The sequence below is a fragment of the Streptomyces sp. NPDC018031 genome, assembly GCF_044327625.1.
Taxonomy (GTDB): domain Bacteria; phylum Actinomycetota; class Actinomycetes; order Streptomycetales; family Streptomycetaceae; genus Streptomyces.
Map to the genome: position 1 here is coordinate 1 of NZ_JBIRFT010000004.1, position 57671 is coordinate 57671.

Annotated in this window: 37 protein-coding genes and 1 riboswitch (1 of these 38 running past the window's edge); of the genes, 17 read left to right on the plus strand and 20 right to left on the minus strand. The window is 74.9% G+C overall.

Annotated elements, in window-relative coordinates:
• Positions 1–336 precede the first annotated feature (336 nt).
• Positions 337–897, minus strand: a complete 561-nt coding sequence (locus ACH4B3_RS12390) for a MarR family winged helix-turn-helix transcriptional regulator (RefSeq protein ID WP_398462764.1) — start codon at positions 895–897, stop codon at positions 337–339.
• 136 nt (positions 898–1033) lie between these two features.
• Between ACH4B3_RS12390 and ACH4B3_RS12395 the strand changes: the two genes are divergently transcribed.
• Complete coding sequence (locus ACH4B3_RS12395; RefSeq protein WP_398462765.1) at positions 1034–2332, plus strand: MFS transporter; 1299 nt, start codon at positions 1034–1036, stop codon at positions 2330–2332.
• A gap of 618 nt (positions 2333–2950) precedes the next feature.
• On the opposite strand, the gene ACH4B3_RS12400 is transcribed toward ACH4B3_RS12395, so the two are convergent.
• Both ACH4B3_RS12400 and ACH4B3_RS12405 read right to left on the minus strand, forming a co-directional pair.
• A complete protein-coding gene (locus ACH4B3_RS12400) occupies positions 2951–4612 on the minus strand; it encodes a SpoIIE family protein phosphatase (protein ID WP_398463160.1) in 1662 nt (553 codons plus the stop codon).
• Between the two features lie 1263 nt (positions 4613–5875).
• Positions 5876–7219, minus strand: coding sequence for an NAD(P)/FAD-dependent oxidoreductase (locus tag ACH4B3_RS12405; protein ID WP_398462766.1), 1344 nt, complete (start codon positions 7217–7219; stop codon positions 5876–5878).
• 325 nt (positions 7220–7544) lie between these two features.
• On the opposite strand from ACH4B3_RS12405, the gene ACH4B3_RS12410 reads away from it, so the two are divergent.
• Both ACH4B3_RS12410 and ACH4B3_RS12415 read left to right on the plus strand, forming a co-directional pair.
• Positions 7545–8273, plus strand: coding sequence for a TetR/AcrR family transcriptional regulator (locus ACH4B3_RS12410; RefSeq protein WP_398462767.1), 729 nt, complete (start codon positions 7545–7547; stop codon positions 8271–8273).
• Positions 8274–8757: 484 nt separating this feature from the next.
• Positions 8758–10941: a sigma-70 family RNA polymerase sigma factor gene (locus tag ACH4B3_RS12415; protein WP_398462768.1), complete on the plus strand. Its 2184-nt coding sequence runs from the start codon at positions 8758–8760 to the stop codon at positions 10939–10941.
• Between the two features lie 260 nt (positions 10942–11201).
• Here the strand turns inward: ACH4B3_RS12415 and ACH4B3_RS12420 are convergent, their stop codons facing one another.
• A complete protein-coding gene (locus ACH4B3_RS12420) occupies positions 11202–15278 on the minus strand; it encodes an AfsR/SARP family transcriptional regulator (protein WP_398462769.1) in 4077 nt (1358 codons plus the stop codon).
• Positions 15279–15884: 606 nt separating this feature from the next.
• Positions 15885–17972, minus strand: a complete 2088-nt coding sequence (locus ACH4B3_RS12425) for an asparagine synthase-related protein (RefSeq protein WP_398462770.1) — start codon at positions 17970–17972, stop codon at positions 15885–15887.
• A gap of 921 nt (positions 17973–18893) precedes the next feature.
• On the opposite strand from ACH4B3_RS12425, the gene ACH4B3_RS12430 reads away from it, so the two are divergent.
• The 7 genes from ACH4B3_RS12430 (at position 18894) to ACH4B3_RS12460 (ending at position 28144) form a co-directional block, all read left to right on the plus strand.
• Positions 18894–20327: an MFS transporter gene (locus tag ACH4B3_RS12430; RefSeq protein ID WP_398462771.1), complete on the plus strand. Its 1434-nt coding sequence runs from the start codon at positions 18894–18896 to the stop codon at positions 20325–20327.
• 416 nt (positions 20328–20743) lie between these two features.
• The gene (gene lhgO / locus ACH4B3_RS12435) at positions 20744–21955 is read left to right on the plus strand and encodes an L-2-hydroxyglutarate oxidase (protein ID WP_398462772.1); all 1212 of its coding nucleotides are present in this window, start codon (positions 20744–20746) and stop codon (positions 21953–21955) included.
• Positions 21956–22305: 350 nt separating this feature from the next.
• Complete coding sequence (trmB, locus tag ACH4B3_RS12440; RefSeq protein WP_398462773.1) at positions 22306–23097, plus strand: tRNA (guanosine(46)-N7)-methyltransferase TrmB; 792 nt, start codon at positions 22306–22308, stop codon at positions 23095–23097.
• A gap of 470 nt (positions 23098–23567) precedes the next feature.
• The gene (locus ACH4B3_RS12445) at positions 23568–25304 is read left to right on the plus strand and encodes a PrsW family glutamic-type intramembrane protease (protein WP_398462774.1); all 1737 of its coding nucleotides are present in this window, start codon (positions 23568–23570) and stop codon (positions 25302–25304) included.
• Between the two features lie 206 nt (positions 25305–25510).
• Positions 25511–26059: a SigE family RNA polymerase sigma factor gene (locus ACH4B3_RS12450; protein ID WP_398462775.1), complete on the plus strand. Its 549-nt coding sequence runs from the start codon at positions 25511–25513 to the stop codon at positions 26057–26059.
• Positions 26052–26909: a hypothetical protein gene (locus tag ACH4B3_RS12455; RefSeq protein ID WP_398462776.1), complete on the plus strand. Its 858-nt coding sequence runs from the start codon at positions 26052–26054 to the stop codon at positions 26907–26909. The genes ACH4B3_RS12450 and ACH4B3_RS12455 overlap by 8 nt, the downstream gene beginning before the upstream one ends.
• 35 nt (positions 26910–26944) lie before the next feature.
• Positions 26945–28144: an Ig-like domain-containing protein gene (locus ACH4B3_RS12460; RefSeq protein WP_398462777.1), complete on the plus strand. Its 1200-nt coding sequence runs from the start codon at positions 26945–26947 to the stop codon at positions 28142–28144.
• Positions 28145–28248: 104 nt separating this feature from the next.
• Here ACH4B3_RS12460 and ACH4B3_RS12465 read toward each other — a convergent pair whose 3' ends face one another.
• Positions 28249–28821: a GNAT family N-acetyltransferase gene (locus ACH4B3_RS12465; RefSeq protein WP_398462778.1), complete on the minus strand. Its 573-nt coding sequence runs from the start codon at positions 28819–28821 to the stop codon at positions 28249–28251.
• Between the two features lie 147 nt (positions 28822–28968).
• Between ACH4B3_RS12465 and ACH4B3_RS12470 the strand changes: the two genes are divergently transcribed.
• A complete protein-coding gene (locus tag ACH4B3_RS12470) occupies positions 28969–29271 on the plus strand; it encodes a hypothetical protein (RefSeq protein ID WP_398462779.1) in 303 nt (100 codons plus the stop codon).
• Positions 29272–29439: 168 nt separating this feature from the next.
• Here the strand turns inward: ACH4B3_RS12470 and ACH4B3_RS12475 are convergent, their stop codons facing one another.
• From ACH4B3_RS12475 to ACH4B3_RS12495, 5 genes are all read right to left on the minus strand, one after another.
• Positions 29440–30426, minus strand: coding sequence for an aldo/keto reductase (locus tag ACH4B3_RS12475; protein ID WP_398462780.1), 987 nt, complete (start codon positions 30424–30426; stop codon positions 29440–29442).
• 399 nt (positions 30427–30825) lie between these two features.
• A complete protein-coding gene (locus ACH4B3_RS12480; protein ID WP_398462781.1) occupies positions 30826–32013 on the minus strand; it encodes a M23 family metallopeptidase in 1188 nt (395 codons plus the stop codon).
• An 11-nt stretch (positions 32014–32024) separates the two neighbouring features.
• A riboswitch (cyclic di-AMP (ydaO/yuaA leader) is annotated at positions 32025–32183 on the minus strand.
• Positions 32184–33009: 826 nt separating this feature from the next.
• Positions 33010–33780: a DUF6227 family protein gene (locus ACH4B3_RS12485; protein ID WP_398462782.1), complete on the minus strand. Its 771-nt coding sequence runs from the start codon at positions 33778–33780 to the stop codon at positions 33010–33012.
• 477 nt (positions 33781–34257) lie between these two features.
• Positions 34258–34830 carry a DoxX family protein gene (locus ACH4B3_RS12490; RefSeq protein WP_398462783.1) on the minus strand — a complete coding sequence of 191 codons (573 nt, stop codon included), beginning with the start codon at positions 34828–34830 and terminating at the stop codon, positions 34258–34260.
• Positions 34831–35444: 614 nt separating this feature from the next.
• The gene (locus ACH4B3_RS12495) at positions 35445–36344 is read right to left on the minus strand and encodes an SGNH/GDSL hydrolase family protein (protein WP_398462784.1); all 900 of its coding nucleotides are present in this window, start codon (positions 36342–36344) and stop codon (positions 35445–35447) included.
• Between the two features lie 217 nt (positions 36345–36561).
• Between ACH4B3_RS12495 and ACH4B3_RS12500 the strand changes: the two genes are divergently transcribed.
• Positions 36562–37776: a PucR family transcriptional regulator gene (locus tag ACH4B3_RS12500; RefSeq protein ID WP_398462785.1), complete on the plus strand. Its 1215-nt coding sequence runs from the start codon at positions 36562–36564 to the stop codon at positions 37774–37776.
• Positions 37777–38174: 398 nt separating this feature from the next.
• Here the strand turns inward: ACH4B3_RS12500 and ACH4B3_RS12505 are convergent, their stop codons facing one another.
• Together ACH4B3_RS12505 and ACH4B3_RS12510 are read right to left on the minus strand one after the other, a co-directional pair.
• Complete coding sequence (locus tag ACH4B3_RS12505) at positions 38175–38837, minus strand: histidine phosphatase family protein (RefSeq protein ID WP_398462786.1); 663 nt, start codon at positions 38835–38837, stop codon at positions 38175–38177.
• Positions 38838–38874: 37 nt separating this feature from the next.
• Entirely contained in the window at positions 38875–39627 is a 753-nt protein-coding gene (locus ACH4B3_RS12510; protein ID WP_398462787.1) for an SDR family NAD(P)-dependent oxidoreductase, read from the minus strand.
• A gap of 207 nt (positions 39628–39834) precedes the next feature.
• Between ACH4B3_RS12510 and ACH4B3_RS12515 the strand changes: the two genes are divergently transcribed.
• The 5 genes from ACH4B3_RS12515 to ACH4B3_RS12535 all read left to right on the plus strand — a co-directional run bounded on the left by ACH4B3_RS12515 (position 39835) and on the right by ACH4B3_RS12535 (position 49888).
• A complete protein-coding gene (locus ACH4B3_RS12515) occupies positions 39835–41160 on the plus strand; it encodes an aspartate aminotransferase family protein (protein ID WP_398462788.1) in 1326 nt (441 codons plus the stop codon).
• Positions 41157–42620 carry a class I adenylate-forming enzyme family protein gene (locus tag ACH4B3_RS12520; RefSeq protein ID WP_398462789.1) on the plus strand — a complete coding sequence of 488 codons (1464 nt, stop codon included), beginning with the start codon at positions 41157–41159 and terminating at the stop codon, positions 42618–42620. The genes ACH4B3_RS12515 and ACH4B3_RS12520 overlap by 4 nt, the downstream gene beginning before the upstream one ends.
• A gap of 12 nt (positions 42621–42632) precedes the next feature.
• Positions 42633–43715, plus strand: a complete 1083-nt coding sequence (locus ACH4B3_RS12525) for a ketoacyl-ACP synthase III family protein (RefSeq protein ID WP_398462790.1) — start codon at positions 42633–42635, stop codon at positions 43713–43715.
• A complete protein-coding gene (locus ACH4B3_RS12530) occupies positions 43709–48967 on the plus strand; it encodes a beta-ketoacyl synthase N-terminal-like domain-containing protein (RefSeq protein ID WP_398462791.1) in 5259 nt (1752 codons plus the stop codon). The genes ACH4B3_RS12525 and ACH4B3_RS12530 overlap by 7 nt, the downstream gene beginning before the upstream one ends.
• 168 nt (positions 48968–49135) lie before the next feature.
• Complete coding sequence (locus ACH4B3_RS12535; RefSeq protein WP_398462792.1) at positions 49136–49888, plus strand: alpha/beta fold hydrolase; 753 nt, start codon at positions 49136–49138, stop codon at positions 49886–49888.
• Between the two features lie 15 nt (positions 49889–49903).
• Here ACH4B3_RS12535 and ACH4B3_RS12540 read toward each other — a convergent pair whose 3' ends face one another.
• The 7 genes in view from ACH4B3_RS12540 to ACH4B3_RS12570 are tightly spaced (at most 48 nt apart) and all read right to left on the minus strand, a layout consistent with a single transcriptional unit that may run on beyond the window.
• Entirely contained in the window at positions 49904–50863 is a 960-nt protein-coding gene (locus ACH4B3_RS12540) for a Gfo/Idh/MocA family protein (protein ID WP_398462793.1), read from the minus strand.
• A gap of 4 nt (positions 50864–50867) precedes the next feature.
• A complete protein-coding gene (locus ACH4B3_RS12545; RefSeq protein WP_398462794.1) occupies positions 50868–52604 on the minus strand; it encodes a B12-binding domain-containing radical SAM protein in 1737 nt (578 codons plus the stop codon).
• A 48-nt stretch (positions 52605–52652) separates the two neighbouring features.
• Positions 52653–54380, minus strand: coding sequence for a B12-binding domain-containing radical SAM protein (locus ACH4B3_RS12550; protein ID WP_398462795.1), 1728 nt, complete (start codon positions 54378–54380; stop codon positions 52653–52655).
• Entirely contained in the window at positions 54373–56247 is a 1875-nt protein-coding gene (locus ACH4B3_RS12555; RefSeq protein ID WP_398462796.1) for a beta-ketoacyl synthase N-terminal-like domain-containing protein, read from the minus strand. Before ACH4B3_RS12555 ends, ACH4B3_RS12550 begins: the two co-directional genes overlap by 8 nt.
• Positions 56244–57200, minus strand: a complete 957-nt coding sequence (locus ACH4B3_RS12560; RefSeq protein ID WP_398462797.1) for a glycosyltransferase — start codon at positions 57198–57200, stop codon at positions 56244–56246. The genes ACH4B3_RS12555 and ACH4B3_RS12560 overlap by 4 nt, the downstream gene beginning before the upstream one ends.
• Positions 57201–57205: 5 nt before the next feature.
• Positions 57206–57490 carry an acyl carrier protein gene (locus ACH4B3_RS12565; RefSeq protein ID WP_398462798.1) on the minus strand — a complete coding sequence of 95 codons (285 nt, stop codon included), beginning with the start codon at positions 57488–57490 and terminating at the stop codon, positions 57206–57208.
• Positions 57491–57521: 31 nt separating this feature from the next.
• Positions 57522–57671, minus strand: partial view of a KedN5 family methylcobalamin-dependent radical SAM C-methyltransferase gene (locus ACH4B3_RS12570; protein WP_398462799.1) — the 3' portion only. Its footprint extends 1752 nt past the window's final position; 150 of the gene's 1902 nt are visible here — the last part of the coding sequence; its start codon lies beyond the right edge, outside the window; the stop codon is at positions 57522–57524.

Here is a 57671-nt window from a genome sequence, read left to right on the forward strand (position 1 = left end):
ACCCTCTCGGGCTTTCCTCCGGGCGCTTCCCTTCGGTGTTTCCAACCTTACCAGATCCGTTTTCCGTTCCGTTCCCGGTTCGGATTTCATTTCCGGTCCCCGTTGGAGGGGGTTTGTTTCGCGCCTTCCGGCGTGATCACTACTTTAGCGGATTTCCTCGTGAGCTCCTAATCGAGCTTTTCGTTCCGGAATTCGGCATGCCGAAGTCGTTCCCGATTGAGGGCCGTGCAGTAGTGGTTTGCCGCCGGTGCGGCTCGAGGCGCTGCCCGCAGAACCGTTACGGCCCCGTGGCAACTCGGAGAACACTACGCATCGCCCGCCCCGATGTCAACGCCCTCAGTCGAGGTCGCTGAGGCGGCCTTCCGCGTCCGGCTGGGTCTCCTCCACTCGGCGCAGCAGCCGCGTCAGCACCTCGCCGAGCATCCCGCGCTCCTCGGCGGAGAGGTCCTGCAGCAGTTCGCCCTCGAACACGGTGGCCATGCGCATCGCCTCCAGCCACTTCTCCCGGCCCTCGTGGGTCAGCTCCACGATGACCCGGACCCGGTTGTTCTCGTCGCGCTCCCGGGTCACCAGGCCGTCGCCGGCCATGCGGTCGATGCGGTGGGTCATCGCCGCCGGCGTGAGCCCGAGGCGCTTGGCCAGGTCCCCCGGGCCGAGCCGGTACGGCTCGCCGGACAGCACCAGCGCCTTGAGGACCTCCCACTCGGCGTTGCTCATGCCGAGCGCCGCGGTCTGGCGCCCATAGGCCACGTTCATCCGGCGATTGAGCCGCTGAAGTGCGGAGACGACGTGCTCCACCTGCGGGTCCAGTCCCTGGAACTCGCGCTGGTAGGCCTCGATCTGCTCCTGCAGGGTCGGCTCGACCGGCGCGTCGGCCGGATCGGGGGTCTCAGGCATGCCGCGAAGTATCGCACGTGACTCATCGAGTTCGAAGTCCTTGACACTGTAGTCTTTAGGTTCTAACTTTAGCGTTGAAGTCTTCAGGCTTCGACTCTTTGGCTCTTTGACTCCTCCTCGACCTAGGTAGGTGAGTGTGACCACCGCGATGGGCGCCGCGCTGCGCCGGATCCAGCTGGGTAACGCGCTGAGCGCGTTCGGCAACGGCTTCACCGTCCCGTTCCTGTTCATCTATGTGGCACAGGTGCGGGATCTCGGGGCCGGCACCGCGGGCGTGGCGCTCGCGGCGCTGGCGGTGGCCGCTCTCGTCGTGCTGCCCTTCACCGGTCGGGTGATCGACCGGCGTGGTCCGCTGCCGGTGGTCATAGCGGGTGCGATCGCCGCCGCCATCGGCGCCCTGGTGCTCGGCCTGGTGGACACCGCTCCCCCGGTCATCGGCGCGGCGGGTCTGCTGGGCGCCGGGTTCGCGGTCATCCAGCCGGCGCTGGCGACGATGATCGTCTGGAGCTCGACGACCCGGACCCGGTCCCGGGCCTTCGCCATGCAGTTCTTCCTCAACAACCTGGGTCTGGGCATTGGTGGCCTCTTCGGTGGCCTGCTGGTGGACCCCGAGCACCCGTCGAGCTTCGTGCGGCTCTTCGCCATCGAGGCCGTCATGTTCCTGGTGCTCGCCGCCACGGTCGCGTCGGTGCGGCTGCCCAAGGTTCCCAAGGTGACGGACGAGGTGCCGACGGACGAGGGAGTGCCGGACGGGTCCCGGGCCGTGCTGCGTGACCGTGCGATGGTGCAGCTGTGCGTGCTGGGCTTCGTGATGTTCTTCGCCTGCTACGGACAGTTCGAATCCGGATTGGCGGCGTTCGCCGTCGAGGTCACCCGGATTTCGCCGGCCACCCTGGGCGTGGCTCTCGCGGCGAACACCGCGGCCATCGTGCTGACCCAGTTCGTGGTGCTCAAGCTGGTCGAGGGGCGTCGCCGTAGCCGGGTCATCGCCCTGGTGGGACTGATATGGACGGTGGCATGGCTGGTGGCCGCCGTCTCCGGACTGGTGCACGGCAGCCACGCGGTCGCCACCGCCGCCATCATCTCGACGTACGCGCTGTTCGGGATCGGTGAGGCGATGCTGTCGCCGACCGTGGCTCCGCTGGTCGCCGACCTGGCTCCGTCACGGCTGATCGGCCAGTACAACTCGGCCTTCGCCCTGGTGAAGCAGCTGGCCCTGGCGGTCGGCCCGGCGGTGGGCGGTCTGCTGGCCGGGGCCGGGCTCTATGTTCCGTACATAGCGATGCTCGTCGTCTGCTCGCTCGGTATATCGGTGCTCGCGCTGCGGATGGGTCGACGGCTGACACTCGCCCAGGACAACCCGGCCCGCGCGCTGCCGACGCCGGTGCCGGCCCAGCGAACGGCCACGACGGAGCAGGTCGCCACCGCGGCGTGAGGCGAACGCGGAGGCGGGGTCGCAGCAGGGGCGGGAGGCGCGCCGCGCCGGAAAGTGCGCCGCGCCGGAAAGTGCGCCGCGCCGGAAGGTGCGCCGCGCACCCTGCTTCTGTTCGGCCCGCCGGCTGGGGGCAGAGGGCTTTGCGCTCCACGGCTTCTCCTCCGTCGGCTCACCGTCGGCCGTTCCCGCCGGCACCCTGCCCTGCCGGATCGCTTCCGCGCGGGCTCCCCGTCGGCCCACCGACGTCACTCCACCAGTCGGCCTCCCGTCAGGCTCACTCTCGTTTCGCTCCGCCGGCCGGCTCCCCATCGGCTCCCCATCGTCGCAACGCCGGCCGGCTCGCCATCGGCTCCCCATCGTCGCAACGCCGGCCGGCTCGCCATCGGCCCGCCGTCGTCGCGACGCCGGCGGGCTTCCCGTCGGCTCGCCGTCGTCGGTCCCGTAGCCGGGGTCCTGCCGGTCCGCCGTGGATCGGATGCCCGTCGGCTGGCATCGGCCGGGCGGCCACCGGCTGTGCTCCCACCGGGCTGACGGCTGTCGGTCGGCCGCCCACCGGCCGGCTGCCCGTCGGCCGAGCTGGTCAGCAGGGCTGGTCAGCCGGGTCGGCCGGCCGGGTTCTCAGCCGGCGGGAAGGGCGAACTCGCACCACACGGCCTTGCCTCCGCCCGGAGTGCGCCGGGAGCCCCAGGACGAGGCGATGGTCGCGATGATCGAGATGCCACGGCCGGTTTCGTCACCGGGCTCCGCCCGGCGCCGGCGGGGCAGGTGGTCGTCGCCGTCCGTCACCTCGATGATCAGCCGGCGGTTGGTGCGCCGGAGCCGGAGCCGCATCGGCGGGGTGCCGTGCTGCAGCGAGTTCGCGACGAGTTCGCTCGCCGCGAGTACGCCGAGGTCGCGCAGTTCGGTGGGGAACCGCCAGCTGGCCAGGACACCGGAGGCGAAGGCACGGGCGCGGGGTGCCGCCTCGACACCGCCGAGTAGCTCCAGCGCGGCGTTGTGGAAGAGCTCGGCGTCATGGCCGGTGCGGGCGGGGTGCTGCAGCACCAGCACCGCCACGTCGTCGTCGTGGTCGGCGGAGATGCCCAGGGTCCTGATGAGGCGGTCGCACATGACCTGGGGCGAGCCGGTGGCCCCCGCGAACGCCTCCTCCAGGGCGGCCACCCCGTCGTCGATGTCCTTGTCACGCCGTTCCACCAGCCCGTCGGTGTAGAGGACGGCGCTGGAGCCGGGTCCGAGCGGTACCGAGCCGGAGGCGTGCAGCCAGCCGCCGGTGCCCAGTGGTGGCCCGGTGGGGTCGGCGGCGCGGCGCACCGTACCGTCCGGGTCGCGCACCAGGATGGGGAGGTGCCCGGCCGAGGCGTAGATCAGGCGGCCCTCGTTCGGGTCGTGCACCGCGTAGACGCAGGTGGCGATCTGGCTGGCGTCGATCTCGGCGGCGAGGCCGTCGAGGAGTTGCAGTACCTCGTGCGGGGGCAGGTCGAGGCGGGCGTAGGCGCGCACCGCGGTGCGCAGCTGGCCCATGACGGCGGCGGCGCGCACGCCGCGGCCCATGACGTCGCCGATGACCAGCGCGGTGCGGCCGGCGCCCAGGGTGATCACGTCGTACCAGTCGCCGCCCACCGCCGCGTCCTTCCCGCCGGGCCGGTAGGTCGCCGCGATGCGGAGGTCGTCGGGCTGCTCCAGTTCCTGCGGCAGCAGGCTTCGCTGGAGGGTGACCGCGGCTTCCCGCTGTCGGCGCTCGCTGGCCCGCAGCCGCTCGGCCGCCTCGACCTGGTCGGTCACCTCGGCGCCGAAGACGAGCACGCCCGGGCAGGAGACGGGGTGCTGCCGCACCGGGGCGCCGTCCGTGGGCGCGCCGGTGTGTTCCGTTCCGGAGCCGGGGCCCCGCGGGGCGGCCCCGTCCGGCGCGCCGAAGGCCGGGACCGGCACGTCGATCGGGGTGCAGGTGAAGGTGTAGTAGGTGTCGCGGCCGCCCGGCGTGTGGCGGGGCACCCGGGCCGTCACCGATGCGCTGCCGGTGCCGCTGCCCCCGCCCGGCACGGCGGAGACCGTCAGCGCCGCGGCGTGGGCGGCGTGCGGGTCCTCGGGCGGGTGGCCGTCGTCGGCGCCGGCCGCGCCGCCCCGGAGGGCCGCGAAGGGCAGGGCGTCGGAGGCGGTGGCGGCGGCTTGGTCGAGGATCGCGGCGCCGGCGCCGGCCTCGGCCACGGCACCGGGTGTGACGCCGCCGGACGCGGGGCCACCGGGGGTGTCGGGGGCGGCCCGGCCCGGGTCGGCAGCCACCGGGCCGGAGGTCCCCGGGTCCGTCTCCGCGGACCCCGGACCGGCGGCGGTACCGGCGTCGAGCGGTGCCGCGGCGCCCTCGTCGGGCTCGGTGCCACGGGGTGCCCCGGTCCCGGGCGGGACGGTCGCGGCAGGGGCGGAGGAGCACTCGGATCCGGCGGCCGGACCGGCGGCCGTCGGGTGAGCTGCCGGGGCCGTCGCCTCCGGAGCCGGGGGCGACGCGGCCGGGGTGCCGGTGCTGTCCCGGCCGGGCTCGGTGCGCTCCGGCAGCGCGTGCCCGGCGCCGGGGTGTCCGGCGCCCGGGTGTCCGGCACCCACCGGGCAGGGGCCGGTGCCGGTGGGAGCGGCCGCGGTGCCGGAGCCGGCGGAAGCCGGGGCGGGGCCGGCCGCGGCGGCATCACTCGTGGCGGCAGCGGCCGTGCCGGTTCCCGCCTCGCCGGGAGCGGCCGCGGTGGTGTCGGGATGGCGGAGCGGGAATCCGTCACCGGGCACCCGGCACGACTTGACCGTGCGGGGTCTGCCGCTGCGCAGTACCTGGTCCATCAGGGGCAGCAGCCCGAGCTCGGTCAGCTCGGGAAGGGCCTCGCGGGCCGGGGCGCCCGGTGCCGGCCGGCCGAAGAGCGCGGTGTACGCGTCGTTGGCGTAGGCGATGCGGTGCTCGGGCCCGTACACCACGGCCACCAGGGCCGGCACCTGGCCGAGGACGTCGTGGACGGACAGCCCGTTCAGCGTCGGGGCGGGGTGGTCACCGGCCTCCTCGCCGCCGTCCGCGGCTCCGGACCGGTCGGCGGGGCCCGCCCCGGCGTGCCGCCCGGGGTCGGTGCGCTCGCCGCGGGCAGCCGGCACGGAACCGCCGCTGCGGTCGGTCCGCGCGGCGGCGCGTCGCTGTGTTCCGGGGAGCCGAGCGCTCCAGCGCGTGAAGTTCACTGAGGTGTGCCTCGCGTGTCGTTTCGGGGCGGCCCGTCGGGTGGCCACGCCGCGTCAGCGGCTGCGGTGATGGTCAGTGGCTCCGCTGCGGACAGATCTGCGGGTGCGGGGGGCGGCCCCCGGGAAGATGCGGCAAAACGTCCTGGTCCTCGCCGTTGTCACTCCGTACAGGTTGTCACTCATGGTGGCTCGGGGCCCACCCATGGTCACACGGACAGTGTGGCCGAAGGGGCTGACATCCGTCAGACGCCGGTCGCATCGCGGGAGTTCCCGGCTCCGGGTGGCGGGCCCGGTGCCACGCTGTCCGCCACCGGGGGCGGCACCGGCCCGCCCGGGTCAACTCGCTTCGGGGTGGCGGCCGGTGCCCGCGGCGAGTTCGAACTCGGCCCGCGGGTTCTCCAGCGACCCGAGGGAGACGATCTCGCGTTTGAAGAGGCCGGCGAGTGTCCACTCGGCCAGCACCCGCGCCTTGCGGTTGAACGTCGGCACCCGGCTCAGGTGGTAGGCCCGGTGCATGAACCAGGCCGGGTAGCCCTTGAGCTTGCGTCCGTAGACGTGCGCGACGCCCTTGTGCAGGCCGAGCGAGGCCACCGAGCCGACGTAGGCGTGCTCGTAGTTCCTGAGCGGTCGGCCGCGCAGCGAGGCGAGGAGGTTCTCGGCCAGCACTTTGGCCTGCCGGACCGCGTGCTGGGCGTTGGGGGCGCACTCCTTGCCCGGTTCGTCCGCGGTGAGGTCGGGGACGGCGGCGGCGTCACCGGCCGCCCAGGCGTGCTCGGCCCCGTCGACGCGCAGATCGGCGGTGCAGGTCAGCCGGCCCCGCTCGTTCGTCGGCAGGTCGGTCGCGGCCAGGATCGGGTGCGGCTTCACGCCCGCGGTCCACACCAGGGTGCGGGTGGGGAAGCGGGAACCGTCGCTCAGCACCGCGACCCGGTCCTCGCACGATTCCAGGCGGGTTTCCAGCCGCACGTCGATATTGCGGCCGCGCAGCTCGCGCACCGCGTACCGGCCCATCTCCTCGCCGACCTCGGGCAGGATCCGGCCGGTCGCCTCCACCAGAATCCATTTCAGGTCGCCGGGTTCGATGTTGTGGTAGTAGCGCACCGCGTAACGGGCCATGTCCTCCAGCTCGGCGAGGGCCTCCACACCGGCGTATCCGCCTCCGACGAATACGAAGGTGAGCGCGGCGTCCCGGACCGCGGGATCGCGGGTGGAGGACGCGATGTCGAGTTGCTCCAGCACGTGGTTGCGCAGTCCGATGGCCTCCTCGACGGTCTTGAATCCGATGCCGAAGTCGGCCAGCCCCGGAACCGGCAGGGTGCGGGATACCGAGCCCGGCGCCAGCACGAGTTCGTCGTAGTGGATCTCGATCGCGCCGATGCCCTCTTCCTGCGCCGCGAGGGTCTTGACGCGGGCGGTCCGCTTGGCGTGGTCGATTGTGGTGACTTCACCGATGACCACCTGGCATTTGGGCAGGGTGCGGCGGAGCGGCACCACGACATGGCGGGGCGAGATGGACCCGGCCGCGGCTTCGGGCAGGAACGGTTGGTAGGTCATGTACGGCTCGGGGTCGACCACGACGACCTGTGCCTCGCCGCGCCTCAGCTTCCGCTGGAGGAGCAGCGCGGTGTACATCCCGACGTAGCCGCCACCGACAACGAGAATGCGCGCAGGTTCCTTCACTCTCCCATGACGCACCCGCGACCGGAGTTTGTCCACAGGCCCGACGAATTGTGTGACCGGCGGCGGCGGGCGGCGCCTCGCCCGGGATTCGCCGGCGGTTATCGAATGCGTGCAGGTCAGCACCTCGGGGCGGTGCCCCTCGGGGGTAGCGAAACGGGAGGGGTCGGGCCGGTACTCCGATCGGGGTGCGGACCATGCGGAACTACCCCCTTCTTTCTTGACCTGGGCTCAACTATGTTCATACGTAGTCGGGGTCGAGACTGCCCCGATCAGGTCAGGGCGGGGAGTCTCCGGGGGGAGACGCGTCATTACCGGGGGATCACATATGCACATTCAGGGCTCTCAATGGTCGGCTGCCGCTGTCGCGTCATCGGACGGCGTGACCGGTCGCAATACACCGCTGCGGGTGGATGCCCAGCGGAATCTCGAGCACGTTCTACGCGCGGCGCGTGAGGTCTTCGGCGAGCTGGGTTACGGCGCGCCGATGGAGGACGTGGCCCGGCGGGCCCGGGTCGGCGTGGGCACCGTCTACCGGCGTTTTCCCAGCAAGGACGTGCTGGTGCGCCGCATAGCCGAGGAGGAGACCGCCCGGCTCACCGAGCAGGCCCGGGCCGCACTGGGCCAGGAGAACGAGCCGTGGTCGGCGCTGGCCCGCTTCCTGCGCACGTCGGTGGCGTCCGGGGCCGGCCGCCTCCTGCCGCCGCAGGTGCTCCGGGTGGGCGTGGAGCCGGAGATCGAGGAGGAGGCCGCCCGGGTACCGCACCAGCGGCAGCCGGGGGCCGCCCTCCAGCCGGAGCTGCGGCTGGTCGAGCAGCGCCCGGCGGCGGCGCTCGACGGGCGGGACGACACGGGTGTGGCAGCGCTGCTGGAGGTCGTCGGCCGGCTGGTCGAGCGGGCGCGGGAGGCCGGGGAGCTGCGCTCCGACGTGACCGTCGCCGATGTGCTGCTGGTGATAGCGACGGCCGCGCCGTCGCTGCCCGACGCGGCTCAGCAGGCGGCCGCCTCGGCCCGGCTGCTGGACATCCTGCTGGACGGGCTGCGCCCGCGCGGCTGACTCCGCACGACGGACCCCGCGCCCGCGGGCTCACCGCGCCGGTGAACCGCACCAGTGAGTCGCGCGGTGGGCCGCGCCGGTGAAGCGGCCGGGCCGTCGGCGGAGCGCGCACCGCCGACGGACGCCCGCGCTCCGGCCGGCGTCTCCTGGGCGCACGGGCGGCCACTCCCTGGGCGCCCCTCCTGATGGCGCCCGGTCGAGCCGGCTCGGCGTGGGACCGCCGCCGTCGCGAGGTCGACCGGGGCGCCGGCCCGGCGAGGGACCGACGGGTGCGGCGGCGTCGTGGTCGCCGCACCCGCACCGCCGGTCGGGTGCGTGCCACCGAGGATTCGAGGAGAAGCCCCCGAACGGGTGAAGGCCGACCGTGTTCGATGCCGACACCCCCCGGACGGGTGGTTGACCCCCGGGCCTGGCGGCGCCCGCCGGCGGCTGTGGCACTCTGACCCGGTGTTCGAGTGCGTCGGTCGGTTCGGGGGCTTCCGTTATGGGCAGTGACGGGCAGGAAGAGCCGCGGAACAGCGGAGGACACCCCACCGGGGACGGGTCCGATCGAACGGGGCTGGACGGCGCCCGGCAGGTGCCCGAGCAGGGCCGTCCTCGCCCCGCCGGATCCGCAGGCGGCCGGCCGGCCCCGTCGCCCTCCGCCGGGCCCACCGGGGTGGCGCCGAGCGTGCCACCGCAGCGGGGCCGCGGCGGCGTCCCCACCGGGGCCGGCAGTGCGGCCCCCGGCCGGGCACCGGGCAACCCCGACATCGGCAACGGCAACAGTGCCGACATCGGCAACCGCAACCGCAACCGCAACGGCGTCGGCACCGACACCGACACCGACACCGACACCGACACCGACACCGGCAACGACCTCGGTACCGGCAGCTCGGACGCCGAGTTGCTGGCACGGTTGCGCGCCGGCGAGGACCACGCCTACGAGGAGCTGTACCGGCGGCACGCGGACGCGGTACGCCGGTACGCCCGGAGCTGCTGCCGGGACGCCGACACCGCCGACGATCTGACCGCGGAGGTGTTCGCCCGCACACTGCAGGCGGTGCGCCGTGGCGCCGGCCCCGAGTCGGCGGTGCGCGCGTATCTGCTCACCACCGTGCGACGGGTGGCCGCGGCGTGGGGCAGGACGGCCAGGCGGGAGCAGCTGGTCGAGGACTTCGCCGCCTTCGCGGCCGAGGCCGCCCGCCCGGCGGCCGGGGCCCGGACCCAGGACGCTGGTGCGGAGGTCCGGGCGATGCACCATGCCGAGCAGTCCCTGGCGGTGCGGGCGTTCCGCAGCCTGCCGGAGCGCTACCAGACGGTGCTCTGGCACACCACGGTGGAGGAGGAGTCACCGCGCGAGGTCGCCCCGCTGCTCGGGCTCTCCGACAACGCCACGGCGGTGCTGGCGCACCGGGCGCGGGAGAAGCTCAAGCAGGCGTATCTGCAGGCCCATGTCAGCACCGCGCTGACCGAGGGCGGCGACTGCGCGCGCTACGCGGACCGACTGGGCGCGTATGCGCGGGGCGGACTGCGCAGCCGGGCCGAGCTGGGGCTGCGCCGGCACCTGGAGCACTGCGTGAAGTGCCGGACGGCGGCGCTGGAGGTCGCGGACGTCAACGCGCGGTTGCGTGCCGTGCTGCCGGTCGCGGTCATCGGCTGGTTCGCCGCGGGGTACGCGCTCAAGGCGGCCGGGGTCGGGGCGGGAGTGGCCGGGGCCGCCGCGGTGGGCGCGGGCGCGGCCGCCGTCTCCGGTGGCGCGGGAGCCGGGGCGGGAGCCACCGCCGGGGCGGGAGCGAGCGCGGGGAGCGGGGCGGGAGCGGTGGCCGAGGGGCTCGGTGCCCCGGTGAAGGTGGGGATCGCCGCGGGTCTGGTGGTGGCGGCCGCCGCGACGGCGCTGGCTCTGACCGCGGGGGGCGGTGACCGGCCCGCCGGGGCCACGCGGGCCGCCCCGTCGGCCGCCCCGGCCTCCCCCGCACAGCCCGAGCCCACTCCCACACCCGGGCCCGGGCGTCCGGAGCGGAAGCCGGAACCGGCTCCGAAGTCCACCCCGGGAAACGGTCCGGAGCCGGGTCCGGGCCCGTCGCCCGCCGCGTCGCGGACGCCGGCGCCGCGCCCCACGAAGCCGGCTCCCCCGTCTCCTGCTCCGGCTCCGGAGCCCACCACGCCCCGGCCGACGCCCACACCCACGCCGTCCCGCCCCGAGCCGACGGCCGACCCCACCCCGGGTCCGACCCCCTCCCCGACCTCCGCGCCGGCCGTCTACCGGCTCAGCGCCCTCCCCTACGACGGGGCCGGTGACGGCACCGGACCGGAGGTGCGCGGGAGCGAGAGCAGCTGGATGTGGCAGCGTCTCGGGTTGTCCATCGGCGGCTCCGCCTACGGGCACGGCGTGTCCGTAGCGGAGCCGTCGTCCGTCACCATCGATCTCCATCGCGCGTGCACCGCCTACGAGGCGTCCGTGGGCGTCGACGACCTGACGCCGAGGCCCGAGGCGGCCCGGTTCGCCGTCTACGCGGACGGGGTGCTGCTGTGGCGTTCCGGGCCGATCCACGCGGGCGACCCGGCGGAGCCGGTGCGGGTGGCGTTGTCCGGTCGCGAGACGGTCCGGCTGGTCGTCGAGCGGCACGGGCCGGCGAAGCGGCGGGCGCTGGCGGACTGGGCGCAGGCGAGCATCAGCTGCTCCTAGCGGGCACGGCGGCCGCCGTGGCCGGGGACGGGACCGACGCCCGGCCGGCGGCACCGGCAGCGGACGGAGGAGCGGTACCAGCGGCGAACGGCCGGACGGGCGATACCGGCGATGGACGGACGGGCCCGTAAGCGGCCGGGCCCGGCCGGCACCGCCCGACGGGGCGGAGCCGACGACCGACGGGCGGCAACGGCGGCGAACGGCCGGAACCGGCGGCCGGCGAACGGGAGGGGCCGCCGACGGCGGGAAGGGCGGCGGCTTCAGAAGGCGGCCAGCACCTCGTCCAGCAGGGCCACGCACTGTTCGCTGCTCAGCCCGGCCGCCGCCGCCCGGTACTCCTGGAACCGGTCCTCACCCAGTGCCGCACGCCCCAGCCGCTCGATCTCGGCGATCTGCTCCGCCTGGACCGGAGTCGGGGGCAGGCCCTGCCGCCACGCGTCGGCCGCGCCGAGCAGCCGGGCGACCCGCACATGCTCGCCGAGGCCGGCGAGGACCGACGCCGCGATCATCGCCTGGTGCGCCACCAGTGACTCGGTGCAGTGCAGCTCGGCCCCCTCCCGCAGGGCGTCGCGGGCCTTGCGCAGCGCCTCCGGGAGGTCGCCGGCGGCCGCGGTGATCCAGGCGTCCAGTCCGCTCAGCGCCGCCCACACCTGCGGGGGCGGGGTGCTGCGCACCGACGCCTGCCTCGCCTCCTCGTAGAGCGCCCGGGCCGCCACCACATCGCCGGACCGCACCCCGATGAAGGCCCGGAGCAGCCGGTTGAAGGTCATCGCGTCGTGCACGCCGTAGCGTTCCGCCTCGGTCTCGGACCGTTCCAGGAGCCGCAGCGCGGACTCCGTCTCCAGGCACTGGTAGGCGAGGTCGGCGAGCCGGGTGATCAGGAAGGGCGTCTCGGTGTACGCGCCGAGCTCGCGGGCGAGGCGCACCGCCTCCTCGTACGAGGCCCGCGCTTCCTCGTACCGCCCGTAGGCCATGGACATCTCGCCGTTGGCGCCGTGCACCTGGGCCAGCATCCAGCGGTCGCCGGTCCGTCGCCCCAGTTCGCGCAGTTCCGGCCAGTGGTCTTCGGCCCGCAGCACCCCGCCCGGCATGTCGATGGCCAGGTGGGTCCGGAACATCAGGCACACGGCGAGCGCCCACTCGTCCCCGTGGACACGGCAGTTGGCCACGGCCTCGTCCAGCAGCGGCAGTACGCCCGTGTGGCCGTCGGTGAGGTAGGCGGTGAACGGCCACAGGATGCCTGGGAACCGGGCGGCGCGCGGTCCCGGCGCGTGCCGGTAGGCGTCCCGGATGTCCTGGGCGACGGTCACGCTCCGCGGGCTTCGCAGCTCCGCCTCGGTCCGCTGGTCGGCGATCAGGAAGTAGAGGAGGAGCTGGAGGTCGATGACGTCCATGGCGTCCCAGCCGCCGGTGGCCGGGCGGTCGGCCGGCGGCCCGGTGGACACCGGCGTCTTCGGCGCGACCTGCGGCGCGATGAGGCGCAGCAGCCGGGTGATCCAGTTCGCGCCCTCGTCGCGGTAGTTGCGCAGCCACCAGAACCAGCCCATGCCGAAGACCAGGGTCAGCGCGCTCCTCGCGTCACCGGCCAGGAGGGAGCGGTGCAGCGCGGCGCGGACGTTGTCCAGTTCGGTCTCGACCCGGCGCAGCCAGGGGAGTTGTTCCGCCGACCGCAGCCGGGGCTCGGCGGTGCGGGCGAACTCCTCGAAGTACGCCAGGTGGCGGCGGACCGCCGTGGCGTGGTCGCGCCGGGTGGTCGCGGTCTCGGCGGCCCGCTCGGTGGCGTACTCGTGGATGGTCTCCAGCATCCGGTAGCGCATCCCGCCCGGCTCGCCCCCGCCTCCCCGCGGCTGCGGGTGTTCGGCCACCAGCAGGGACTTGTCGACGAGCGCGCCGAGCAGGTCGAGGACGTCGGCGTGGCCGATGGGCGTCCGCGGCGTGCCGTCCGGGTCGTCGGCGGCGCCCGGTTCCCCGGGGCCGGGGGCCGCGCCGTGCTCCGCGCCCCGGCGCACGCCCGCTTCCGGGCCCGGGTCGCGGTCCGCGATGGTGCCCATGCCCCGGTGGTCCGTGGCGGTGTTCAGAGCCCGGTCCGTGGCGGTGTTCAGAGCCCGGTCCGGGCCGGGGACTTGGCCCCGGCCCTGGGCAGGGCCCGGGTCGGCGCCGGGGCCGGTGGGCGAGTGGGGGGCTGCGTCCCGGCGCGGGTCCGGGGCGTCCGCGCAGACCGCTTCCGCCGCGGCCAGGTCCCAGCCGCCGACGAAGACGGACGCCCGCCGCAGCACGGTCCGCTCCCGCTCGTCGAGCAGGTCCCAGGACCAGTCGACGACCGCGCGCAGGGTCTGCTGTCTGGGGAGCACGGTGCGGCTGCCGCTGGTCAGCAGCCGGAAGCGGTCGTCCAGCCGGTCGGCGATCTGCCGGGGGGTGAGCAGCCGCAGCCGGGCGGCGGCCAGCTCGATGGCGAGCGGCAGGCCGTCCAGCCGGCGGCAGATCTCCGCCACGGCCGCCGCGGTCCGCGGGTCGTGGTCCGTCGCGAACCCGGGCCGGACGGCGGCGGCCCGCTCCGCGAAGAGCTGGTGGGCGGGAACCGGCAGGAGGGGTTCCACCGGGCGCACCGTCTCCCCCGGGACCCCGAGGGGTTCGCGGCTGGTGGCGAGCACGGTCACCCCGGGGCAGTGGGCCAGCAGCGTCTCGGCGAGTCGCGCGGCGGCGTCGATGACGTGTTCGCAGTTGTCGAGGAGGAGCAGCAGCCGGCGGTGGGCGCAGTGTTCGAGGAGGCGGGCGGTGGGGTCGGCCCCGTCCGGCCCACTGGTACGGCCGTCGAAGCCCGCTCCGAGCAGCGTGGTGTCCCGTCGGCCGACGGCGCTCAGCACGGTGCCCGGGACGGCGCGCGGGTCGTCGAGCGGGGCGAGCTCGGCCACCCAGACGCCATCGGGGTAGCGGCCCGCCACGGTGGCCGCGGTCTCCTCGGAGAGCCGGGTCTTCCCCGATCCACCGGGTCCGGTGAGGGTGATCAGGCGGGCCTCGCGCAACCCGTCGCGGAGTTGGCCGACCTCGTCGTGCCGCCCGACGAAGCTGGTGAGGCGCGGCCGGAGGTTGCCCGGTGCGGCGGCGCCGGGCGGCCCCGTCGGCGATACGGCCCGCGGCGGCGCGGTGCCGGCGCGCGGCGGCCCGGCGGCCGGCACCCCGGCCGGACGGGCTCCGGTCGGCGGTGTCCCGGTGGGCGACGCCCCGGTGGGCGGCACCCCGGTGGGCGGCACCCCGGTCGGGGAGGCCGCCGCAGCGGGGTGCGGTCCCGCCACCGCACCGGCCGGGGAGGAGCCGTTCGGTGCGGCGCCCTCCGTGCGCCCCTCCGCGGACCCCTCCGGCGCCGGGTCCGGCCACGGCGCGTCGGACCGTCGCACGGCCGGCGGCGCCTCCGCCGGCGCACCCTCCACCGGTGACGTATCCGCCGGTGACGTATCCGCCGGTGACCGTCCCGTCCATGACGCGCCCGCGGACGGCACGCCGGGAGCCGGCACGGCACCGGACGGCACCACCGCGGTAGGCACGCCGGCGGTCGGCGCCCCGTCAGGTGGCGCCGCCGGCGCGGACCCCGGCGCGTGGGCGTGGGCCGGACGCTCCCCGCGCAGCAGCTGCCCGTGCAGCCGGGTGAGTTCGGTGCCGGGCCGGGTGCCCAGTCGCCGCGCGATGCCCCGGCGGGCGTCCTCGTACGCGGCGAGGGCGTCGGCGGCGCGGCCCGCGGCACTCAGCGCGCGGATCAGCTGGGCGTGGAACGGCTCGTCCAGCGGATGGTCGACGACGAGCCCGCGCAGCTCCGGGATCACCTCCACGGCCCGGCCCAGCGCGAGGTCCGCTTCGATACGCCGGTGCAGGGCGGTGAGCCGGAGTGCTTCCGGGCGGGCGGCCGCGGACGCACGGTCGGGCAGGTCGGCGAAGGCCGGTCCGCGCCAGAGGTCGAGAGCGTCGCGGAGGGTTCCGGCGGCGGACGCGGCGTCACCGGTGTCCAGGGCGCGCCGCCCGTCGGCCACCAGTCGCTCGAAGCGGAACAGGTCGACGTCGTCGCGTGTGGTCACGAGGCGGTAGCCGCCGGGGGCCGAGGCCACCGCGTCCCTGCCGATCACCCGGCGCAACCGTCCCACCAGGGCTTGCAGGGCCGCGGGCGCGTCCTGCGGCGGCTGGTCCGCCCAGACCTCGTCGATGAGCACTTCGACCGGGACCGGCGCGGAGCGTGCGGAGTGCAGGGCGAGCGCGGTCAGCAGCGCGCGGAGCCGGGCGCCGCCGAGCCGAAGCGGACGCTCCTGGCTGTCGCGCGCCTCGGTGGCGCCGAGTATCAGATACCGCACGGGTTCATTGTCCTCGGTGGTTCGGTGAAGGGATCGACGACGACCTGGGGCGACGGCAGGCGGCTCCGCGCTCGCCGAGTGGCGCGGCGGGTCCGGTGCCGCGCGCGACCGTACGCCTTGACCTGGGGTATTGCTCCTACCCGGCGGGGACGGACAGCGCAACCGGAATTCGCGGACTCGCGGAGTCCGCCCGAGCACCGCGGCGCCCCCGCCCGGGCGCGTCCACCCCGTCCGGAACGGCCGCGTCCGCCACCGCCGCCCCGCGCAGAACTGCCCCGTCCGCCCCACCCGTCGTGCCCGTTCCGGACACCTCCGCCACCGCCGCCCCGCCTGCTCCGGACACCCCCGCCCCGACCGCCCCGCACAATCCGGCCGCGTCAGCCGCATCCGCCACCGCCGCCCCACCCGTCCTGCCCGCCCCGCCCGCTCCGGACACCTCCGCCCCGCCCGCTCCGGACACCCCCGCCCCGACCGCTCCGACCACCCCCGCCGCTCCCGCCGCATCCGCCACATCGGTCACGACCGCCCCGCCCGCCTCACCCGCTCCGCCCGTGACACGGTCCACCACGTCCCAGCCGCCGTGCTCCCGGAACTCCGCCGCCCGGGTCAGAGGCTCTGGCGGGGCACCACCCCGCCCGCCACCGCCCGCTGGCGCGGGGCCGCGGTGCCGGTCCAGCAGGTGCCGCGCCGGGCGAGCAGGCGGCGTAGCCAGATCTCCGTGGCGACGAGTTCGGCGAGGCCGTCCAGCGGCAGCCGTTCGCCCTCGGCGGCCGCGCGCAGGGCCTTCCGCACCACGCGTGCTTCGACCAGTCCGGCGTCCGCGAGCAGCGGGGCGCGGAAGAGGTCGATCAGCTCCGCCACATGGGCGCGGAGGCCGGCCCGTACGGTGGCCAGGTGGGCGCCCTGGGAGGTCGCTCCCCAGCCGGGCGGCAGGTCGCGGATGCCGGCGCCTGCGAGTACCGCGCGCAGGACCGCCGCTCGCGCCCCGGGTTGCACGCGGAGCGCTTCGGGGAGCTCGCGGCAGGCGCGGACCACCTGGTTGTCGAGGAAGGGGGCGTGCAGCCGCTGGCTGCGTACCTCCGCGGCCTGCTCGAAGACCCGGTGGTCGGCGGCGTACCGGTTGAGCGACGCGTCGGCGCGGCGTTCGCCGGGGCGGCGCAGGGCGGCCGGGCGGGCGGCGGCGGTCTCCAGCCGGACCGACACCTCGGCCAGCGCCTCGCCGGTGAGCCAGCGGGCGGCGGGGCCCGGCCGGCACCAGGTGAGTGCCGCGAGCGAGGCCGACACGGCGCCCGGGCGGCCGGTGCCGGACTCGGGCGTGAAGTGGCGCTCCAGCAGGTGGTGGGCGGCCTGTTCGAGGCCGTCCCGGTAGGGCGTGCGGGCCAGGCGCCGGGCGGCCCGGTAGACGGTGAACGGTACGAAGAAGGAGTGCGCCGACGGCCCGTCCGCCCGGGCCAGCGCGGTGGCCGGCCGGAGCAGGTGACGGCGGCGGCGGTCGAGCAGCAGGTCGGCGAGGCGGGCGGGGTGGGCGTCCAGCACCTGGCGGGCGCCGTGGCCGATGAAGTGGTCCGCGCTGCCCGCGACGAGCCGGCGGCGGTGGCGTTCGGCGAGGACGATCGACGGGCCGGGCTCGTCGGTCAGCGGGCCGCCGTCCAGCGCCGCGTACGGCAGCGCCTCGGTGCCGCCGGTGACCACCAGGTGGTGCAGGCGAGGGTTCTCGGCGAGGCCGCGGGCGCGCTCCAGTTCCGCTTCCCGGGACCGGTTCCGTCCGGCCGCCAGGTCGTTGAAGGTGACCGCCCGGAGGCGCTCGCCGGCCGCGGTGCCGTGCCCGAGCAGGGTCCCCGGCACCCCGGGCAGTCCCGCGGCGAGCAGTGCCAGGGTGCCGGAGGCGCTGCCTCCGGAGAGGTCGGCGCCGACCCCGGGGGCGGGGGCCCCACGGGCGGCCCGCCGGTCGGCCGGGCCCATGCCCGGGACCGGCCCGGGGTCGAGCCGGCCGTCGGCCGCCGGGGCGTGCCGGGGCGCGGCAAGGCGGGCGCGTACCGCGTCGACGAGCGCGTCCCGGACGCCGTCCACCGCTTCCTCGGGATCCCGGCGGGGGGCGGCGACGGCGAGCGAGGCGGTGGGCTCGTACCCGACGATGTCGCGTGCGCCCTCGCGCAGCACCAGCGCGTGCCCGGGCGCGATCCGGCGCACCCCGAGGTACGGGGTGCCGTCGCCGACCGCCTCCGGGGTGTCCGGGCAGGCGAGCAGCGCGGCCAGGTGGCTGACGTCGAGCTGCGCCTCCACCAGGTCCGCGAGCGGCAGCGCGGCGGTGGCGTAGGCGGTGCCGCCGGCCCAGTCGGTGTGGAACACCGGGCGGGCTCCGGCGAGATCGCCGACGACGGTGACCCGGCGCCCGGCCTGGGCGACCGCGGTGTAGCTCCCGGGCCAGGCGGTGAGGTGGCGCAGCGCGCCGCCCCGGGCCGCGAAGAGTCCGACCCGCAGTTCCTCGTCGGTGGCGCCGCAGCAGCCGAAGACGGCGAGCCGGGTGAAGGCGTCGGTCTGCACCACCCGCACCTCGTCGGGGCGCCAGTCACCGACGGCCCAGAGCGGGTCCGGGTCGGCCCACAGGAGATGGGCGCCGACCGGCTGGATCGCGCCGCCCTCGACCGTGGCCGGTCCGGAGGCGGCTCTGCTCCACCCCACCAACCACCGCATCGCCGCCTCCACAGACCGTGGACAACCAGTACGTAGCAGCCATCATGCACAGCTGGTCGACGGGTTCGGCAGCCGGACGCGCAACGCCCGGAGAACACGTCGCGCCACGACGTCACCCCGGTTTTGCGACAACATCGCCCGGGGCGCGAGGAGTCCACTCGGCGCGGGGCGCGGGGTGGTGCCCGGACCCGGTGCGGGCGGCGGCCGTTCCGTCGGGGCCCATGCTGCCACGAGTGGCGGCGAACGAGTGGTCGCGCGCGCGGACGACACGAACTCCGTGCGCTCGCCGCGGCACCGCACCCCGTAGCGCCCAACTCGGCGCAGACCACAGTGAGTCCGGCAATTCCACCGCACGGCCCCGCGTGCCACGACAGCCGCCCGTCGGCCACCGGCAGACACCGGGCGGCCCCTCCGGCGCCCGGCCGGCCGGCATCGCGCACCGCCGCCGAAAGCCGCGTGCGGACGCCGCACACCGGACCTCCGCGTCGGGCCTCCCCCTCCCCGGCCCGGCGCGGCGGCCCGGCCGTCAGGAGCGGCATTCAGCCAAATTGCTGACGCGCCCTGGCGTGGGCTTGCGGTGACCCGACATCGCAGTCCGGGAGGTGGAGTTCACCTCCCGGACCGGTCCGCCGCCCGCGGGGAATGAGGCGGCGGTGTCCCCCAGCCCACAGGCTCCAGCGCCATGGGCCGACCCACGCACCACCATGGAAGCCCCGCCGCACCGGGCCAGGCAGAGCGCACACCCGGGCGCACGGCCACACACACCGGGAGCACACGCCCCCTCCCGCACCTGCGTTCGTACCAGAATCCCGCCATCCGGGACGCCACCTCTTAACGGTCGGGATGCGGCGAACTACGCTGGGTTTACGAATGCCCCGTGCCTATGCCGGGGCGGCCGTCGGTGCTGTTCGAGGGGTGCGCATGTCCAGGGAGCCACGCGGGCCGAACGAGAAGCTCGGCACCGTTCTCGCCCTCGCGGGAATCAGCAATGCCGGGCTCGCGCGCAGAGTCAACGACCTCGGCGCCCAACGCGGCCTGACCCTCCGCTACGACAAGACGTCGGTGGCGCGGTGGGTCTCCAAGGGCATGGTCCCGCAGGGCGCCGCGCCCCATCTGATCGCCGCCGCGATCGGATCGAAGCTGGGCCGGCCGGTCCCGCTGCACGAGATCGGCCTCGCCGACGCCGATCCGGCGCCGGAGGTCGGCCTCGCCTTCCCGCGCGACGTCGATCAGGCGGTGCGCAGCGCCACCGAGCTGTACCGCTTGGACCTGGCGGGCCGGCGCGGGGGCGGCGGCATCTGGCAGAGCCTGGCCGGGTCGTTCGCGGTGAGCGCGTACGCCACCCCGGCGTCCCGCTGGCTGATATCCCCGGCCGACAGCTCAGTGGCCCGCGACCCCAAGGAGACCGAGAGCACCGTCGGCACCGAGGGCTTACCGCAGCGCGTCGGCCACAGCGACGTCAGGAAGCTGCGCGAGGCCGCGGAGGACGCGCGCCGCTGGGATTCCAAGTACGGGGGCGGCGACTGGCGTTCGTCGATGGTGCCCGAGTGCCTGCGGGTCGACGCCGCGCCCCTGCTGCTGGGTTCCTACAGCGACGAGGTGGGCCGGGCGCTGTTCGGCGCCACCGCCGAACTCACCAGGCTGGCCGGGTGGATGGCCTTCGACACCGGCCAGCAGGAGGCCGCCCAGCGCTACTACATCCAGGCGCTGCGGCTGGCCCGGGCGGCGGCCGACGTGCCGCTCGGCGGCTATGTGCTGGCGTCGATGTCGCTGCAGGCCACCTACCGGGGCTTCGCCGACGAGGGCGTGGACCTGGCCCAGGCCGCCCTGGAGCGGAACCGCGGACTGGCCACCGCGCGCACCATGAGCTTCTTCCGCCTGGTGGAGGCCCGGGCCCAGGCCAAGGCGGGCGACGGTCCGGCGTGCGGGGCCGCGCTCAAGGCCGCCGAGGGCTGGCTGGAGCGGTCCCGGGCGGGCGACCCCGACCCGGCCTGGCTGGACTTCTACACCCACGAGAGGTTCGCGGCGGACGCGGCCGAGTGCTACCGCGACCTCCGGCTGCCCCGGCAGGTGCGCCGGTTCACCGAGCAGGCGCTGTCCCGGCCCACCGAGGAGTTCGTCCGCTCGCACGGGCTGCGGCTGGTGGTCTCGGCGGTCGCCGAGCTGGAGTCGGGCAACCTGGACGCGGCGTGCGCGCAGGGCACCCGGGCGGTGGAAGTGGCCGGCCGCATCTCCTCCGCCCGCACCACGGAGTACGTCCGCGACCTGCTGCACCGCCTGGAGCCCTACGGGCACGAGCCGCGCGTCGCCGAGCTGCGGGAACGGGCCCGGCCCCTGCTGGTCGCCCCGGCGTGAACGGCGCCCCGGCGGGGTTCGGCGGCGGCACGGCCGACCCGGGCGGCGCCGACCCGGGCAGCACGGCCGGTGCGGGCGGCGCCGACGTGGGCCGCCCCGACGTGGGCCGCGCCCGGCCTGACACGGACGGCACGACGACCGGCGGGGGCGATCGGAGGGGCCGGCGGGGGCCGGGGACGGTCCCGGGGGCCGGGCGGCCGGATGGGCTGACGGTGCCCTCCGCGCGGCCCGCGCGCCCGGCGCGCTCGGCCGGCCCGCCGCACGCCCCGGACGGCCGGGGCACCGGACCGGCGCCAGGGAGGCGGCGTCCCGGCCCGTCCAAGGTCCGGTCTCGGTCCGTTGTCAGTGGCGGACGTCATGATAGTGATCGTCCTGGGTGTGATTGAGCGTCGACGGCTGCGGGGAGGTGAGGTGTCGTGACGGGGTGGGACTGCGATGTGCTGGTGATCGGTGGCGGGATCGTCGGCTTGTCGACGGCGTATGCGATCACGCGGGCGGCGCCCGGCACCCGGGTGATCGTGCTCGAGAAGGAACCGGGTCCGGCCCGCCATCAGACCGGCCGCAACAGCGGAGTGATCCACAGCGGCATCTACTACCGGCCGGGATCGCTGAAGGCCCGGTTCGCCGTGGAGGGCGCGGCCGAGCTGGTGAAGTTCTGCGCCGAGCACGACGTCCCGCACGAGGTCACCGGCAAGTTGATCGTGGCCACGGACCGCGCCGAGCTGCCGCGGCTGCACGCCCTGGTGCAGCGCGGCCGGGAGAACGGCATACCGGTCCGGGAGCTGGGCCCCGCCCAGATCCTGGAGTACGAGCCGCAGGTCCGCGGCATCGCCGCCATCCATGTCGGCACGACCGGCATCTGCGACTACGGCGCGGTGGCGGACCGCCTGGCCCGGCTGGCCGGCGACGCCGGCGCCACGGTGCGGTACGGCGCGGAGGTGCGCGCCGTCGGCCGGCGGTCCTCGGCGGTCGCGGTGCGGACGGCGAGCGGCGAGGTGCTCCGCGCCGGTGCGCTGGTGAACTGCGCGGGACTGCACTGCGACCGGGTCGCCCGGCTGGCGGGAGACGACCCGGGCATGCGGATCGTGCCGTTCCGCGGGGAGTACTTCGAGCTGGTCCCGGCCCGGGCCTCGCTGGTGCGCGGGCTGGTCTACCCGGTGCCCGACCCGGCGTTCCCGTTCCTCGGCGTCCATCTCACCCGCGGCATCGACGGCCGGGTGCACATCGGCCCCAACGCGGTGCCCGCCCTGGCCAGGGAGGGCTACACCTGGCACACGGTGCGGCCGGACGAGCTGGCCGCGACCCTGGCCTACCCGGGGGCCTGGCGGATAGCACGGCAGCACTGGAGATACGGGGCGGGGGAGCTGCGGCGCTCCGTCTCCAAGCGGGCCTTCACCGACGCCGTCCGCCGGCTGCTGCCGGTGGTGGCGGCGGACGACCTGGTGCGCGCCCCGGCCGGTGTCCGGGCCCAAGCGGTGCTGCCCGACGGCACCCTGGTGGACGACTTCCTCTTCGCCGAGTCGGCGCGCATGGTGCATGTGCTCAACGCGCCCTCCCCGGCCGCGACGGCGTCACTGCCGATCGGCCGTGAGGTGGCCCGGCGGGCACTGGCGGCCCTGGACGGCTGACCGGCCCCGAGCGGACGGCGGCCGGCCGCACCGGCGACGGCCGGACGAACGGACAGCGGACAGCGGACAGCGGACAGCGGACGGGTGCCCCGAGGGCAGCAGGCCGAACCGGCAGCGGCGAGCCCCAGCCGGAGAACGGCGAGACAGCCAACGACGACCTGAGACAACCGGAGGCAACCGGACGCGGACAGCCGGAGACAGCCGGCCGTAGACGGACGGAAACGGACGGCGACGACCGGAGACGACCGGACGAACCGGCGAGGGGCTCGGCCCCGGCCTCGGAGCGCTGCCCCGGGCCCCGACGACCGCTCGATCCGGCCGTTCGACGGCCGACCGTAGAATCGACGTACATGTCCGAGAACTCCACCGCACCCCGCCCCGCGGAGACGCAGCCGCGCCGCGACCGCAGCGAGCCCCTGTTCCCCGGCGGCCCGGCCGCCGACCCTGCCGGTTCGCACCACGAGCGCCGCATCCGGTCCTTCCGCCCCCGCCGCGGCCGTGTCACGCCGGGCCAGGGCGAGGCGCTGCGCCGCCTGTGGCCCACCTGGGGCATGGACATCGACGGAATGCGCCGCGTCGACCTCGGCGAGCTCTTCGGGGATCCGGCGATGCCGGTCGTCCTGGAGATCGGCTTCGGCATGGGCGAGGCCACGGCGCAGATGGCCGCCGCGGACCCGGGCACCGGCATCCTCGCCGCCGACGTGCACACCCCCGGGCAGGGAAACCTGCTCGCGCTCGCGGAGCGGAACGGGCTGTCCAACATCCGGGTGGCGAACGGTGACGCGATCATCCTCCTCCGCGAGATGCTCGAACCCGGAGTGCTCGCCGGGCTGCGCGTCTACTTCCCGGACCCGTGGCCGAAGAAGCGGCACCACAAGAGGCGCCTGATCCAGCCCGAGTTCATCGCGCTCGCGGCGACCCGGCTCCGCCCCGGGGCGCTGGTGCACTGCGCCACCGACTGGGAGCCGTATGCGGAGCAGATGCTGGAGGTGCTCACCGCCTCGCCCGACTTCGAGAACACCCGGCCGGACGGCGGCTACGCCCCGCGCCCGGAGTTCCGTCCGCTGACCAAGTTCGAGGGCCAGGGCCTGGACAAGGGCCATGTGGTGCACGACCTGCTCTTCCGCCGCCGGGCGGACTGAAGCCGCCGCACCGGCCGCCGCCACCCCGCTCCCGCCCCCGGCCCCCGGACCCGGCATCCGCCGGACGGCCCGGGGACCGGCCGGGGAAACCCGGGGACCGGCCGGGGACGGCCCAGGACGTGGGCGATCCCGGCACCCGCCGGACGGCCCGGGGTGTACGCGATCCCGGCACCCGCCGCACTCCCCTTCGTTAGGGTCGTCGGGTGCACCAGTCCCCGCCCCCGCACGATCCCGGCCGAGAGCGGTCCGGCTGCCGTGAACCCGGCCACACCGGGCCCGGCGCTCCCCGCCTCGGCGCCCCCGAAGCGGCCCCCGCGCACACCTTCGATCCGCACGCCGCCCGGAGGAACGCCGAGCACCCCGCGCCGCCCGTGCAGGCCGCCGCCCCGCCGGCCCCCGCCGAAAGCCCACCGCCCCACCTCGGGGGCGTGCCCGAGCCGTCCGGCCGGCGCCACCGTCCGGGGCGTGCCGTGTGGCGGAGCCGCGCGCTGCGCGCCAGCGCCCTCGTCCTGCTGCTCGCCCTCTCCGGGTTGATCATCCTCGCGCTGGTCCGGGAGCAGACCGGCACCGACGGATTCCTGGTGGGGCTGGGGCTGTCGGTGCTGCCGGTCCCCCTGCTGATCGCCGCGTTCCGCTGGATGGACCAGGTGGAGCCCAAACCCTGGCGGAACCTGGTCTTCGCGTTCGCCTGGGGTTCCTGTGCCGCGACGCTCGTCGCGCTGATCGCCAACGGGTTCGCGACGGAATGGCTGGTCACCAGCATCTCCGACTCCTCGACCCCGGAAAGCGAGGCCGACGCGGACGCCTGGGGCGCGACCCTGGTCGCCCCGGTCGTCGAGGAGAGCGCCAAGGCCGGTGCGCTGCTGTTCCTCTTCCTCTTCCGGCGCCGCGACTTCAACGGAATCCTCGACGGCCTGGTGATCGCCGGTGTCACCGCGACCGGCTTCGCGTTCACCGAGAACATCCTCTACCTGGGCTCGGCGTTCGTCAGCGACCAGGAGTTCGGCTACTCCGGGCTGCGCTCCACCACCGCCGCGACGTTCTTCGTCCGGGTCATCATGTCGCCGTTCGCGCACCCGCTCTTCACCGCCATGACCGGCATAGGCTTCGGCCTGGCGGCCGCCGCCACCCATCGGCAGCGCGCCCGCCGCACACTGCTGCCGATCGCCGCCCTGCTCGCGGCGATGGTCCTGCACGGGCTCTGGAACGGTTCGGCGACCCTGGGCGGCCGGAGCTTCATCGCCGTCTACGCCCTCTTCATGCTCCCCGTCTTCGGGCTGCTGATCTGGCTCGCCATCTGGTCCCGCAGCAACGAACTGCGCACCATAGGGTCCTACCTCCCGGTCTACCAGGCGGCAGGCTGGCTCACCCCTCCGGAGCCGCTGGCCCTGTCCTCGCTCCGGGCCCGCGGCATAGCCCGCGACCTCGCCCGCCGCACCCGGGGGCCGGCGGCGGCCCGCACCGTCGCCGAGTACACCGCCTTCGCCACCTCCCTCGCGTTTCTGCGCCGCCGCGCCTACCGGGACACCGCGGGGCCGGACTTCACCGCACGGGAGCGGGAACTGCTGCACCACCTGTGGCAGCGCAGGGACGTCGCCCAACCGGTCCTGGCGCATGCCGCACTGGCGGTTCCGGCACCGCGCCGCCCCCGGACAGCGGTGTACCCGCCCCCGTGGGGCGGCCTGCCCTACGGGCAGCATCCGGCGAGCCGTCCCGGCCCGTACTTCCCGGCCGCCCACCCCGGCACCCCGTACGCCGCACCCCTCCTCCCGGGCACCCCGTACGCCGCACCCCTCCTCCCGGGCACCCCGTACGCCACGCCCCTCCACCCCGGCGCCCCGTACTACGCGCCCACCCACCCGGGCAGCCCGTACGCCACGCCCACCCACCCGGGCAGCGCGTACCTCGCGCCCATGCACCCGGGCAGCCCGTACACGACGCCCACCCACCCGGGCAGCCCCTACCCCGCAGCCGCCCACCCCGTCGCGGACGCCGGCGCTCCCCAGCCGCCCGGCGCCCCCCAGCCGCTCGGCGGCCACGCCCCCGCCGCCCCCGCCGCCCCCGCCGCCCCGGCAGCGCCTCAGCCGCCGGGCGCCGCGCACGCTCCGGACAGCGAGGGCCACCCCGCGCCCCCGCCCCGCCGGACCGGGCCCGAGGATGCCGCGCCGCCGCCCGGCGGCGAACGGGCGGCCCCACCCGCCCCGTAGCCCCCGGGCCCACGCCGCCGGACCTCCACCACCCCCGCCCCTGCCCCACCGCCGGGGCCGCCACCACCGCGAAGCCGCTGCCCGTTCCCTGGAACCCCGGCCCCGGAAATTCTCTGTAACCTTTCGCGGCCCCCAGGCGTGCCCTTAACGGGAGCGAGAAAGCACAGCGCCTGGAGGAGGGCGCGTGGGGGGTCATCGGGGGACACATGTCGGCACCAACAGCACCATCAGCGTCGGACTTCGACCAGTTCTACACCGCGACGGCGAAGCGGCTCGTCTCGGCGGTCTATGCCGCCACCGGCGACCTCGCCGAAGCCGAGGACGCCGTGCAGGAGGCGTACGCCCGGGCCTGGCAGCGCTGGGACCGGCTCATCGCGGAGGGCGACCCCACACCGTGGGTCCGCACGGTCGCGCTGCGGCTGGCCGTCAGTTCCTGGCGCCGCGCACGCAACCGCATGCGCGCGCACCTGCGGCACGGTCCACCCGGCGACCTGCCGGACCTCGCTCCGGACCGGGTGGCGCTGGTGCACGCCCTGCGCGGACTGAAAACCGACCAGCGGACCGCCGTCGTCCTGCACCACCTGCTCGACCTGCCCATCGAGCAGGTGGCACGGGAGACCGGCGTCTCCGAAGGCGCCGTACGCACCCGGCTCAGCCGGGCCCGCAAAGCCCTCGGCTCCCACCTCGGCGACCTCGGCCACCCGTCCCCGTACCCCACCGCCCGCCCCCCGAAGGAGGTGCCCACCCATGGTTGACCTGGAAGAGCGACTGCGTGACCTGGCCCGCGCCGCGGAACCCTCCATACGGCTGGCGGGACCGGAGGCCGCACGGGCCAGGGGCCACCGGCGACGCGCGCGCAAGCGTGCGGCCCTCGCCGCTTCCGCCGTGTTCACCGCGGCGGCGATCGCCATCGGTTCCTGGCAGCTGACCCCCGGCGACGACCCCACCCGTACGCTGCCCGCCGCTCCTCAGCAGTCGGCACGGACACCGGAGGCCGTCCCCGACATCCCGGAGAAGGCCCTGCTCCCGCCGAGCGCGCTGCCGTTCGACGCGTCCGCGCGCTGGAAGACCGCCCGCACCACCACCGACAGAGCGGCTCCGCTGCTCGACCTCGGCGGCGGCTGCCGCTTCACCGGCCTCGACTCCGACGCCGGGCCCACGCCCTCGGCGCAGCACGCCCGCTCGTACACCGGCCGGGAGAAGGAGCAGCAGGCCACCCACACCATCAACGCCTACCCGGACGAGGTGGACGCCGTCTCCGTCGTCTCCTCCCTGGAGCAGGCCCTCACCCAACGCTGCGGCCTCCAGTCGAAACCCGGCTCCCCCGACGACTCCGACGGGTCCGGCGGCTCGACCGCAAAACCGCTCGTGAAGACCTTCACCGGATCCGCCGGCCAGGCCCCGAAGAACAGCCAGGTCGTCCTGATGCGCTCCGGCAACCATGTCGCGGTCGTCCAGGAGCAGGGGGCCGGCCTCGGCAACGAGTACACCGACGGCGTCTCGACCCACTGCATGTCGGTATCGCTGTGGCGGCTCCGGCCCTCCGAGACGCCCTCCCCGCCGCCGTACCGGTACAACCCGGAACTCGCCCAGACGCGTTGCTGACCCGACCGCCCCACGACTTCCCGCAGAGGCCCACCATGCGTCCCATACGTCCGCTCCGCCCGGCCCGGATCCTCATCGCGTCGGCACTCGCCGTCACCGCGCTGGCCGGCTGCCAGTCCTCCTCCGGCAAGGCCGCCGCCTCCGTCGACGCGGCCGACGCCAAGCCGGCCGTCATCTCCGTCACCCCCGGCCCGGACGGCCGGGCCACCGCCCCGGACAGCACGGTGGCGGTCACGGTGGAACACGGCACGCTCACCGACGTCGAAGTCACCTCCGGCACCTCCGGGGCCGCACCGCTCACCGGCACCTGGACCAAGGGCAAGAAGGGCTGGCGCTCCGACCGCACCCTGACCCCCGGCGCGACCTACACGCTCCGGGCCACCGCCACCAACGCCGCCGGAAAGAGCACCACCGAGCGCTCCACCGTGCGGGTCCGCGAGGCCACCCTCTTCAACGGGGTCAACGTCACCCCCGCCGGCAACAAGGTCGTCGGCGCCGGCCAGCCCGTCTCCATCGCCTTCGACCATCCGGTGAAGAACAAGGCGGCGGTCGAGCGCCGGCTCTCCGTCTCCACGACGCCCAGGACCGAGGGCTCCTGGGGCTGGGTCCGCGACCCCCTCACCGGCGTGGAGCGCGTCGACTGGCGTCCCAAGACGTACTGGGCCAAGGGCACCAGGGTCACCCTCCGCGCCAAGCTCAGCGGCGTCGACACCGGCGACTCCCGCTACCTCCGCCGCGACGTGACCAGCACCTTCTCCATCGGCACCGTCCGCGTCTCCAAGGTCGACCTGAAGAAGCACACCATGACCGTGTACGAGGACGGCCGGCGGATCCGCACCATCCCGATCTCCGGCGGCTCGCCCAGCTACCCCACCTGGAACGGCACCATGGTCGTCCTGGACAAGGCCCCCATGGTCAACATGACCAACACCTCCGTCGGCATAGCCGACCCCTACGACAAGGACGTGCCCTGGGCCGTCCACCTCACCACCTCGGGCACCTACGCCCACGCCGCCCCCTGGAACGAGGGCAAGGGCTACTTCGGCAACTCCAACCAGAGCCACGGCTGCGTCGGCATGTCCGAGAAGGACGGCAAGTGGTTCTACGACCGCGCCGTCCGGGGTGACCTCGTCGAGGTCACCGGCTCCACCCGCCAGACCGTCCCCACCGGCAACGGCTACGGCGACTGGAACCCCTCCTACGAAGACTGGAAGCAGCTCAGCGCGCTCGACTGAGCCATCCGCGCCGCCCCTCCCGGGCACACCGCGGACGTGGCCGCCGGACCTCCATCGTCCTGGCGGCCACCCGCCGCGAGCCGCTCCCCCGTCCTACGCCGCTGTCACGCCCGGCCGGCCGCTTCGGTGTTCGGGAGGTCCGGCAGTGGCCTGCTCATGAAGAGTGCCACCTCGCCTTCCGAGGCCGTGCCGGTGTACAGGGTCGTGTCCAGGCCGCAGAGGGTGAAGCCCATGCGCTCGTAGGCGCGGATGGCGGGGGCGTTGATGTTGGTGACCTCCAGCCAGACGGTCCGGGCGCGCCGGGACAGGCCGTAGGCGACGGCGTGGTCCATCAGTTCGCGGGCGATGCCGTGGCCTCGGTCGGTGGGGGCGACGGCGATGTCGCGGATGGTCAGGCGGGCATTCCAGGGCTCGTGGTCCACCACGACGAAGCCGCAGAGGCGGTCGCCGTCGACCGCGACCACGGTGTGGTCCGGGACATCGTCATCGTCGTCGTCCTCGTCGTCGGGGAAGTGCTTGGTGAGGGGCGGGTCCACCGGGGTGGGGTGGACGGTGAAGCCGGTGGGGCCGGCCGTGACCTGGTAGGCGGCGTCCGTGGTGAACGAGTTGTCCAACGTGCCGAGTTGCTCCAGGTCGGCCTCGGTCGCCGGACGGTAGGTGTAGCGGGTCGAGGTCACGGGTGGCTCCCTTGCGGTTCGGGGTGGCGGCGGTCTCTGTTGCCGTAACGACGGCGGGATGTGACCGGGCCGTGGAGAAAACCGGCGCCGGATGCGGTCGAATGGCCCTACGACTGTTCATACGTACAGAGGGAGAGGTTGGTTGCCATGGCCGGCATTCCGGCAGGGGTAGTGGCCGCGGGTGGGCTCGTCGGCGGGTACGGCGTCGCGCGCTGGACGAAGAAGCGGCCGCTGGGCGGCGTGGCGCTGGCGGCGGCCGGGGCGGTGGCCGCGCGGAGCTGGCGGGCGAAGGCCGGGACGGGCACCGCGGCGGCGCTGAGCGGGCTGTACGTCGCGGCGTTCGCCGGGTCGCATCCGCTGGCCAGGAAGGTCGGTGCCTGGCCGTCGGTGTTCGCCGTGGCCGGTGCGGTGGCCGCCGCCTCCTGGGCCGCGGCGGACCGGCGCGGCTGAGCCGCCGGACCGGCGCCCGGGCGGCCCCGGGCGGGCAGGGCCACGGCGGAGCCAAGCCCCCCTCGGCGGCCGGGTCCGGGCGAGCAGGGCCCGGGCGGCCGCCGGGGACGGGCCCCCACCCCGCCCCGGGCCCGGCCGCCCGGGTGGGGTCCCTCAACGAGGCGGGGGTTACTCCGAGGCCGTGGTGAGGGCGGCCAGTTCGGCGTCGGTGAGCTTCAGGTCGGCCACGGCGAGCAGTGCCGGCAGTTGGTCCACGGTGCGGGCGCTGGCGATGGGGGCGACGACGGTCGGCTGGGCGGCCAGCCAGGCGAGCGCGACGGTGGCCTGCTCGGCCCCGTGCGCCGCGGCGATCTCGTCGAGAGCGGCGAGCACCTTGCGGCCGCGTTCGGTCTCCAGGTGCTTGGCGGCGGAGGCCGAGCGGGCGCTGTCCACGGTGCTGCCGGGCCGGTACTTGCCGGTGAGGAAGCCGGAGGCCAGGCCGAAGTAGGGCACGGTGGCGATGCCGTGCCGGGCGGCGACGGCGGCGAGTTCTCCCTCGTAGGTGTCGCGGGAGACCAGGTTGTAGTGCGGCTGGAGGGCGACGTAGCGGGCCAGTCCTTCCGCTTCGGAGAACTTCAGGGAGGCTTCCAGCCGGTCCGCGGAGAGGTTGGAGGCCGCGATCTCGCGGACCTTGCCGGTCTTCACCAGGTCGTCGAGCGCGGTGATGATCTCCTCCACGGGCACCGACGGATCGTCGAAGTGCGTGTAGTAGAGGTCGATGTGGTCGGTGCGCAGCCGGGCCAGGGACTCGTCGGCACCGCTCTTGATGGCCCGCGCGGTGAGGCCGCGCGGGTCGGGGTAGCCACCGCCCACCTTGGTGGCGATCACCATCTCGGCCCGGTTGCCCCGGGCGGCGAGCCAGTTGCCGATGACGGTCTCGGACTCTCCGCCCCGGTTCCCCGGCGCCCAGGCGGAGTACACGTCCGCGGTGTCGATGAAGTTGCCGCCCGCGGCGGCGTAGGCGTCCAGGACGGCGAAGGACTCGGCCTCGTCCGCGGTCCAACCGAAGACGTTGCCGCCCAGGGAGAGCGGGTGCACCGCCAGCGCTCCGAGCGGCCTCCGGGCCGCCTGCCCGGTCCGCCGCTGCCCTTGGGTGTGCTTGTCGTTGTCAGCCATACCCCGCTTCAGCGCGGCGGCCTGGGCGGATATTCCACCGCCGGGCGCGCGGCGACAGCGGGTGGCGGTGGCGGTTGGCGGTTGGCGGTTGGGGACGGTCTCCGGTGCCGGTCGGCGCCAAGGGGCGGGCAGGTGCCGGTCACGACGGACTGCTCGGGGGGCCGGCGCGGGTACTTGAGTCAGCGGCCGGCGCGGGTACGGGAGGTGCCGACCGGCGCGGGTACGGGAAGGCGCCGGGGCGCGGGGAGGGGTCGGGCCAGTGGCGTGGGGAGAGCGAGGCAGCGGCGTCGGTGCCGGTCGGCCCCGGTGCCGGTCCGGACCGGCGGCCCTGGTGTCAGGGGGGGGAGAGAGCACCAGGGCCACCGGCGTATCGGGGTGGGGGCGGTGAGTGGGACGAGGTCAGGGGTTGAGGCCGTGCTCGCGCAGCCAGGCCAGCGGGTTGATCGGGGAGCCGCCGCCGGGGCGGACCTCCAGGTGCAGGTGCGGGCCGGTCACGTTGCCGGTGGCGCCGACGCGTCCGATGACCTCGCCGGCGGACACCGAGCCGGACGTCCGGACCATCGAGGAGAGGTGGCAGTACCAGACCTCGGTGCCGTCATCGAGCGTGAGGACGATGCGGTAGCCGTACGCACCGGCCCAGCCGGCCTCGGTGATGGTGCCGCCGTGCACCGCCTTGACCGGGGTGCCGGTGGGGGCGGCGAAGTCCTGACCGGTGTGGTTCGCGGACCACATGTCGCCGGCCTCGCCGAAGGTCGAGGTGAGGGTGTACGAGGCCAGCGGGAGGGCGTACGCGGTGGCGAGCTTGGCGCGGCGCTCGGCCTCGGCCTTGCGGGCGGCCTCCGCCTTCCGCTCGGCTTCCGCCTCGGCCTTCCGCTGCGCTTCCGCCGCCGCCTTGCGCTCGGCCTCCGCCTCGGCGGCCTTCCGTTCGGCCTCCTCGTCGGCCTTCCGCTCCGCGGCGGCCTTCGCGGCGGCTTCCGCGGCGGCCTTGGCGGCAGCCTCGCGTGCGGCGTCGTCGGCGGCGTTCTGCTGGTGCTCGGCCTGCTGCATGATGCGGGCGCGCAGGGCCTCGCCCGCGTCGGTGGTCCCGTTGGCCCGGTCCTCGGCGGTGAGACCGGCCTGGGAGAAGGGCTGGGGGGAACCGGCGGGCTGCCCGCCGGAGGAGTCGCCACCGGCGAGGAGCGGTCCGATGCCGGGCAGTTCGCCCGCGTCGGGCAGCGAGTCCTGGATCTCGTCGGCGATGTGCGCGACGTCCGGCATGGATATCGGGGGGTTGGGACGGTCCTTGGCGGTCGCCATGCCGCCCGCGCCGACCGCGGCGATGACACCGACGCCGAGTACCGCCCCGCTGCGGGCCATGGTGCCGCGCTGCTTGGCGACGCGGTGCCGGCCGCGTACCGGGGCGAGGGAGTCGGCGGTGGGGTTCCACTCCTCCCACTCGGAGGAGGGGGCCACCGGGGAGGAGACCGTCTGGGTGTCGGTCCGCTGCGCGGCCGCCGTCCGTGGGCCCGGCCCGGGGTCGGCGCCCTCGGTCGGTCCGGTGGGGGTGCCGTACGGTGCCTCGTCAAGGGCAGACCTGTTGGACGCCACGGGGGCGCACTCCTTTCCTTCCCTCTCGCCTACCGGGTTAGCTGACGGGTTCGGAGCAGGAAGGTCTCCTACGGGCCGGGTTCGGCCCGATTCACCCCAAGGATGGTGGTTCCCCGGTTCCCTGGTACTGCTGGTGCCGTGGTGCATGCGGGATTCGGCGACGGCGCACGGTGCCGCCTCTTTGGCGGCTGGAACGACCGCGCTGCGTTATCGAACGTTAATAGACGGCGGGACGCTATTCCAAGCCGTTCCCCGGAATCCGTTGCCCTCGGGGAAGAATGTTCCGGGCATTACCGGGCAAACATCGGCGAGTTGCACAGCACAGGTGAACGCCCAGGAAACCCGACTTCGCTGATCGTGCGTCAATCGTTATGCGGAACGATCACGCCCGGTTGCTCTCCGTGATGCGCGGATGCGGGCAGTCGCGCCGGCGGCCCTGCCGGTACGCCGAGCGGCGTCGGCGCCTCGCCCCGCGTCGGCCGCTCTCCCTTCTCTCCGGCTTTCCTCCGGCCTGTGCCCGCACCCGCGCCCGGCGGCCCGGCGGCCCGGCGCGCAGCGCTGGATGGGGGCGCCGCCGTACGCCCACGTTCAGGCCCGTGCCGGGCATCGGAGGCTCCGGCCACGGGACGGGGCACCAAGGGACCCGAACGGAGGTGACGGAGGTGCCAGAGGTGACAGAGGTGACGGAGACAGGAGAGCGGGTGCGTGCCCGCCACGGGGTGGGGCACCGAGGGGCGGGGCACCGGGGCGGGGCGGGCGTGGGTGGCTCCGTGGCGCCCACCGGGGTACGTGGCGCCCCCGGGGTACAGGGGATCGCCGGACGCACCGGGCACGGCCGCCGACGCACGAGCAGCCGTCGGGGCACGGGGAGCCACCGGCTGCCGAGGGCACCGGGAGCGCCGGGCACGGAGAGCCACCGGGCCCCGGGAGCCGCCGGGGCGCGGCGCCGCTCGCACCGGGGTTCGGGTGATCACCGGTGCCGGGTGCCGGTCAGGGTCAGAGTTCGACGCCGCGTGCGCGGGCCCGTCGGTCGGCGGCCATCTCGGCCGATCCCTCGTCGAGGTAGACCTCGCAGACCAGCCGTCCGTCGCTGGTCAGGTTGTGCTCCAGTTCCCAGAGGGTGATCTCGTCCCCGCCGGCGAGCAGGAACGCGTGCTCGTAGAAGCGGCACCAGGTCGCGTCCGGGCCGCCGGTGCGCCGGCGCGGCTTCGGGGCCAGCGCGATGTCGTGCGCGAACGCCGTCTCCAGCAGCCGCCGGACCTCCTCGCCCGGGCGGTCCTCGTTCTCCGCCCGGCGCAGCACCCGCCGGGCGTGGTCGGCCGAGTTGTCCGCGACGTACGCCCGCACCGTCTCCACCGGCAGCGGGCCGCGCAGCAGTTGGTCGGGGAGCCAGAGCCGCTCCTCGTCGAACTCCTCCCAGCGGGCGCCGCCGGTGCGGTCGTGGGCCCGGCGCTCGGCCTGCACCAGGGTGTCCTCGTCGGCGTAGACCTCGTGCTGCGGGCCGTCGCCCGGGCCGGTGTTGTGCTCCAGCTCCCACAGCACGACGCTGCTGCCGTCCGGGAGGAGGAAGACGTGCCGGAAGGTGGTGTAGCCCAGCCGGGCGGGGGGTTCGTTGCACTGGCGGCAGGAACGCAGCTCGGTCTGGTGCATCAAGGCATCACGCAGCTGGGTGAGGACCGTCTCGTCGATCTCGAACCCGTTCTGGGCACGGGCCAGCAGCCCGTCGAGATGCTCGGCGGGGGTACCACCGACCTGTCCGTGCACCATGTCTCTCTCCTCCCGGCCAAATCGACACGCCGCGCCCCCCAGCGACACTTCGCGACTTACCGTAGCGGCGTCGACACGCGCTGCGTGCTGTGTTTCGAGGAAGCCGCGCCCTGACACGGCCTCTTCACTCACACCTGCGCCAGAAGAGTCGAATACATCACTCGAGGGGCTCGTGTGATCACACTTCCGGCCAACGAGGCAGCTCCTGCCGGGGATTACACGGATGCGGCCCGTCCGGATCCGCTTGTTCACGGCCTCGGTCCACGGCCGCGGCCGAGTCGGCATGAGCCCGGATTCCACCCGAAATCGACGCAGAGTCCGCCGCACATCTGTCCGGATCCGACGCTCCCCGTGGGACCGTGTCTCCCCGACGCCCCGGCGCCCCGGCTCCCCGGCTCCCTGGCTCCCCGGCTCCCCGGCTCCCCGGCTCCCTGCCGGAGCCTGCCGGCTGCCCGGCCGCGGGCCCGGGGGTGTGGGTCAGTCCCCGGCAGTGCCCTCGGGGCCCTCGGTCCCCTCGGTGCCGTCCGGTTCCGCCGCACCGCGCCGCGCGACGGTCGAGGTACGGCGCTTGACCACCGTGGCGGCCGCCAGTGCGCTCGCCGTGAAGGCCACCGTCATCACCCAGGGGCGGTCCAGGCAGTGGCCGGTGAGCCGGTCCAGCGAGTACCGGCCGGGGCCCGCGAGACCGATGCCCGCCGCCACGAAGCCCAGGAACGCCGGGTACTCGAAGCCGCCCTCGGTGACGAAGAACCCGGCGGGCGCGTGCACGGAGACCGCGCCCGCCATGGCGCCGGCCGCCGCCGCGCCGGCCGCGGGGGTGGCCAGCCCGGCCGCGAGCAGCGCCCCGCCGCCCGCCTCGCCGAGTCCGGCGGCCAGCGCGCTGTGCCGTCCCGGTGTGAACCCCATGTGCTCCATCGCGTGGGCGGTGCCGTCCAGCCCGTGGCCGCCGAACCAGCCGAAGAGCTTCTGCGCACCGTGGGCGAACAGCACGCCGCCGGTTCCGAGGCGCAGCGCGAGCAGTCCGAGGTCCGTGCGGAACGTCATCGACATGGCGGTGTCCATTTCCCGGTGCCGGTACGGAGGGCGGGGTGGCGCGGCGGGCGCGGTGCCACTCGCGTCCGTGACCGATTCTGTGCCGCTTCGGCCGGGTCCACCGCCGGGGCCGGGCCATCCGGGGGTGCGCTATCCGGGGGAGCGTGCCCCGGGGGGCGTGCCTCAGAGCGGGACTGCGGGACCGGGCTTCCGGGGGCGTGCCTCCGCCCGGGCTTCCGGGCCGGGCTTCCGGGCCGGGCTTCCGGGCCGGGCTTCCGGACCAGGAACGGAGGGTGCGCTTCCGGAGCGGACTTCCGGGGGCGTGCCTCAGAGCGGGACTGCGGGACCGGGCTTCCGGACCGGGCCTCCGCAGGCGTGCCTCCAGGCCGGGCTTCCTGGGTCAGGCTTCCGGGCCGGGCTTCCGGGCCAGGAACGGGGGCGCGCTTCCGACGGAGCGGACCGCCGGAGCAGACCCCCGGCTCCTCGGCGACGCACGGTGCCAGGGGCGGGGCCCGGGCCGGGCCCCTCCGCCCGGTACGGAGCGTCCGGCCGCCCGGCATGGGACCCGGTCCGCATGGAGCACCCGGCCGGACGGCCGGGGCGCGCCGGGGTGGCGGCGCGCCCCGGCGCGGTCAGCCGCGGCCGAGGGCGGCCAGTACCGCGTCCGCCATGACGCGCTGACCGGTGGCGTCGGGGTGCAGCGGGAGGGCCGGCGAGGCCGGGAACAGGCCCTCGATCCAGGGATCGGCGGAGCAGCTGTCGTGCCCCCGGGTGGCGGCCACGGTGTCGACGTAGGTCGCGCCGCCCGCAGCCGCGGTCCGGGCGACCATGTCGTTCAGCTCGCCGAGGACGCCGTGCAGATAGGCGATGTCCCCGGTGGTGATCGGCAGCTTGCCGAGGCACTTCCGCGGATCGGCCGGGATCACCGACGGGTAGCCGACGACCACCACCCGGGCCCGCGGCGCGGTGGTGTGGATCCGCCGGAGGGCGGCGGTCAGCTCGCTTCCCGCGGCGGCGAGTCGTGCGACGAGGGTGTCCCCGCCGTCCCCGTCCGTGTACAGGTCGCGGCAGGGTGCGCCCAGCGGGTCGGTCGGGGACAGGGCGGAGCAGGCGGCGATGACGTCCACGAACCCCATGTCGGAGGTGCCGAGGTTGTTGCCGCCGATGGTGAGGGTGACCAGCGTGGTGTCGGGGGTGACGGCGTCGAGCTGGGCGCCGTTCACCGGCACCCCGAGGTCCGTCTGCGGCTTGGTGAGCGCGGACGCCTTGGCCCCGGCGCAGCTCACATCGGTGTAGTGGGCAGCGCCGAGGGCGTCGGCGACCCGCTGCCCGTAGTTCTGGTCGGACCGCATGCACAGGCCCGCCGACTGCGCGGGGATCCCGGCGCCCGAGGCGTAGGAGTCGCCGAGGGCGACGTGCCGGGCGCCGCCGGACTGCTCGGCCCGGGCGGTTGCGGTGGTGGTGGTGAGGCCGGTCGCCAGCAGGGCGCAGCCGAGGAGGGCGATCGATCGCTTCGGGACGGTGGTGGACACGGTTCCTCCTGGGGGTGGCCCCGCCCAGCGGCTCGGGGAGGAAGGGCGGGGGCGGGGCGGAGTGTCGGGTGATCGGGTACGGAGGCGCTGCGATACCGGCCGGTAACGATGCCGGTATCGTGACCGCCGCCGACCGCGCGGGCCATGGCCGGGCGGACAACGGGCGTCCCGCACCGTTGTCCCCGGGCACAACGCGCCCCTGGGTAGCCTGCGCGGCATGAGCCGCACGATCCCTCCCCCCGCAGTGGCCCCGGTGGCAGCGGCGCTGCTGCGGCGGGCACCCGAGCTCGGCGACCGGATGGCCCGCCGGATCCGCGCCGAGGTGACGTACTACGGCAGCGAGGAACGCATCCCGTTCCGGACCCTGAGCACCTCCTGCCGCCGCAACCTGGAGCTGGTGTACGGGCACCTGGCGGACGGCACCAGACCCGACCTGACGCCCGCCCTGGAGGTGGGCCGGGAACGCGCCCGGCAGGGCACCCCGCTCGCCGAGCTGCTGCACGCCTACCGGGTCGGCTCCGAGTTCCTGTGGACCGAACTCGCCGCCGAGGCCGGGCGCACCGAGGGTGTCACCGCCGACACGGTGATCTCGCTGGCGACCTGGTGGCTCATCGAGGGGTACGCCGCCGCGGCGAGCGACGCGTACCGCGAGACGGCCGCCGCGCTGCTGCTCCAGCGCGAGCGGGAGCGTTCCGTGCTGGTCGAGGCGCTGTTCACCGGGCTGCTCACCGACAGCACCACGCTGTGGGAGGCCGCGGACGTCCTCGGCCTGCCCGCCGACGGCCCGTTCCTGGTGGTCGCGGCCGAGGTCCCGGCGCCCGGCCGGGACGCGCTGCCCGGCGTCGAGTCCCGGCTCCAGCACGAGCAGGTGCGCTCCGCCTGGCGGCTGCTGCCGGATCTCCAGGTGGGCGTGGTGGCGGTGCGCGGCCCGGCCGCGGAGGAGGCGGCGCTGCGCGTGCTGGACCGTCCCGCGGACTGCCGGATCGGGGTCAGCCCGTCCTACGACTCCCTGCGGGACACTCCGAAGGCGCTGCGGCTGGCCCGGCTGGCCCTGGCCGGGCTGCGCGGCCGGCCGGCGGGGATCGCCCGGTTCGACGACCACCCGGTCGCCATGTTGGTGGCCGCGGCCCCGGACGACGCCGGGCGGATCGCCCGGGTGGTCTTCGACCGGGTGCTCCGGCTGCCGTACGAGGAACGGACGCGGCTGCTGGAGACCCTGGAGTGCTGGTTCGCCGCGGGCGGTTCGGCGGCCGGGGCGGGGCGGCTGCTGTACTGCCACAGCAACACCGTCCGCTACCGGCTGCGCCGGCTGGAGGAGCTGGTCGGCCGTTCGCTGGGCGATCCCCGGACCGTCGCCGACCTGGGCGTGGCGCTGTCGGCGCTGCGGTTGTTCCCGGACGGCCCCGCCGCCGAGGGCGCCGCCGCGGTGTGACGTCCGCGGCGGACCGCCGGGGGCCTGCGGCCGAGGCCCGCGGCCGGGGCTCGGCCGCGTCACCACCGCTGAGACATCACCACCGCTGAGACACAACGGCCGGTGAAACGCCACAACCACTGAGACGACACGGCCGGTGGAACGCCACCACCGGTGAGACGACACGGCCGCTGAGACATCACCACCGGTGGGACGACACGGCCAGGCGCCCGGGCGGGGCCCACGACCACCCGTGAGAACTCCCGCCCGCCCGGCCGCTCAGGGCCGGACTCCCGGCCGAACGACCGGCCGAACGACCGGCCCGGCGCGCCCGAGCTGCCGCCGAACTCCGGGGCGTTCCCGGGCAGCTCACCGCCGGGCCGTGGCGGCCGGGCGGGACGCGCCCGTGCGGGGTCGCCTCAGCCGGTGCCCTCGGCGGGTGCCGGGGTGCCGATGTGCGCCGCGTCGTCGAACCGGACCAGGCGCCAGCCGGAGCCGTCGTGGGCGAATTCGTTGATCGACGTCGCCGCCGGTGTGGCGTCGGTGAACAGCACCGGCGGTGGTACGTCCAGCACGGCCGCCATGGCCGCGACGATGAATCCCGCGTGGCACACCACGAGCACCCGTTCGCCCGCGTGGAGTTTCGCCAGTCCGCGCATCACGTCCCCGGCCCGGACCCGGAACCGGGACCAGCTTTCCCCGCCCGGAGCGAAAGGCCGTTCGGGATTCGCGGTCATGTCGAAATCACCGTGCACGCGGCTGTATTCGTCGATCGAAAGACCGTCCGCCACACCGAAGTCGAGTTCCCGTACCTGTTCTTCCACGACCGGTTCGCCGAGTCCGAGGCCGCGCGCCAGTCCGTCGGCGGTCTCCCGGGCTCTGCGGACCGGACTGGTCAGCAGCGCGTCCGGGCGCAGCTGCTCGGCGCGCAGCCGGTCCGCGAGGCGAGTGACCTGCTCATGGCCCAGTTCGGTGAGGCCGAGGCAGGTCCGGGAACCCGCGATCAGCTTCTTCACGCTGGCATGCGACTGCGCATGCCGCACCAGCAGGAGATGGGTAACGGAATCCTGTTCGTGCACCATTCGTATGATGGTCCTTGGCTCAGCCCGCGCCCGCGGGTCAGTTGAGATCCCAGCCGCCGTCGACGGTCAGACTCTGCCCCGTGATGAAACCGGCTTCGGGTGAAACGAGGAATGCCACGGCCGCCGCCACGTCTTCCGGGTGCCCGTGCCGCTTGATGCACTGCCGGGCGAATTCCCGCTGCCGCCAGGCGGGGTAATCCGGATGGGCCCTCTGTTCCGTACTCAGCTCGATCGAACCGGGGCGAATGGCGTTCACTGTAATCCCGTGCGGGCCGAGTTCGCGAGCGAGTCCCCGAACGAGTGCTTCCAGTCCCCCTTTTGCCGCGATGTACGGGACGAGTTCGGCCCGTCCGAGCCGGGTCATCACCGTGGACACCGCGACGATCCGCCCGGACTGGCGCGCCACCAGGTGCGGGGTGGCGGAGCGGACGCAGGCGATGTGCGCCATCAGATTGACGTCGATGGCCGAACGGATGTCCTCCCAGCTGGTGTCCGCCCACGGCAGGTAGCTGTACGCGCCGGCGTTGCACACCAGGACGTCCAGCCGCTCGCGGTGCGCGGCCATGGCTTCGCCGAGGGTGTCGACGGTGTCCCGCCGTGTCAGGTCGCCGGCCACGGTGGCCACCACCTCCGCGCCGGCCTCGACCACCCGGCCGACCGTGGCGGCGAGTCCGTCGTCGGCGGTGAGGTGGGTGAGCACCAGGTCGTGCGTCGCGGCGAGGCGTATCGCGATGGCGGCCCCGAGACCCGATCCGGCACCGGTCACCACGGCGACGGCCCGAGACGACATGGCATCTCCCCTCTGTGGCACTTCGGCGTCTGCGTCTCCCCCGGTTTCCCCCGCTTCGGCGCCTGGTCGGCCGCGCTCCGATCCTGCCACCCAAGACGGGCCGCTCACCCCTGTGATCCAGCCAATCCGGTATCGGTCACTGTCGGAAGCCAAGTGCCTGGGGCACTCTGTGGTGCCGGAGGATGCCGTCGAAGCCGGAGGTTCTCAGTGGGTGCAACGGACGCCGATCGCTCGACGAATGCCGACTGCCTGGAGGGCATAAAGAGCGTCATCGCCGGCGGTGTCAGCAGCAGCATGCGCGCGGCGGCCGTGCCGGTCCCGCTGGTCGTGCGGAGCGCCGACGGCTGCCTGCTCCGGGATGTTGAGGACAGCGAGCTCGTCGATTTCAACATGGGCTACGGACCGCACATTTTCGGCTATGGCGACCGGGACGTCCGCGACGCGGTGGCCGACCAGTTCACCCGGGGCCACATGACCGGCCTGCCGCACGAACTCGACGCCGAGGCCGGTGCCCTGGTGGCCGAGCTGGTGCCGGGCGTGGAGCAGGTGCGGTTCGCCAACTCCGGTACCGAGGCGGTCGCTTCGACGCTGCGGCTGGCCCGGGTGACGACCGGGCGCTCGCTGGTGGTGACCTTCGAGGGGCACTACCACGGCTGGAGCGAAACGATCCTTCGGGCCGGCAAGACCAGTCTGCAGGTCCAGGGCACCCGGCCGACGGACGTCGTCCCGGGGGCCCCGGGCATGATCCCCGGGGCGCTGGCGCACACCGCGCAACTGCCGTGGAACGACGCCGAGGCCGTCCGGGACTTCTTCACCAGGAACGGCGACCAGGTGGCGGCCGTGATCCTGGAACCGGTCCTGGCCAACGCCGGGGTGCTCCCCCCGGCGCCCGGCTTCCTCCAGCTGCTGCGCGACCTGACCGCGCGCAGCGGCGCGATGCTCGTCTTCGACGAGGTGATCACCGGCTTCCGGGTGGCCCGCGGCGGTGCCCAGGAGCGGTACGGCGTGGAGCCGGACCTCACGGTGCTGTCCAAGGTCATGGGCGGCGGCTTCCCGGTGGCCGCCTTCGGCGGACGGCGGGCCGCGATGCGGATGCTCGCCACCAACGAGGCGCACCACGCCGGCGTCTACGCGGGCAACCACGCCGCCCTCCGCGCGGTCGTCGCCATGCTCGGCAAGATACGCGCGCTGCCCGGCCTCTACGACGAACTGGAAGCCGTCGGCGCCCACGCGGAGGACTCGCTGCGCGAGCTGTTCGCCACCGAGAACCGGCCGGTGCACATCAACCGGGTCGGCACCCTGATGTCGGTGGCCCTGGTCAAGCGCCCGCTGGAGCGGGCCGACGACGTCCGCGACCTCGCCGCGGCCATCGACTTCTCCCAGCACCGCCGGTTCCAGACCCTCGCCCAGAAGGAAGGCGTCTACTTCCACCCCAACGCGCTGGAACCCTGGTTCCTGAGCACCGCGCACACCAGAGACATCCTCGACAAGGCGGCGGGAGCGCTGCGGCGGGCACTGGCCGGCCTCGGATGACGGCCGCCCGTGCGGCACTGGTCTCCCGGCTGCGTGACCAGGCCGCCCGACTGGGGGACGCGCCGCTGGTCACCGACGGCTCCGGGACCACCGGCGCCCGGCAGCTGCTGGACCGGGTGGAGGCCAAGACCCGGGCCTTCGCCGAGCAGGGCGTCGGGCCGGGCGCCCTGGTGGGGACCGTCGCCTGGCCGCCCGCCGAGTTCATCAGCGACGTGTTCGCGGTCATCGCCGCCGGCGCGGTCGCGGTGCCGCTGTCCCGGCGGCTCACCCGGTGGGAGCTGGAGCGGATCCAGGAGCGCTGCCCGCTGTCCTTCCTCGCCGCCCCCGACGACTCACCGCTCGCCGTCCCCGGTGCGGCCGCCCTCGGCGGGCAGCGGACGCTGAGCCGGGGGCCCGGGGCCCCGCGGCCGGCCTTCGCGGAAGCCGCCACGGCCCAGATCACCTCCGGCACCACCGGCTCCCCGCGGATCGCACTGCGCTCCGCCGCCGCGCTGCTGGCCGAGGTGGAGAACTACCGTACGGCGCTGGGCCTGGGCCCGAAGAGCACGCTGGCGTGCCCGGTGCCGCTCCAGCACGCCTACGGCTTCGGGCTGTGCGCGCTCGCCGCACCGCTGGCCGGCGCCCGGGTGCACCATCTGCCGCCGGACAAGCCGCGGGTGCTGCTGCGGGAGATCGGCACCGGTGAGGTGACGCTCTTCGTGGGGGTGCCGCCGATGCTGCGGCTGCTCGCCAAGGCCGCCCGCACCCCCCTGGAACCGGCCCGTCCGGTCGGCTTCCTCTCCGCCGGCATGGCGCTGGACGCGCACACCGCGGAGTCGGTCGCGGCCTGGCTCGGCGGGCACGTCGGGCAGGTCTACGGAACCACCGAGACCGGGCCGATCTGTGTGCAGGCCCCGGCGCCCTGGCAGCCGGACGGCACCGGGCCCGGCGCGCCGCTGCCCGGCGTGGACGTCACGCTGGCCCCCGCCCCGGGCTTCGCCGCGGACGGCGAGAGCACCTCGGCCACCGCCCCGGACGGTGCCGCGGCGGGCCTGGTGACGGTGTCCTCGCCTTCCATGATGCTCGGTTACGCCGAGGCGGACGCCGTCGACGCGGCCCCGCTGCGCGGCGGGTTCACCACCGGTGACCTGGCCCGGTGGGAAGGGGACGCCCTCGTCCTCGAAGGACGCCTGTCCACCTGCATCAACGTCGCCGGGACCAAGGTCAGCCCCGAGGAGATCGAAGCCGTCCTGCTCGCCTACCCGGACGTGGCCTCCTGCCTGGTCTCCGGCGTGCCGGATCCGGTCCTCGGGCAGCGGATCAGCGCCACGGTGACCCCGGAGACGGTCGACCTCGTGAAGCTGGACCGCTTCTGCCGGGAGCGGCTGTCGGACTCCCGGACCCCCCACGCCTTCGCCGCCGTGGCGGAGCTCCCGACCACGGAGACCGGCAAGGTCATCAGGCCGCGGACCAGTCAGTAAGGAAACGTAAGAGTGAGAACAGAGGGCATCTACCTGGCAGCGACCGGGGCGTACATACCGCCGAGGACGAGCGTCGCGGAGGCGGTCCGGCGCGGCTGGTACGAGCAGGAGCGGATGGATTCCTGCGGCTGGCGGAACATCGCCGAGGCCGGTGACACGTCGGCCCCGGACATGGCGGTGGCCGCCGTCCGGCAGGCGATGGCGCGGTCCGGCCTCGGCCGCGACGACATCGACCTGCTGATCCATTCCTACGCGTACCACCAGGGCCCCGACGGCTGGTCGTCGCCGCACTACGTGCTCCGCCACACCCTGGGCACCCCGATCCCGGCGTTCACCGTCGAGCAGGGGTGCAACGCCTTCCTCGCCGCGCTGGAGACGGCCGCGCAGTACCTGCTGTGCTCGCCGTCCCGCAGCGGCGCGGTGGTGAGCGGCGCGGACAACTTCGGCGCGCCGTCGGTCGACCGCTGGCACGCCCACCGGGACGCGGTGCTCGCCGACGCCGCGGCCGCGCTGGTGCTGTCCAAGCGGCCCGGGTGGGCCGAGTTGCGCGCCGTCGACTCGGTGTCGCTGCCGCAGTTCGAGATCCTCAACCGCGGCCACGCCCCGATCTTCCCGCCGGCGCTGACCACCGGGAAGCGGCTCGACATGAACGAGCACCTGGAGGCGATGGTCGAGGAGCTCGGCCCGAAGGCGGCCGAGATCGGCCAGGAGTACGGCGCCGCCGGCACCAAGCTGATCGAGCAGGTGGCGAGCGAGGCGGGCATCACCGTGCCCGACGTCTCCAAGGTGCTCCACCTGGGCGCGGCCACCTCGGACTTCCTCGACAGCCATCTGCGGCCGATGGGCCTCGACGCCTCGCTGGGCGGGGTGGACTTCTTCCGCGACGTGGGCCACGCGGGCGCCGCGGACATCGGGATCCAGCTCAACCACCTGCTGGAGACCGGGCAGGTCGCGGCCGGCGACCACCTGGTGATGATGAGCGCGGGCCCCGGCATCATGATCACCGCGGCGGTGGTCACGGTGCTCGATCCCCCGGCGCCGCGCACCCCGGCACCGGCCGGGGCGGCGGTGGGCGAAGGGGGCCCGGCGTGCTGAGTCCGGCGCCCCTGGACCGGGAGCGGGCCCCGGCGGCCGAGGAGCCGGTCGCGGTCGTCGGGATGAGCTGCCGGTTCCCCGGCGACGCCGACTCCCCGGACGCCTTCTGGCGGATGCTGATCGAGGGACGGGACGGCACCCGGGACGGCGCGGAGCGGTGGGAGGGTTACGCGGCGGCCGGGCCGGACCACGCGGCGGTGGTGCGGGAGACCACCGCACGCGGCGGGTTCCTCCCCGACATCGCCGGGTTCGACGCGGAGTTCTTCGGCATCTCGCCGCGCGAGGCCGAGCTGATGGACCCGCAGCAGCGCCTGCTGCTGGAGCTGGCCTGGGAGGCGCTGGAGCACGCCGGGATGCCGCCGCTGGGCCTGGCCGGCAGCGCCTGCGGCGTCTTCGTCGGCGTCGGGTCGGACGACTACGGGCGCCGGCTGCTGGAGGACCTGCCCCGGATCGAGCCGTGGACCGGCATCGGCGCGTCGCTGTGCGCCACCGCCAACCGGATATCCCACAACCTCGACCTGCGCGGCCCGAGCCTGGCGGTGGACACCGCGTGCTCCGCGTCGCTGGTCGGCGTGCACCTGGCCCGCCGGAGCCTGCTGTCCGGCGAGACGGACGTGGCGCTCGCGGCCGGGGTGAACCTCATCGTCGCGCCCGGCCTGTCGGTCACCCTGGACCGGGCCGGGGCCACCTCGCCGGACGGCCGCAGCAAGCCGTTCGACGCCTCGGCGGACGGCTACGGCCGCGGCGAGGGGGCCGGGGTGCTCGTCCTGAAGCGCCTGTCGGACGCCGAGCGGGCGGGCGACCGGGTGCTGGCGGTGATCCGCGGCAGCGGGGTCAGCCAGGACGGCCGCACCGACGGCATCATGGCGCCCAACGGCGCGGCCCAGGCCGACCTGTTGCGCGACACCTACGCGCAGGTGGGCATCGACCCGGGCACGGTCGACTACGTGGAGGCGCACGGCACCGGCACGGTGGCCGGCGACCCCCTGGAGGCGGGCGCGCTCGCCGCGGTCTTCGGGGCCGGGCGGCCGGCCGACGCCCCGTGCCTGATCGGGTCGGTCAAGGGCAACATCGGCCACCTGGAGGCCGGTTCCGGCATCGCCGGGATGATCAAGACGATCCTCGCGCTCGGCCGCGAGGAGATCCCGCCCAGCGTGCACTTCACCGCACCCAACCCGCGGATCCCGTGGGCGGACGCCCGGCTGAAGGTGGCCACCGGGCGCACCCCCTGGCCGCGCGGGGGGCGGACCCGCCGGGCCGGGGTCTCCAGCTTCGGCTACGGCGGCACCATCGCCCACGTCGTGCTGGAGGAGGCGCCGGCCCGGCCCGCGGTGCCCGCCGGGGGCGGTCCGGACGAGGCCGCCGGCCCCCGTCTGTACCCGCTCTCCGGCCGGTCGGACAGCGCCCTGCGGGAGGACGCGGCCAGGCTCGCCGACTGGCTGGGCGGACCGGGCGCGGACGTGCCGCTCGGCGCGCTCGGGCACACCCTGGGCGCCCGGCGCAGCCATCTGGACCACCGGATCGCGGTGGTGGCCGACGGTCGCAAGGAGCTGGAGAGCAGGCTGCGCGGGGTCGCCTCCGGTGAGCCGGTCCCCGGCGTCGGCACCGGCACGGTCCCCGGCGACACCGGCCCCGGGGTGGTGTGGGTGTTCTCCGGCACCGGCGCCCAGTGGCCGGGCATGGGGCGCGAACTGCTGGCCACCGAACCGGCCTTCGCCGCCGTGATCGACCGGATCGACCAGGTCTTCGCCGACGAGTTCGGCAGCACCGCCCGGCAGTTGATCGACGCCGGGGACGTCGGCCGGGTGGACGTGGCCCAGTCGATGATCTTCGCGGTGCAGATGGGTCTGGCCGCCGTCTGGGAGTCGCTCGGCGTCCGGCCCGCGGCCGTCATCGGCCACTCGCTGGGCGAGATCGCCGCCGCCGTGGCCGCCGGGGTGCTGTCCCTGGAGGACGGGGCGCGGCTGGTCTGCCGCCGCAGCGTGCTGTTGCGGCGGGTGGCCGGGGCGGGCGGCATGCTGATGGTCGGTCTGCCCGCGGAGGAGGCCGCCGCCCGGGTGGCCGGCACCGGGGTGGCCCCGGCCATCATCGCCTCCCCGGCCACCACCGTGCTGTCCGGGGACACCGCCGACATCGACGCCCTCGCCGAGCGGCTGGCGGCCGACCCGGACCTGATGGTGCGCCGGGTGGACAGCGACGTGGCCTTCCACAGCCGGCACATGGACCCGCTGCTGGCGGAACTCGCCGCGGCCGCCGCCGACCTGGCCGTCGGCGCTCCCGGCATCCCCGTCTACGGCACCGCGCTGGACGACCCGCGGGACGCGTCGCCCCGCGACGGCGCCTACTGGGCGGCCAACCTGCGCAATCCGGTGCGGCTCGCGGGCGCCGTCGCGGCGGCGGCCGAGGACGGGTTCCGGACCTTCCTGGAGGTGTCGGCCCATCCGGTGGTGCGGCACTCCGTCCAGGAGACGCTCGACACCGCCGGGGCGGCCGGGCACTGCGTCACCGGGACGCTCCGCCGGGACGCCGGGGAACGCGAGCAGCTGCTGGCGAACGCCGGGGTGCTGTACTGCCACGGCGTCGACCTCGCCTGGCCCGCCGTCCCGGGCTCGGCGCCGCTGCCGCTCCCGGCCCGGGCCTGGCGGCGCCAGCGGTACTGGCGCGAGCTGCCGGTCCGCCGGGCCGACCGCGGCCGGCACGACGTGGCGGACCGGACCCTGCTGGGGCCGCGCGCCACGCTGGCGGGCACCACCCCGCTGGACCTGTGGCGCACCCATGTCGACCTGGACTCCCGGCCCTATCCGGGGCACCACACCATCCAGGGCGTGGAGATCGTCCCGGCGGCGGTCGTCCTCCAGACGTTCCTCGCCGCCGGGGGCGCGGGGGCCGGGCCGCGCGGCCTGGCCGACGTCACCTTCGCCCTGCCGCTGACCCTGCACACCGCCCGGGACGTCGACGTCGTCGCGCAGGACGGGGTGGTCCGCCTGCTGTCCCGGACCACCGGGCCGGACGGCGACGACGAGGGCCGGCCGTGGCTGGCGCACGCCGTGGCGTCCTTCACCGAGGAGCCCCCGGCCGGGGCGCACCCCGCCGGGGCCGGGGACGACGAGGGGGCGCCGCTCCCGCCGGACCGGGTCTTCGAGCACCTGGCGTCGGTCGGCGTGCCCACCATGGCGTTCCCCTGGCGGGTGACCAGGCTGGCCGGGCTGCCCGACGGGGTGCGCGCGGACGTGGCGGCGGCCGGCCCGGACGGCTCCGACGCCGCCCTGTGGGCCCCGCTGTTCGACGCCGCGCTGTCGGTGGCCGCGGTCGCCTTCCCCGGCCCGGCGGTGCTGCGGGTGGTGGCCGGCGCCGCCCGGGTGTGGACCGCGGGCGACCCGCCGGCCCGCGCCCGGATCGAGGTGCGGGTCCGCGGCCCGGTCACCGACGCGCTCGGCACGGTGGACGTGCGGATCACCACCGAGGACGGCCGGACCGCGGCCGTGCTGGCCGGGGTCCGGTACGCGGGCGCGACCGGCGAGGGGCCGGGCGGTCCGGCGGAGCTGCTGTACCGCATGGACTGGCAGCCACTGGCCGTCGACGGCTCCCGGGCGCCGTTCCCACCCCGGGTGCTGGTCCTGGTCGGCCCGGACGACGACGGGCCGGGCGCCGCCCTGCGGGCCGCGGCCGACGCCGCCGGGCGCCCGTACCTGGTGACCGGGGACCCGGACGGGCTGGACGGGCTGCGCGGCCAGGTGCCGGGTCCGGCCGACGTGTTCCTGCTGCCGCCGGCACCGGACCCGGAGCTGTCGGCGGAGGACCGGGCCGTGCGGGAGGCCTGGCTGCTCACCCGGACGGCGCAGCGGCTCGCCGTGTGGCCCCCCGGGGCGGCCCGGCTGTGGTCGCTGACCCGCGGGGTCCGCGAGGCGGAGGACCTGGCCGCGGTGGCCCAGGCGGCACGGTGGGGCCTGGGCCGGATCATCGGCGGCGAGCACCCCGAACTGTGGGGCGGCACGCTCGACCTGGGCGCCCGGCACACCGACCGGGACGTCGCCGTCGCGCTGGAGGTGTCGGCCGGGAGCCCGGGGGAGGACGTGATCGCGGTCCGCGACGGCGCCGCCCTGGCGAACCGGCTGGTGCCGGCCGGCCCGGAGCCGGTCCGGCCGGCGCTGCGGTGCCGGCCGGACGGCACCTATCTGATCACCGGCGGCCTGGGGGCCCTGGGCGGCGAGATCGCCCGGTGGCTGGTGGACCGGGGGGCGCGCCGGCTGGTGCTCGCCGGACGCGGCACGCTGCCGCCCAGGTCGGAGTGGGACACCGTGACCGACGGCCCGACGGCGCGCCGCATCGGGACCGTCCGCGGGCTGGAGTCCCTCGGCGCGACCGTGCGGGTGGTGTCCCTCGACATCGCGGACGCCGACGCCGCGGCGGCGGCCCTGGACCCGGACGCGCTGGGCATGCCGCCGATCCGCGGCGTCGTGCACGCCGCCGGTGTCCTGGACGACCGGCTGGTCGACCGGCTCGGCCTCGACGCCCTCACCGCGGTGCTGCGGCCGAAGGCCGGCGGCGCCCTGACGCTCCACCGGCTGTTCCCGCCGGGCAGCCTCGACTTCCTGGTGCACTTCTCCTCGTGCGGGCAGCTGCTCGGGCTCACCGGGCAGGCCGCCTACGCGTCCGCCAACGCGTTCCTCGACGCCATGGCCGTACACGGCCACGCCCTCGGCGCGAGCGGCGGCATGAGCCTGGCGTGGACGTCCTGGCGCGGCATGGGCATGGCCGACAACGCGGCGGTGGACGCCGAACTCGCCGCCCACGGCGTCGGGGACATCACCGTGCCGGAGGCCCTCGGCGCCTGGGAGCACGCCAGTTCACTCGGCGCCCCGGCGCTGGCGGTGCTGCGCACCGTGCCCCTCCCGGAGGGGGCGCGCCGGACGGGCCTGCTGCGCGACGTCACCGACCCGGCGGCGGCCGGCACGGCTGCGGACGGTACGGACGGCACGGCCGGGCTCGGGGACCTGTCCGGGGAGGAACTCCGGGCGGCGCTGCACGAGCGGACCGTCGCGCTCATCGTGAGCGAGATGAGGTGGGACCCGGCGGGGCTCGACCCGGACCGGTCGCTGCTGAAGATGGGGCTGGACTCCGTCATGGCGATCGTCATCCGCCGCCGGCTGGAGCAGTTGCTGGGGCGGAAGCTCCCGGCCAACCTGGTCTGGCACCAGCAGACCGTGTCGGCCATCGTGGACTACCTGGTGACCAGCAGCGAGCGGCCCTGACCCGGGCCCGCGGGGGAGCGGCGGCGCCGGCCGCTCCCCCGCGGCGCGGGTCCGCGGCCGGTGGCGGCCGGGCGGGGTGAGCCGCCCGCCGCGGGGCGCGGCGGCGGTCTGTCCCCGGAGGAGGCCGCTCGGTAGCATCACGGCGTGCTACGCGACCGGGAACGATCGATGGGTCAGAACGGTTCCGCTGACGGCCCGTTACCGCTGAGCTGCCGTGTCGACGGCGCTCCGGACGGGCACCCGACGGTGCTGCTGCACTCGCTGGGCGGCACCGGGCGGGGCTGGGACCCGCTGGTGTCCGCACTGCGGCCCCGCGGGCACCGGCTGTTCGTGCCGGACCTGCGCGGACACGGGCGGAGCCCGCGGGCCGGCAAATACTCCTTCGAGCTGATGTACCGCGACGTCGTCGCCCTGCTGGACCGGCACGACCTGCGCGCGGTGGACCTGGTGGGCCACTCCATGGGCGGCCACATCGCCTGGCTGATCGCGCAGCGGCAGCCGTCCCGGGTCCGCCGGCTGGTCATCGAGGACTCCCCGCCGCCGCCGCGGGACGCGGCGGCCGAGGCGGAACTGCGCGGTCGCGGCCGGTCGGCGCCCGGCGGCGACCGGGCGCCGGTGATCTCCCTGTACCAGGAGTTCCGGGACCTGCGCAGGTCCGGCGGGCTGGACCGGGCCGCGGTACGGCCGATCATCGACGGGCTGCGCAGGGCGGACCCCGGCTGGTGGCGGCGGCTGGCCGAGGTCACCGCCGAGACGCTGGTGATCAGCGGCGGGCTGTCCAGTCCGGTGCCCCGGTCGCTGCTCGCCGAGGTGGCCCGGGCGGTGCCGCGCGGACGGCTGCTCGCCATCGACGCCGGCCACTACGTGCACCGCACCGAGCCGGAGCGCTTCTGCGCCGAGGTGGCCCGCTTCCTCGGCTGACCGGCCGCCGGGCCCTCAGCCCCCGGCGGCCGCCGCTCCGCGCGCCCGCGCGTACGCGGACTCCACCACCAGCTGCACCTCCAGGGCGTCCGCCGCGCTCACCATCCCGGACGCGGCGGCGGTGCCGGTCACCACGTCGAAGAAGGCCGAGATCGCCGCGAGTTCCGGCCGCTGGGCGGCCTCGGTGACGGTGCCGTCCGCCAGCCGGAGTTCGTTCCGCCGCAGGTCCAGGACGTGCGGTCCGTCGGCGGTGGTGACCGTCACCATGGTCTCCATGCGGCGCGCGGCCCGGTCGATGCGCAGCGTCGCGGGGACCCCCTGGAACGACAGGTGCACCTCGGCCCGCTCCTCGACCTCCGGCGAGTCCACCTCGCAGCCCTCGACGTCCGGCCGGCCGAAGACCGTCATCAGCAGGTCGACGGCGTGCGGTCCGAGGTCCAGCAGCGCACCCCCGCCGGCCCGCCGGGCGTCGCCGTACCAGGGGGTGCAGGCCCGCCACACCCGGTTGCCGGGGGTGACGAAGGAGACGTCGATGCGCTGGGCGCCGCTCCGGGCGGCGTCGGCGAACGGCTTCATCAGCTCATGGAAGCGGAAGGGCATGTTCACCCCCAGCAGCTTCCCGGCCGCCGGATGCGCCACCATCCGCCGCGCCTCCTCCACCGTGGCGGCGAGGGGCTTCTCGCACAGCACCGCGATGCCGGCGTCCAGCGCCGCCAGCACCGGCCCGGCGTGGGCGTCGTTGGGCGTGCAGACGCTGATCACGTCCGGCCGCGTCTCCCGGATGAGCCGGTCCACGTCGGTGCCGGTCCACACCCCGGGCCGGTCCGCCATCAGCGCACCCGCCCGTTCGGCGTCGCTGTCCACCACGCCCACCAGCTCGATGTCGTCCCGGGCGTCGGCGCAGGGCAGGTGGTAGCGCTGGAACACCCGGCCGCAGCCGACCGCCGCGAACCGCAGCCGCTCCCTACCGGTCATCGGTTCAGCCCCTCACCTGTGCGAGGGCGTGCTCGCCGCACGCCCGTGCCGTCTCGACCACGAAGTCGGGGAAGGCGTGGCCGAGGTGCTCACGGTCGTAGGCCGTGATCATGGCGCGCAGTTCGGCCTCCAGCCGGTCGGCCAGCCCCGGCGGGTTCTCGTCCGCGAGCAGCAGCCCGACGTTGAGGAAGGCGACCAGCAGCTCGTCGAGCCCCTGGTCCCAGCGGCGCAGCCGGCCCAGCAGGGGGCGCAGCGACTCGGTGCCGCCGCCCCGCCGGGCGCGGACCGCGTCGGCGATGCTCTGCGCCAGGAACGGGACCTCGTTCTCCTTGCGGTCGTTGATCTCCGAGGAGACCCGGCTCCAGGCCGTCCACAGGTGCTCGACCCGCTCGTCCTCGACCCGGTAGTCGCGGCGGGCGTGCCGCAGCACCTCCCAGGCGGCGCCCTCCACCCCGGGGATGTCGGGCTCCTCGTACCGGGTGGCCTTGTCGTAGATCTCGGTCCCGCGCAGCGCGATGGCCCGGTTGATCAGGAAGAACGGGTTCTCGCTCTCGTGCACCCGGGCGGCCACGATGAACTTGAGGTTCTCCCACAGCTCGTCCAGGGTGGTGCCCGGCTCGATCATGATCCAGCCGGGTTCCAGCTCGATGCGCTCCTGTTTGAACATGCGGGCCGCGTCGAAGTTGTACTCCACCGTGGTGCCCTTGCGGAACCGCTTCATCATGCCCGGCGACCCGGTCTCCATACCGAGCAGCGCGAGGTCCATGCCGGCCCGGCGCAGCGTCCGCAGCGCCTCCCGGTCGATCAGACCGGTGTCCACCCGGAACTCGCAGTGGAAATTGATCTTCAGGTTGCGGCGCAGGATCTCCTCGGCGAACCCGACGGCGTGGTGGTAGCCCTCCTGGAAGGCGCCGCCGAAGTTGTCGTCGTTGAACCACAGGAACCGGGTGCCGAACTCCCGCTGCAGGTACTCGATCTCGTCGACCGCGTCGTCCACCGGCCGCACCCGCCACGGGCCGTTCTCCACCCCGGGCTGCCGCGGCGCGTAGCAGAAGGTGCACTTGGCGTGGCAGCCGCGGCTGGTGTACGTGGACGCCCGCGGGGTCGGGATGCCGGACTCCCGGTGGTGGACCAGCAGGTCCCGGGCCGGCCACGGCACCTTGGCCAGGTCCGGCAGCTTGGGCGGGCCGCTGCTGCGCACCCGGCCGTCCTGCCAGAACCACAGACCCGGCACCGCATGCCAGTCACGGCCCGCCGCCAGGCACTCCATCAGCCCCTCGACGGTCAGCTCACCCTCACCGAAGGCCACACAGTCCGCCTCCGGGATCCGCTCCGCGATCAGCTTCGCGTTGTACGTGCAGAACGCCCCACCGATCGCCACGAACACCGACGGATCGGCCTTCCGCACACACCGCAGCAACCGCACCGCGTCCACGATGTGCAGGTCGTACATGATGCTGATCCCGACGAACTTCGGCCGCTCCCGCCGGATCAGATCCGTGATCGCCTCATCACTCGGATTGCGCCCGTGCAGATTCAACGCCCGGACCGAGTAGCCGCAGCCCCGCAGATGACCCGCGATGCACGCCACCCCCAGGTTCTCCCGCACCCGCTTGTAGAACAGGCGCATCGCCGGGTCGAGCGACAGGTACTCCTCGTCGTTGATGAGGACGTTCTGGTTGTTCAGGCTCGCGGCGCCGGTGGGTATTTCCCGGGGGGTCAGCAGGACGACATCCGACATGACCGGTCTCCTTTCTCCTCTTCACGTGCGCAACCGGACACCGGCGGTTCACCCGGCCATGACCCGTTCGCCGCACAGCCGCTCGGTCTCTTCGACGAACTCCGGATAGGTGTGGCCCAGGTGGTCCCGGTCGTAGGCGTCGACCAGCGCCCGCAGCTCGGTCTCCAGCCGGTCGCCGAGCCCCGGCGGGTTCTCGTCCGCGAGCAGCAGCCCGACGTTGAGGAAGGCGACCAGCAGGTGCGGCAGGTCCTCGACCCAGCCGCGCAGCCGGCTCAGCCGCGGCCGCAGGCTCTGCTCGCCCCGGGCCCTGCGCATCCTCGTGGCGTCGACGATGCTCTGGGCGACGAAGGGCAGCCCCTCCTTGCGGTCGCTGACCTCCGCGCTGACCTTGCTCCAGGCCGCCCAGACGTCCTCGACCCGGTCGTCGGCGATCCGGTACTCCCGGCGGGCCTCGTTCAGCACCTCCCGGGCCGGCCCCTCGACGTCCGGCAGGTCCGGCGGTCCGGGGTCGGTGATCTTGTCGTACATCTCGGTGCCGCGCAGCGCGATGGCCCGGCTGATGAAGGAGAACGGGTTCTCGCTGACCGCGATGTCGGCGGCGACGATGAACTTGAGGTTCTCCCACAGGTCGTCGATCGTGGTGCCCGGCTCGACCATGATCCAGCCCGGTTCGAGCTCGATCCCCTCGCGCTGGAACATCCGCGCCGCGTCGAAGTTGTACTCCACCATGGTTCCCTTGCGGAACCGTTTGGCCATCGCCGGCGACCCGGTCTCCATGCCGAGCAGCGCCGACGCCATGCCGGCCCGGCGCAGGGTCTGCAGCGCCTCCCGGTCGATCAGGCCCGTGTCCACCCGGAACTCGCAGTGGAAGGAGATCTTCAGGTCGCGGCGGAGGATCTCCTCGGCGAACCCGACGGCGTGGTTGTAGCCGTCCTGGAAGGCGCCGCCGAAGTTGTCGTCGTTGAACCACAGGAACCGGGTGCCGAAGTCCCGCTGCAGGAACTCGATCTCGTCCACCACGTCGACCGGTGACCGCACCCGCCAGGCGTTGCCCGCCACCACACCCGGGGCCCTGGGCACGTAGCAGAAGGTGCACTTGGCGTGGCAGCCGCGGCTGGTGTACGTGGAGGCCACCGGGGTGGGGATGCCCGCTTCCCGGTGGTGGACCAGCAGGTCCCGGGCCGGCCAGGGCTCCTTGTTGAGGTCCGGCAGCTTGGGCGGGCCGCTGCTGCGCACCCGGCCGTCCTGCCAGAACCACAGACCCGGCACCGCATGCCAGTCACGGCCCGCCGCCAGGCACTCCATCAGCCCCTCGACGGTCAGCTCACCCTCACCGAAGGCCACGCAGTCCGCCTCCGGGATCCGCTCCGCGATCAGCTTCGCGTTGTACGTGCAGAACGCCCCACCGATCGCCACGAACACCGACGGATCGGCCTTCCGCACACACCGCAGCAACCGCACCGCGTCCACGATGTGCAGGTCGTACATGATGCTGATCCCGACGAACTTCGGCCGCTCCCGCCGGATCAGATCCGTGATCGCCTCATCACTCGGATTGCGCCCGTGCAGATTCAACGCCCGGACCGAGTAGCCGCAGCCCCGCAGATGACCCGCGATGCACGCCACCCCAAGGTTCTCCCGCACCTTCTCGTAGAACAGGCGCATCGCCGGGTCCAGACGGAGGTACTCATCGTCGTTGATGAGCACGTTCTGATTGTTCACGCTGGAGAATCCGGTGAGGATCTCCCGTGGTGTCAGCAGCACCGCGTCAGCCATGTGCACTCCACTCCAGGTGCCCGGCCGCGGTCCTCGTCAGGAGGAACGCGGCGTTGTTGCCGCCGAACCCAAAGTTGTCCACCAGCACGGAACGGATCCCCTCGCGGGGCTCCGGGTCGCGCAGCACCCGGAGGTGCCGCGCGTCGAGCGGCGTCCGCAGGCCGGGGGTGCCCGGGAGCACCCCGTCCCGCAGCGCCCGGACCGCCGTCACCACGGCGGGGAAGACGGAGGCGTGCAGCAGATGGCCGGCCGCCCCCTTGCAGGAGCTGACCGGCACGTCCCGCCAGCCCAGTTCGGCGCCGATCCGGTCCAGCGCCAGCAGCTCGGCCTCGTCCCCCTGCCGCGTGCCCGGGGCGTGGCCGTGGACGTAGTCGACGGTGGTGCGGCCCGCCATCGCCAGCGCCTCCCGCATGCAGGCGGCGCCGGCGTGCGCGCTGAGCGCGCTGACGCCCTGGCCCGCCACCCGGCAGGAGATGCCGCTCAGCGCCGCCAGGGGGAGGTGTCCGCGCGCCGCCGCGCGCTCGGCGGTCTCCAGCACGATCACCCCGGCGCCCTCGCCGACCATGACGCCGGAGCGGTCCTGGTCGAACGGGCGCGCCGCGCTCGTGGTCGTCGCGCGGAGCACGTCCAGACAGGCGTAGTCGTAGCTGTTGAGGGCCGACACCCCGGTGACGACGGCGGTGTCGGCGAGCCCGCACAGCAGCCATTCGCGCGCCATGGCCAGCCCGAAGGCGCCGGACGCGCACGCGTGGGCCATCAGCACCGCGTCCTGCCGGGCCACCCCGAAGCCGTCGCCGGCCCAGTCCGGCTCCAGGGCGATCTCCCCGATCCGGGGGGCGTCGGCGACCGACGGCAGATGGGGAACCACGCCGGCGGACACCAGCAGGGTCCGTTCGGGCAGTTCGGTCAGGCCCGCCTCGCGCAGCGCCTCGGCCCGCGCCCGGTCGACCAGCTCGGGCCGCACCGGGCGTCCGGGGCCGGCCTCCACCTCGGTCTGGCAGACGGTCCGGCTCCGGAAGCGGGACGCGTCGAACCGGGTCAGGTCGGACGTCGCGCGCCGGCCGTCCAGCAGGCCCTGCCAGAACACGTCCGCCCCGTCACCGAAGGCGGTGACGAGGCCGGTGCCGGAGATGACCACCGGCCCCCGCGCGGCCGGCCGGCTCCGGCGCGCAGCCGGCCGGCGGGTGCCGTCCTCCGGGGCGGTGCCGTTGGCGGTGGTGGCGGCGGCGGGGCCGGGGAAACCGGTCCCGGCGCCGGGAAGATCGGTGACGGGGGCGGGAAGATCGGGGACGGGACCGTCGGAGGTGGGAAGGCCGGCGGCGGGAAGGCCGGGGGTGGGGCCGGGAAGGCCGGGGGTGGCGGTCACCGGCGCGGCGGCAACCCGGAAGCCCTCGCCGTCCGGGTCCCGCACCACCTCGCACACCACCACCGCCCCGTGCAGGCCCGCGGAGACCGCGCCCCACGCCCAGCGCACCGCCTGCCAGGTGGCCGCGTGCGGGCTGATCAGCACGTACCCCGGGCCGTGCCAGGTCCCGAGCCCGGCGAGTTCCTGGAGCAGCTGGGCCGGTTCCGGGGTCATCGCCTCGGACGGCCGCAGCCTGCGGCCACCCGCCTCGGCCTCGGCGCACCGGCCGACGTACCGGGAGGTGGCCCACACGCAGTAGTCGGTGGCGGCCATCACGACCGGTGCGGCGCCCCGCCGCTCGGCCGGCAGCCGCTCCAGGGCAGCGGTGAGCACCTGCACGAAGGCGGCGGACAGGGAGTCACCGGCGGCGAGGACGGACAGATCGGGCCGGGAGCGGAGACCGTCCAGCAGGTCCCGCACCGTGCCCCCCACCACCACCGTGTCCGCCGTGGGGACCGTCATGGCACCGCCCTCCCGGGCTCCAGGACGGCCGCCCCGGCACCGAGCCGGCCCGCCAGTTCGTCCAGCGAGAGCCGGCCGGCCAGGAACGGCCCGACGTCGGCGAGGCGCGGGTCCCCGTGCCGGTCCGCGACCAGCCGCCAGAACCTGGGCAGGACGTCGGCGGTGTCCCGGCGCGCGGTCGGCAGGTGGTACGCGGCGGTGTCGAGCAGTTCGAACGACGCTCCGCGAGCGGCCAGCCGCAGTCCCAGTTCGAGGTCCTCGCCGCCCCACAGCTCCCCGTAGGCCTCGTCGAAGCCGCCGGCCCGGTCGAAGAGCGCGCGGCGCACGCTGGTGCTGGTGCCGATGCAGGTCAGCCAGCGCAGCCCGGCGTAACCGGGGGTGCGCATCACCTTCGCCGCGGTCCGCTCGATGAACGAGCGGCGCGGGCCGAGCAGATGGACCAGGTCCGCCAGCCCGGCGACGGTGCCGGGCCGGATGCTCCGGCCCCGGGCACCGGTCAGGGCCTCCTGCAGTCGCGGAGGCTCCGGGGTCAGCGCGAATGCCGAGAGGTCGGTGATGGTGCCGTGCACCACGGCGGCGTCCGCCTCGCGGTGCGCCGCGAGGTGCGCCTGGAGCAGCCCGGGGGTGGCCACCGTGTCGTCGTCGAGGAAGAGCAGCACCTCGCCGCGGGCCAGCGCGGCGCCCGCGTTCCGGGCGCCGGCCGCGCCCCGCCCGCCCGTGGCGGCCACCCGGAGCGGCAGTCCCTCCGGGACGGCCGCCAGGACCTGCGCCACGGCCCCGGGCCGGGGCGCGTCGTCCACCAGGACGACCTCGAACCGCCCCGGGTCCAGGGTCTGCCGGCCCAGGGCCGTCAGGGTGAGCAGTAATCGCGTGGTCCGGTCGCGGGTCGGGACGACCACGCTGACCTCGATGTCGCCGGGCCCGCCACCCGGCCGGGCGGATGTCGCGCGCATCGGCGTCACGGCAGGGAGGGGCTCTCGCCGACCTTCTGGTCCAGGATGTACGTGGCGAGGCCCTCGATGGAGAACAGCGTCTCCTCCGTCAGGTCCTCGTCCTCGAATACGACGTCGAACTTCTCCTCGAGGATCAGCAGGTACTCCAGGGCGTCGAGGGAGCTGAAGCCGTACTGGTCGACCAGGCTGGCATCCCCCGTTCCCTCCTCGGGCAGCTGCCGGTGCTGATCGGACTTGGTCATCCCCGCTGCGATCTCGTGCAGTTCTCGTATGAGCCCGGCGCGGTCCATCGTCTCTTGTCTCCCGTTGTGAAGGATCTCGTCAAACCCGCGTGTACTGTTCGGCGAGCTGCTGCTCCGTCAGTCCCCGGAAGCGGTCCATGCGGAAGTAGTGCTGGAGGTCTCCGCCGAACTCGGTCCGGTAGTAGAAGGCCGTCGTGTGCTTCTCCGGCTCCGTGCTCACCTGCTCGCC

Bases quoted from the DNA above. Each gene is read 5' to 3' on its own strand.
- ACH4B3_RS12510 (WP_398462787.1), bottom strand. From the start codon at position 39,627: ATGTCGTCTCGGGCCGTCGCCGTGGTGACCGGTGCCGGATCGGGTCTC.
- ACH4B3_RS12535 (WP_398462792.1), top strand. From the start codon at position 49,136: ATGGGTCAGAACGGTTCCGCTGACGGCCCGTTACCGCTGAGCTGCCGT.
- ACH4B3_RS12490 (WP_398462783.1), bottom strand. From the start codon at position 34,830: ATGTCGATGACGTTCCGCACGGACCTCGGACTGCTCGCGCTGCGCCTC.
- ACH4B3_RS12450 (WP_398462775.1), top strand. From the start codon at position 25,511: ATGTCGGCACCAACAGCACCATCAGCGTCGGACTTCGACCAGTTCTAC.
- ACH4B3_RS12555 (WP_398462796.1), bottom strand. From the start codon at position 56,247: ATGACGGTCCCCACGGCGGACACGGTGGTGGTGGGGGGCACGGTGCGG.
- ACH4B3_RS12475 (WP_398462780.1), bottom strand. From the start codon at position 30,426: ATGGCTGACAACGACAAGCACACCCAAGGGCAGCGGCGGACCGGGCAG.
- ACH4B3_RS12410 (WP_398462767.1), top strand. From the start codon at position 7,545: ATGCACATTCAGGGCTCTCAATGGTCGGCTGCCGCTGTCGCGTCATCG.
- ACH4B3_RS12460 (WP_398462777.1), top strand. From the start codon at position 26,945: ATGCGTCCCATACGTCCGCTCCGCCCGGCCCGGATCCTCATCGCGTCG.
- ACH4B3_RS12545 (WP_398462794.1), bottom strand. From the start codon at position 52,604: ATGTCGGATGTCGTCCTGCTGACCCCCCGGGAAATACCCACCGGCGCC.
- ACH4B3_RS12540 (WP_398462793.1), bottom strand. From the start codon at position 50,863: ATGACCGGTAGGGAGCGGCTGCGGTTCGCGGCGGTCGGCTGCGGCCGG.
- ACH4B3_RS12560 (WP_398462797.1), bottom strand. From the start codon at position 57,200: ATGCGCGCGACATCCGCCCGGCCGGGTGGCGGGCCCGGCGACATCGAG.
- ACH4B3_RS12425 (WP_398462770.1), bottom strand. From the start codon at position 17,972: ATGCGGTGGTTGGTGGGGTGGAGCAGAGCCGCCTCCGGACCGGCCACG.
- ACH4B3_RS12520 (WP_398462789.1), top strand. From the start codon at position 41,157: ATGACGGCCGCCCGTGCGGCACTGGTCTCCCGGCTGCGTGACCAGGCC.
- trmB (WP_398462773.1), top strand. From the start codon at position 22,306: ATGTCCGAGAACTCCACCGCACCCCGCCCCGCGGAGACGCAGCCGCGC.
- ACH4B3_RS12455 (WP_398462776.1), top strand. From the start codon at position 26,052: ATGGTTGACCTGGAAGAGCGACTGCGTGACCTGGCCCGCGCCGCGGAA.
- ACH4B3_RS12415 (WP_398462768.1), top strand. From the start codon at position 8,758: ATGGGCAGTGACGGGCAGGAAGAGCCGCGGAACAGCGGAGGACACCCC.
- ACH4B3_RS12485 (WP_398462782.1), bottom strand. From the start codon at position 33,780: ATGGTGCACGGACAGGTCGGTGGTACCCCCGCCGAGCATCTCGACGGG.
- ACH4B3_RS12505 (WP_398462786.1), bottom strand. From the start codon at position 38,837: ATGGTGCACGAACAGGATTCCGTTACCCATCTCCTGCTGGTGCGGCAT.
- ACH4B3_RS12430 (WP_398462771.1), top strand. From the start codon at position 18,894: ATGTCCAGGGAGCCACGCGGGCCGAACGAGAAGCTCGGCACCGTTCTC.
- ACH4B3_RS12550 (WP_398462795.1), bottom strand. From the start codon at position 54,380: ATGGCTGACGCGGTGCTGCTGACACCACGGGAGATCCTCACCGGATTC.
- ACH4B3_RS12565 (WP_398462798.1), bottom strand. From the start codon at position 57,490: ATGGACCGCGCCGGGCTCATACGAGAACTGCACGAGATCGCAGCGGGG.
- ACH4B3_RS12500 (WP_398462785.1), top strand. From the start codon at position 36,562: ATGAGCCGCACGATCCCTCCCCCCGCAGTGGCCCCGGTGGCAGCGGCG.
- ACH4B3_RS12390 (WP_398462764.1), bottom strand. From the start codon at position 897: ATGCCTGAGACCCCCGATCCGGCCGACGCGCCGGTCGAGCCGACCCTG.
- ACH4B3_RS12470 (WP_398462779.1), top strand. From the start codon at position 28,969: ATGGCCGGCATTCCGGCAGGGGTAGTGGCCGCGGGTGGGCTCGTCGGC.